The sequence below is a fragment of the Bradyrhizobium sp. CCBAU 51745 genome (assembly GCF_028128715.1).
In the GTDB taxonomy this organism is placed as follows: domain Bacteria; phylum Pseudomonadota; class Alphaproteobacteria; order Rhizobiales; family Xanthobacteraceae; genus Bradyrhizobium; species Bradyrhizobium manausense.
Genome location: NZ_LBJP01000089.1, coordinates 230686 through 277491, shown reverse-complemented (window position 1 = coordinate 277491; position 46806 = coordinate 230686). Strand labels below are relative to the sequence as shown.

Here is a 46806-nt window from a genome sequence, read left to right as displayed (position 1 = left end):
ATCCACATATGAACCGAGCCGCCTTACATCTCGGCCGCCGTGCGGCTTCGATCCCTCGCGCACGAGCAGATCACCGCCCTCGCCGGGCAGAAACGAAAAACCGGACTTTTATGCAGCAGCCACCTGCACAAAGGTCCGGCCTTATCTTAGCTTGCCGCGATACCAAACGGCTGCAAAGGACGCTTCATATCCTTTGGGAGGTCTCGCTCTTCATCTGGGTTTCGACCCGGAGGCGCAATATATCAGTAGCCGATAAGACTACTTCTTTTTCTTTGAAGTCTTCTTTGCCACCTTCTTGGTAGCTGCCTTCGCGGTCTTCTTTGCCTTCTTCGCTTTCTTGGCCATGTCGTCCTCTGTAAGAATTGGCTCTCAGTTAACATGCCCACGCCGTGCATAGACATGCGCACGAGTGAGACGTTATCACAAAAGCAAAATTGATACCAAGGAGATGTGAATCCGCATTGAGTCGCTCGCCGGAGGCACTCGCTCTCGGGTCGCGCCGTCATTGCATTCCGGCGTCGCTAACACTGCCCCGAGCTCGGGTGCCTTTTTAACCGGTCTCGCGACTGCACTCGGTCCCGGGTCCCGCCGCTACGCGTCGGCGCTATGCTGACCCTCCTGCCGGTGCCATTTCTCTTAAGGCGATGCGTCCTTCGCACGCCCAAAACCGTTAACGAGCAGGGTCGATCGATACGGGACAGCCGATCAGTGATCCCTTTTAACTCCTTGCAGCGATGGTTGCCCAGCGTTTGGTCACGGTTGGAAACTTCAGAGCTCGACGCGCCATCATCTTGCCAGGCGAGCTGAGCGGCTTCAGTCCTGAAAGCTCAGAACGCGCAAGCTTATTACGGCCCGATCGCGGCCTTCTTTCCGAATCGCGCGCCATGAGATCCAATCGTTTTGCGCGGTGAACAGATGACGCTCTTGTCCCTGTCGCTGAAATAAATTGTAGCGAATTGTGTCCACGTGGCTCCGGCTTGATCGCCGCCATCGTTTCCATCGATGTGACTGCAAACCAGAGAAATGGGCTTCTCGGTCGCGGAGTTTAACGTTCCGCGACGTGAGGTATTGCTAACAGAAATCAATTGTCCGGCGGCACGAACTAAAAACAGGCATTCTTATTTTGCCAGCGTGGTTGACGCTGGCCAACTGCTCGACAATGTTGAAGTGCCATGAGGCGTTCATGGTGACCTAAGATTGAGACGAGTGCGATGACGTTTTTGAACTTCCGGCGTACCAGTGCCCGTGTCGGATATGCCGCGTGATGACGTCAGCGTTTGGACGTGAGCTTCATCTTGGCTTGAACCTGCATGGCGCTGGGGGACATGCAGCAGCTTGGCGGTGGCCCGGAAATCCTCCCGGAGCATTCTATGATATAGAGCACTACGTACGAGCCGCAAAGCTCGCCGAGCGTGGAAAGCTGGACGCGGTTTTCCTCGCCGACACGCCGGCGCTCAATCCGGCAATCGACAAGCACCCGCCGCTCAATGGCATCGAGCCGACGATTACGCTTGCCAGCATTGCAAGAGAAACAAGATTTGTCGGCCTGATCGGCTCGGCATCCACCACCTACAACGAACCCTATAACCTCGCGCGCCGATTCCAGTCGCTTGACGTTGTCAGTGGCGGCCGTGCGGCCTGGAACGCAGTTACGACATCCAATGTCTATACAGCGAGGAGCTTTGGTGGCCGCGAGCTGTCACGTGATGACCGCTACCGCCGGGCCGAAGAATTCGTGGAAGCCGTGCGAACCCTTTGGCTGAGCTGGGGAGAAGGTGCTCTGATCCTGGATCAGGCCTCCGGGCGGTTTGGTGATCCGGGCAGGCTGCGGACGAGGAGGCATGCCGGCGAGTTCTTCGATATCAGCGGGCCATTGACACACCCGGGCTCACGACAGGGACAGCCGGTCATCTTCCAGGCCGGTGGATCGGATCAGGGACTTCAGTTCGCGGCGCGAAGTGCCGATGCCGTGTTCTCATCGACAGGCGATTTGGAAATCGCCTTGCGGGAGGCCGATCGCCTCAGGTCCTTTGCTTCTCAACATGGACGACGGGCGCCCCTCGTCCTGCCAGGTATCGTCACGTTCGTCGGCGGAACCGAAAAGGAAGCGATCAAGCGCAAGGCGGAGCTTGATGACCTTCTCAACTTCGACGTTGCCGTTGATGGGCTGGCCAGTCGTTTCGGCATTCCTGCCGAGAAGCTGAAGATCGACGAACCAATCAATCTCAGTTTGCTGACGGAACATGCGGACGCGGCTTTTTCGATCGGCCAGCATCGCACGGTGGAAGCTCTCGCGCGTTCCGGCAAAACCGTCCGTCAGATCATCGTCGAGGCGCCTGCCTACGGCCACCGCATCCTGGTTGGAACGCCGGAACAGATTGCCGCGTCCTTCGAAGAGTGGTTCCGCTCTGACGCAGTCGACGGGTTCAACGTCATACCGGATGTTCTGTCCGACGGCACGCCTGCGTTCGTCGATCATGTTGTTCCCATTCTGCAGCGGCGCGGCCTATTCCGCTCGGATTATCGCGGCGAAACGCTGCGCGAGCATCTTGGCATTCCGCTGCCGGGTGAGCGCGCCGAGCAGGTCTCCGCCGCCTAACGTTCTTCTCCCCTTGTCACATTTGGAGCTTATCATGTCTAAGCCAGCTGCCGTTCGTTCGGCGTTTCTTCTCAAAAGTCTTAATCGTCGTCTGAAGTCTCACGCCGCAATCATCGCCATCGCGATGTCGGGCCTTTCGATCGCGGATGCCGTGCAGGCTGAGGATGCTACAGCTGGCAAGCCGCAATCGGGCGGGATTATCCGGTACGGTCACTTCCAGGAGCCGCCGTGCCTTTACGGTGGTTGGGTGCAGCAATGGTACCTGCAGCGTCAATTCAGCGACAATCTGGTCGTTAGGGCTGACGACGGAAAAATCCTGCCTTGGCTTGCGACCGGCTGGAGCATTTCGGATGACCGCACCATTTATACCTTCCAGATCAAGCCCGACGTCAAATTCACGGACGGGACTATTCTGGACGCACAAGCGGTCGTCGATAACATCAATGGATGGCTGAGCGACAATCCGGAGCTGGAGAATCCCACCGCCGGCCCTTATCTCAAGGGCGTCTTCGAATCCGCGGCGGCAACTGGCCCGCTGACGTTCAAGGTCACGCTCAACACGCCCTTCGAGCCGCTATTGAATGTCTTTGCGCAGTCCTCGCAAGGTATCCTGTCGCCGACGGCGCTGAAGCGTGGCAAGGCTGTGAACTGCGAAAGCCCGGTGGGTTCAGGTCCGTTCATCGTGGAGAAATGGAATCGTGGCAAGAACGTCATATTTCGTCGAAACCCCAATTATAATTCGGCGCCGGCGAACGCCAAGCATCAAGGCCCAGCCTATGTCGAGGGCATCGAGTGGCGTTTTCTTGCTGACCCCACGATACGCTATGGCTCGCTTCTGACCGGCGAATCCGACGTTGTCTATCATATCCCGGCCGTCAACTGGCAGGACGCCAATTCCCACTTCACGATCGTGCGTCACCTGACGGGTGGAACCCCGCTTCGGCTTGCGTTGTACTCGGAGAGACCGCCGTTCGACGACGTACGTGTCAGGCAGGCTTTTGCTTATTCTTCCGACCGGCGTGCTGCCGTGCAAGCGGCCTTTCTCGGCTCGCTGCCCTATGAGGGCAATTTCGCTTTGAGCCGAAGCTCGCCGGAATATGTCAGCGACCTCTCAAAATCCTATTCCTATGACATCGAGAAGGCGAACAAGCTGCTCGATGAGGCCGGGTGGACGGAGCGCGATGCAAACGGCATTCGAGCTAAGAACGGCAAAGCGCTGATCATACGCATCACCTACACCAACGCCTTTTCGCCTCCCGATGGCGATCAGGTCCTGCAGATCATCCAGCAGCAAGCGAAGGCTGCGGGGTTCGACGTGCGGCTCCAGCCCACCAACCAGGCTGATTTCTGGGCGGGAAAGAATTTTGGTCCAAATGACTATGAGATCGTTCCCCTGTATTGGGTTGCGCCCGGCGCCGAGATCTATCGCATCTCATACAAGCCCGACCTGAATGGTGTCCGCAATCCCTTCAATCCATCCCGCTATCAGGATCTGCCGCTGTGGGACATCATCCGGAAGGCCGAACAGGCGCCTGACAAGGTGCAACGCATCGCGCTTTACCAGCAGGCGGAGCGCCGGATCGTCGAGAACGCGCCGTCCCTGAGTTACACGGTGTTGGATGTCACCCTCGCTTTAGCCGATAATGTGAAGGACGTCTGGCTCGACAGCGGGTCGGTGGGTGAACCCGTTTTCTCGGACGCCTACTTCTCCGGCAAGAAATGAATGCGGCGAAGAGGATAGGCCACCGAAGCCTCTGGCTGGCGCGCCGGCTCTTATCCGGCGTGATCGTGGTCTGGGCCGCGGCGACATTCACCTTCCTTGTGCAGTTTCTGATGCCCGGGGAGCGCGCCCAGATCATCTTCAATGCAAATAGCGGAAGCGTGGGAGAGATTTCCCGGGGCCAGCTGCTCGCCATCAATGCCAGATATGGCTTCGATCAACCCGTCTTCGTGCAATACGGAAAGTATATAAGGGATATGATGCACGGAGACCTCGGGCAGTCCTACGTTCAATATCAACCTGTCACGGGTCTGATTGTGCGCCAGATCGGACCGACGATTGCGCTCGCCTTCGCCGCCATTTTGGCGGCTTGGATCATCACCATCATGACCACGGTTCTTTTCGCCGGGCGCGACAACATGTGGTCCAGGGCGCTCGGCGGATTTCAGGTTCTCCTGGCAATCTTGCCGCCCTATTGGCTGGGGACAATCCTGCTGGTCGTCTTCGCGATCCAGCTTCGACTGTTTCCTGTCGTCGGCGGCAACACGCTCATGGGCCTAGTTCTGCCGACAATGGCCCTGGCCTTGGAAATCTACGGCTTTCTTGGTCAGGCGGTCCTGAGTGAATTCACGCGAGTTCTCGACCAGCCCTTCATCACCTCGTCCAGGATGCGCGGGACAGGAGATTTCAGCGTCCGCCTGGGTCACGCTCTGCGCCATGCTGCCTTGCCAGGGATCACCCTTTCCGGCTGGATCATCGGCAAGCTGCTGTCGGGCGCGGTATTGATCGAAGCGGTCTTCGGCCGTCAAGGGCTGGGCGGCGTTCTTGTCGCGGCAACGTCGACACGCGATGTCCCGGTCGTCTCGGGGGTGATCTTGGTTTCAGCTTCCCTGTTTGTCGCGGCCAGCTTGGTCGTGGATATCGCGGTGCAGCTTATCGATCCCAGGATGAAGCAGGCATGAGTTTCGCCACGAGCTCCGCCGGACACGCAAAAGCGTTCCCTGGAAGAGTGCTAGGAGGCGCTCGTACGCTTCCGGTTCCGGTCCTCATCGCGACTGTCTTCGTCGTGTTCTTCCTGGTCGCAGCGATCGAGCCGAAATTGCTTCAGACGCATGATCCGCTGGCGCTGAGCTTGATGTCACCTCTCAAGGCTCCCTCATTGACCCATTGGCTGGGGACGGACCAATCCGGACGAGACCTCTATTCCCGTATCGTGGCAGGGACAGGTCAGTCTCTCTCGATTGGCCTCGGTGCGAGTGCGCTCAGCCTCGCCATCGCGCTCATACTGGGTGTGACGGCGGGCCTGTCCGGCGGCTGGATCGACAATGTGCTCAGCCGGCTCTTCGACGCCTTGTTCGCTCTCCCCACTCTGTTCCTGGCGCTTCTCTTCGTTTCGTTGCTGGGCACCTCGGTCTCGACGCTGATGATCGCCGTCGGCCTTGGAACGTCGCCCGGCTATGCGCGCATGGTGAGGGTGCAGGTTCTGAGGGTCAAAGCGACCGGGTATGTTGAGGCGGCAAAGGCGCTCGGCCACTCGCCACGGCGCATCCTGTTCAAGCATATCCTTCCCAACGCCATCAGCCCTCTTGCGACAATGTTCACGCTCGGGATCGGGCAAGCGATCATTTGGGCATCCGGCCTATCATTTCTCGGCCTGGGAGTTGCGCCCCCGTCATCGGAATGGGGCGCGCTGCTCAATGCCGGCCGCAACTACGTGATCTATGCATGGTGGCTCGAAATCATGCCCGGTATAGCGATCGCTGCCTTCGCGCTTTCTGTGACTGTCATCGGCCAGTACGTGCAGCAACGCCTGGAAGGAAGGATCGAGCTTTCATGAATGTGACCTATCCCGCAGCTTCTTTCCGGCCAAACGCCACACGGTTCCCGGCTAGCGACCCGCTGCTCACGGTACAAAACCTCAACGTTTCTTTCGGGCCGGCGCATGCGCGTCGAGCTGTGGTCAAGGGGGTCTCTTTCACTGTTGAGGAAGGCCGGTGCGTCGCGATCGTCGGTGAATCTGGTTCAGGCAAAAGCGTTACCGCCCGGACCCTGGTTGGCCTGACGGGCACGCGTTCTCATGTCCAGGCTGACCGCCTGACCTTTCAGGGACAGAATATTGATCGGCTCGGTGACAAGGAATGGAGAGCCTTGCGCGGCAAGCGCATCGGCTTCGTGTTGCAGGACGCGCTTGTGTCGCTCGATCCGTTAAGACCGGTCGGCAACGAGATCGGTGAAGCGCTGACTGTTCACCGTGCCATCAGGACGGGCGCAGACTTGACAGAACGGGTGGTTGAGCTTCTGAAGCTCGTCGGCGTGCCCGAGCCGGCGGTGAAGGCGCGGCAGCTTCCACATGAGCTGTCAGGCGGCCAACGGCAACGAGCCCTGATTGCGACCGCGATCGCTCTCGATCCGGCTCTTTTGATCGCAGATGAGCCCACGACGGCGCTGGACGTCACCATCCAGGCGCAGATCCTGGATCTGCTCAGCGAAACCCGCGAGCGCGGCAAGGCCATGATCCTCATCAGCCACAATCTTGCCCTGGTATCGCAGATGGCCGACGAAGTCATCGTCATGCGGCACGGCGAAATGGTCGAGCATGGCTCATCAGAACAGATCTTTGGCGATCCGAGACATGAATATACCCGGGGCCTTCTCAAGGCGATCCCGTCCGTCCGGTCACGCGGGAGCCGTCTGTCGTCCTCCAGAGCGCCGCGCTTCGTCTCGGCTTCAGGCGAAGAGACCAGAGAGCTGAACCGATCGAATATCGCACAGCGTGGTAAGCCGCTGCTCGAGGCGGAAAGGCTCGTCAAGCGCTTTCGCGGACCGGATGGCAAGCTGCGTACCGTCGTCAATGAGGTCTCGTTCAGCCTCGCCGAGGGAGAGACGCTTGGCATCGTCGGGGAGTCAGGCTCTGGGAAGACGACCGTAGCACGCATGGCGCTCGCGCTCGAAATGCCTGATGAAGGAGAGGTGAGGCTTGAAGGAGAACCGTGGACCTCTGCGACAGAGAAGCAGCGACGACGCCGGCGATCGGATATTTCGGTGATCTACCAGGACCCACTCAGTTCATTCGATCCGCGCTGGACCATCGAGCGGGTCATCGAAGATGCCTTGGTCACACGCCGCGGAGCCTCTTCCCTGGACAGAGGCAGTCGACAATACGAGCTCAGTGAGCTGCTTGATCTTGTGGGTCTGTCACCAGGCTTCAGGACCAGGCGTCCACTGGAGCTGTCGGGCGGTCAACGCCAGAGGGTTGCGATCGCCCGCGCGATTGCTCCACGCCCCAGGATCATCGTGTGTGACGAGCCGGTCGCGGCACTTGATGTATCCATCCAGGCGCAAATTCTCGATCTGCTTGGCGACCTCAAGTCTCATTTGGGCGTCAGCTATCTCTTCATCTCGCATGATCTCGGCGTCGTGCACCACCTGAGCGACCGTGTTCTTGTCATGAATCATGGCGTGGCCATCGAAGCTGGCGGAGCAGACGAGGTGTTTTTGCGGCCTCAACAACCCTATACGAGGAGGCTGGTCGCGGCCGTTCCACGATTGCATTTCCAGGCGGCGTAAAATCCTCATAGGCCAGCCGCTCAATCGCCGGTTCGCAGCAACAGGAGGTAGACGACTGAGCGCATTTGGGCACTTTCGTCGGGGCCCGGTAGCGAAGATCGCAGTTGTGGCTGGGAAGTCATTACTTGAGGAAGAGCCGCAAAAACCGAAGACAACGCCGAGGTGACGCGTTGACCGAGGCGGAGGGTCTGCGCCGAGATTGACGCTGGCCGGCCGGCAGACAAAAAGGCCCCAGCGTCACCAAAAGGGTAAGTGAGCTGGGGCACAAGTCACCTTCTGGCCCGGGATCACGAACCCGAGCCATCGGGAAAACTTGGCAAGCTCATCGTCGTTCCGCGACCGAACGAAACACAACAAATATTGGCTCGAGGGCCGGATATGAGAGCCGAAAGAATGGCTGCTTTGTTGGCAAAGTGATTTATCGCCGTGGGCGAGGGTTATGTTCGTTGAATAGATCACGCAGGCCACGCAAGGCGGGTCCAAGCCGAAGAGTGCCCGCGTCCTTGCCGAGATCATCAAGGGCAAGAGGCGCGAGACAAATATTCTGAGGCTCAACAAAGGTAATTTCACTTTTGCACAAACCGCGCAACCTTTCGTTGACTGCTAAGTTTCGCTGACTCTGAATGGAGCAGGTGCCAATGCCTCGCTACTTCTTTCATCAGCATGCGCGGGCGAAAAATTGAAGACCCTATTGGAGCACTATTCCCCACTGATAAGGCAGCATGTGACCGAGCCGCCCAGCGGATGCCGGCCGACCTGAAAAGAACCGCGGTGCGTTCCGACAACACCTGCGTCGCCACGGAGGTAACTGACGGCAACCGGACATTATTTGTCGTCAGAGGAACAGTTGTCGTCGAACGGCGGTAAGACGCTTCGGCGTCGGCAAACGCGCCGGGCGTCATCATGCCCCTTGATGCGGCGCATGGGTCCGAAATTGGCTCGCCTGCGAAGCTGCGCCGCGCCCTTCGCAGGTTAACCCATAGCGGTAATGGCCCTGAACCTCAGGAAGGCCGTTTAGCGAAAGCCAAACCTAAGCCAAGCATCACCATCGCTGCGCCTGACCCTTCGCGCAGTCTTTGAATAAGTTTTGGGCGTTCAGCTACACCGCTTCGGATACTGCTTGCAGCAAAAGCCACCACAATGTCTGCCAGCGTATTTAAAAAGACTGACACCGCGCCGAGAACAATAAACTGGATCGCCACATGTCCAGCGTTCAAGTCGACGAACTGTGGAATGAAGGCTAGAAAGAACGCTGCGGTTTTGGGGTTCAGCGCTTCCACAAGTACCCCCTCCCGAAACGCTCGCCGCGTCCCAATGGAGGCCGTCGCTTTGCCGAACCCCGCATCCTTACGCGCGGATCGGAACGTGCGTACACCCAGCCAAACGAGATAGGCGGCTCCCACGAACTTAAGCGCGGTGAATAGTTCTGCACTGGTCAGCACGATGGCCGAAATCCCCAAGCCTCCAGCGACGACGTGAACCATACCACCTAAGCCGGTTCCAAGGCTGGAGCTAATACCTTCGCCCCGGCCACCCGCGAGGGTCCGTGCAGCCACGTAAAAAATGCCCGGCCCCGGCGTTATGGCAAGTAGCAGCGCGGCAGTAATGTAGAGTGCGAATTGGATGGGATCAAACATGAGCGCGCTATTACCACTAAAAAGCCTCAGGCAACAGCCCGGAAATTGCTTCCGAGAAGTCGGCATTTGGCTTATCGCCGCCGGTGTCCCACCGCGAAGATATGTCGGCTTCTGTTAGGGGTAGAGGGACCTGAACTTAAACCGGCCAATTCGTCCCGAGTACCCCTGAGCCGCAATGCTCAGGACGTGCCGTCTGGGCCGCTGTGTGCAATAGCTGCCGTAAGAACTTCGATTCTTCGGGCGATCTCGCGCATGCGCTCAGAAGCACGCTTCAGTGCAGGGAGAACGGCAACATCGCTGATAGAAGCAATCTCGTTCACCTCTCGGTCAACAACCTCCAATTCTAGTCGGTGTTTCCGAAGTTCTGCGTTCATTAAGTCCAGGTTGTCCATCGTCTAAATCCAATGCGCAGCTTCCCAGCTGCTCCCTGTTTGCGTGCGACGATCTTACAATACTAGGCCAACGCCAGTGCCGCCCGTTGCATATTCGAGGCCATGTCGGCAGTCACTGCGCTTTGTTCATCGACTGCCGCAGCGGTGCTGGTGACATATTCGTCAACGTTCACAATAGCCGATTTGATTGCATTTAGCGCACCTAACACATCACCGGACGCGCCGGTAAGCGCGGCTATCTCAGCATTGATCTTGTCGGTGGCCTGCTTAGCTTGATTTGCCAAACTCTTGACCTCCGATGCAACAACGGCAAAGCCGCGCCCCGCTTCGCCAGCGCGAGCAGATTCGATAGTCGCATTCAGCGCGAGAAGATTGATCTGCCCAGTGATGTTCGCGATCAACTCGACGATCCCGCCCATCGCATCGGTTGCCATCGTGAGACGCTGCGCTTGGCCATCTGCGCCTTCGACTCGGCTGACTGCCGTGTCTACTACGCTGCGGGCCTTGACCATCGTTTCGGAAATCTCGCGGATCGAAGCAGACATTTCTTCGCTTCCGGCTGCGACGGAATGAATGAGTCCCTTAGCCTCTTCAGCCTTCATCCGTGCAACAGCTTTCTCCGTCACGTCGGTCGCGTATTTCACAACCTTGAAAGGTTTGCCGTTGGGATCGATGATAGGATTGTACGAGGCTTCGATCCAAATCTCGCGGCCGCCCTTTGCAAGCCGCTTAAATTCACCGGCCTGATATTCACCGGCTCTAAGGCGATCCCAAAACTCCTTGTAAGAGGAAGAGCCGCGTTCAGTAGGATCGACAAACATGCCGTGATGTTTTCCTTTCACCTCACCCAAGGCATAGCCCATCGCACCAAGGAAGTTTTCGTTCGCCCATTGGATGGTGCCATCCATTGCAAATTCAATAACCGCCTGCGATTTTCGAATGGCCTCAATCTGCCCCTTCGTGTCGGCGGATTCCAGGCGTTCTCTGGTTACATCAGTTGCAAATTTGACGATTTTGATGGGCTTTCCGAACTCGTTGAGGATCGGATTGTACGACGCTAATATCCAAACTTCGCGGTTGCCCTTAGCCAGGCGCTTGAATTCGCCGCTGACAAGCTCGCCCCGGTTCAGTTTAGCCCATCCCTCTTTGTACGCGGTGCTTGCCGCAAAGTTTGAATCAACGAAGATGGAATGGTGCTTGCCGGCAATTTCAGCTAATCCGTAGCCCATCACTCTCAGGAAATTTTCGTTTGCGGTGATGATGTTGCCGTTCAAGTCGAATTCAATGACGGCCTGCGCACGATCCAGCGCGGCAATCTTTCCGTTTTGCTCAACATTCTTTACGTGTTGCGCAGTGATGTCCGTAGCGATCTTTACGACCTTGTAGGGTTTCCTGTCCTTTCCAAGAATGGGGTTGTAGGTCGCTTGTAGCCACAGCGGGGAGCCGTCCTTTCTGATCCTGTGGTACTGCGCGGCCTGGAATTCGCCGCGCGCTAACCTCTTCCAGAACTCGGCATAGCCGGGCTTCTCGCGCTCGGCCGAAGGAACGAAGATGCTGTGGTGCTTGCCTTGTATCTCCGATAACGAATACCCAACGACCGCGAGGAAGTTGGCGTTAGCGGTGACAACCGTCCCATTCGGCTCGAATTCGATCACAGCTTGCGAACGATTGACCGCCTGCGCGGTTCCGATGGCGTCTTGAACGACTTTGTTGATCCGGCGAAACATGGTCCATCCCGACACGGCTGAGCAATGCCTAAAGAATAGGCAAGCAGTGTAAACGGATCGCTAACTATGCGAACGCCCCCGTATTTGTACGATGTCATTCTTTGCGCGAAAGAAATTGGCGGTTCTGCGAGTGGAACTTGCTGATTGTGTTTTCGTGCAGCTTTCGTCACCGACGATCACTGCCATTGATACCGCCTGTTCGCAGCCGCGCATGAGTCTGTTTCTGGCAGATGGCAGCCGCATCTCACGGCCGAGGATATGTCCGCTGTTAAAACGAGCCAAATCGTCGCAATTGATCCGTAGCGGCCCCCCGGGGTGCTCGACACGGCATATGCTCCGGGGTGCAGAACTGTCCCGCACTGCGCAAGGTTACCGCATTTGCCGGACGACCCTAGTTTCTGCGTGCCGGCCAGGGCGTTGGGGCAGGACCGCAATCAGCACGACAATGGCAACAAGGATCACAGCCGAAGCCCAGGGACGGTTCAAGGCGAGGCCACGCAATCAAGTTTTCGCCGGACGGTGGTACAGTCGATCTTGGCGTCACCGGGGAGGGCGAAATGGCGGTCGTCCAAATCGAGGATGGCGGGCCCGGTATCACGCAGGCTGACATCGTGCGCATATTCGAGCCCTTCTTCCGCGGCGGAGCGCCGAGCGGCGAGGGCTGCGGGCTCGGTCTATCGATCGCCAAACGGGCGATCGATCAGGCGAGCGGTGTCATCGAAATTGAGAATATCCAGGCTCGAAATCGCCGGAGAAATAGCTTTCCGCGAAAGCACAGGCCAGGGAGCTAACTTCGCTATCGCAGCGCGTTGTTGCCAAGTGAGCATGTCGGCGCATGGCTTCGCACCTTGCTTGGGTCTGAAAAGATAACCCGCGAGCCGTCGGGACAGGGAGCGACTTGGCATACGCCTCATCGTGAAAATGTACGTCAAGGAGCCGCTGACCCTCGCTCCTTTTCAAACAGGCGCGCTGACGCAAAGATGAAATTGCCTTGAGAATATTGCGACGTGGCGCGGCATCAGAAACGAGCGTCCATGACGCCAAACTGGAATACGGCCCTAGCGCGCTCTGGGCGACCCACGCTACCCCCTCGCCCGAGCCACCTCACAGCACAATGGGAATGAAATGGTTGCAGTCACCTGTGAACTGCCGGCCTCTGGTTACGCGCTTGGAATGTATGGCTGCCTCAGGTGCGAATTTGCAACCCGGGGGGAGGGCACAAGAGCGGTTGAGAAGAACTGAAGAGGCGCTTTCCATGCTTCAAATCAGGACCAATGACGCGCAGACGCATGCGCGCGAGGACATTTAGACCCTGGGGCCAGCGGATTTTCTGCTTCGCGCGTGCGGTTTTTGCCGCGCGGGCTCTCGTCTCGTGTTGGGGTGGATGGCCCCCTTCCGCCACACTGCGTGGCAAAATGAGGTCGTCGCTGACCTCGCACGAAGGAGCCTCCCATGGAAACGAACGTTCGCATCGGTTTGGATACGTCAAAGAGTGTATTTCAGTTGCATGGCGTTGATGGCACCGAGCAACTAGTTCTGCGGCGCAATTGAAGCGCGGGCAGGTTTTGGAGTTCTTTAGGCGTTTGCCTTGAACCAGTCTTGTCGCTGCGCGCCTCAAGGCAAAATGGCACCCGGAGAGCCTGCGCACAGCGACCCGAAGGGGCACGCGACTCCGAGCGCGATGCGCCCACGCCTGGTAGGGCCTGCGCCCCCCAAAAAGCACCTCAAGGCCAAGTCCCTGAGAATGCAGCGGAAGGCGGAGCCAGCCCGAGATTTTGTATTCTGTCATTGTCTGCGGACGGAGCTCTCGCTAGCCGAACTACGCTGCAGCTTGATCACGCGCTTCGAGAGAGACTTGCGGTACGGGTCGCGGAGATTAAGGTGACATTTAAACGCTGCAGCGCGGATGTGCGCCTATCGTCTCCCCACCCGAGTCCGACCTCGCTCGACATGCTTGTGTGCTCGAGAGGCGCATCTCGCTTGAGGTAAATGCGCAGCCTGAAGGAGGCCATTCGGCGACAAATTTTGTGATGCAGCCATCTTTGAATGATCGGCGCGACTGCGTGTCGTCCAAAATTTGCTGCGAGGCGCGATGGCTCGGAAAAATTTTGACTAACCGGATCATAAATGTCCCTCCCCAAGATAGAGGGATCATGGGCTGTTGGGGAATTGGGATGTTCGCCAGATTGAAACTTCGCATTCGTGGCCGACTTGTCGCCGGCTTCTTTGTCGTGTGTACGATTTTTGTGCTCTCAGTCGCAGTCACACTCGTGTCGGTCACCGCCGTCTCTATCACCGTCAACCAGATGGTGAGCTCGCGCACGCCGGCGGCGATCGCCAGTAGCGAATTGGTCGGCAATATTCATGCGACGCTCTCGGCTTTGCGCGGCTATCTCTTGAACGGCAATTCGCAGGCCAAGCTCGACCGGCTGGCCATGTGGAAAAAAATGGATGCGATGGTGGTCGCGTTTGACGAACTGTCGAAAGACTTCGCCGGCTCCGAAACTCGAGACAAGTGGACGGATGCCAAGGCTTTGATTTCAGAGTTTCATGCAGCCCAGGAGAAGGCGGAGGCGGTTGCGTTCACCGCGGACGCGTATCCGGCGACAAAGCTCATGACGACGGAGGCAGACCCCCGTGCCGAGAGCATTTTTTCCGAAACCACTCGAATGATCGACGAGGAGGGAGGCCTTGAGGCGACACCCGAGAGAAAGCAATTGTTGAAAGCGCTAGCCGATACGCGCGGCAATTTCGCGGCCGCAATATCACTGCTTCGGACATATCTGATGACGGGCAAAAAGCAAGATAAGCAGAAGTGCTTCAAGCCTTGGGAGCTGTTCGAGAGGGGCCTCGCCGACGTGACCGCCCAGGCCTCGCTTCTTACGCCCAGGCAAAGGGAATCGTTCGATAAGGTCACCAAGGCCGCGCAGGAATTTTCATCGCTCTTTGAAAGGATCTTCGCCCTGCGGGACTCCCCTGGCTGGAATTTGCCCGCCGACATTCTCGCCAGCGAAACGGCGCCACGCGCGCTCAAGATCCTGGACCTGCTCGACGGCACCACCGGCGAGGATGGAGCGCGAAGTGGCGGAATCAAGACCGTCCAGATGGGGCTGCTCGCTGACGGCGCACATGAGGTGGAAGCGGGTCTACGGCTGTTGAGAGTGACGCTATGGGGACTTCTTGTTGCTGGAGTGGCGCTCGGCATTGTCATTGCGTTCCTGACCGCGCGCGCCATAGCGACACCCATTCAGGGAATGACAGCCGCGATGGGCAGGCTGGCAGCTCATGATACGTCCGTAACAGTGCCTGGGATTGGACGGCCTGACGAAATCGGCGAAATGGCAGATGCAGTCGAAGTCTTCAAAAGGGGCATGATCGAGGCTGATCAATTGCGAACCGAGCAGGCGGAGAGCGAGGCTCGTGCGCTTCATCAGCGCCGCACGGAGCTCCTACAACTCGCCAGCCGCTTCGAGAGTGCGGTTGGAGATATTGTACATACCTTGTTCTCGTCTTCGACCGATTTGGAGGCAGCCGCCAATGCCCTCAGCAACACGGCCGAGACGACGCAAAGGCTCTCTGCTCAGGTGTCTATCGCCTCCGGGGAGGCTTCCAGCAATGTGCAATCGGTCGCCTGCGCGACCGAGGAAATGAGCTCTTCGGTGACCGAAATCAGCCGGCAAGTTCAGGAAGCCGCTTTGATTGCGAGTGGGGCGGTTCGACAAGCCCACCAAACCAACGATCGCGTGAACGCGCTCTCGGCGGCGGCCACGCGCATCGGGGATGTCGTTGCGCTTATCAACAATATTGCCGGGCAGACCAATCTGCTGGCTTTGAATGCCACGATCGAAGCGGCGCGAGCAGGCGCGGCGGGCCGCGGGTTTGCTGTCGTGGCGAGCGAAGTCAAGGCTCTGGCCGAGCAAACGGCGAGGGCGACAGGCGAGATCGCCAACCAAATCGATGACATCCAATCGGCAACGCAGAAGTCTGTTTCGGCCATCAGGGATATCGGCCTCACGATCGGTAGGCTCTCTGAAATATCGTCGGCAATTGCCTCTGCGGTTGAAGAGCAGGGCGCCGCCACGCAGGAAATTTCGCGCAACATTCAGCATGCAGCGCAAGGGACAGAGCAGGTCGCCTCAAGCATCGTGGACGTGCAGCGCGGGGCCAATAAAACTGGAGAGGCTTCAGGTCAGCTGCTTGCTTCAGCGCGGGTCCTGTCCAGCTACAGCTCGCGGCTCAGGACAGAAGTGGAGAAGTTCCTGCAAAGCGTTCGCGCAGCCTGAGCTTTCTCTCGCTCAATGCAAACAAGCAAAAGCTTTTGGATGAATTGCAAAACAACACAAACTGGCGCTCCGACGGAAGCAGTTCTGGCCGTTTCCCAAGCTGCGGGGTCAACAATCATCGCTCCGCCGTTTGGCCAGCCGAGACAACAGATCGTCGGCGCGATCGGAGATTGCGAAAGGTTGCGGCAATGCATCGGTATTCTGCAGCGCGTTCTCGTCTCCCTTGAAAGAGCCGCTCGAGAGCAAGATCGTCGCACCTTCGACGAACGGCGAGACCAAATAGAGCATTTGAACCTGCTGCTGATGCAAAAGCTCGATCAGCTATCCCGGATTGACGGGTCGTTACGAGATTGGCTTCGCGGCGCTTGATCATCCGCCTGCATTGATCATCTCCCACGTTGGCTTTGGCTCTGGCGATGCTTGCTCTCTTGACTTACCCAATGTTACCCAACTTCGATCGGAATGGGTGAATATGGGCGGAAAATGACGGTTAGCGTTCCCGACACTCGCGGCCCTGGAAGAGGAGGGGCACGTGAATTTCCGGGCCAAAGAGCCCAGAGGAGGGATTAATGCCAAGGACGCAAGCCGCCTCGCGCGGCCATTCGGCTCATTTGTTCAATACCGCTCTGATTTGCTCAACTCTGCTAGGCGGTGCGGCCGCATCTTTCGGCCAGGCCAAAGCAGAGGATATCAACTGGCGCCAGTTCGAGGGCGCTTCGATCGTGTGGGCATATGACATCCATCCCTATGCCGACGCGGTTGCAGCACAGCTGCCTGAGTTTGAGAAGTTGACAGGCATCAAGGTGACGCCCGAGCTTTATCCGGATGACGCCTACTGGAATAAGCTGACCATCCAGCTGAGCACAAAGTCGCCCTCCTGGGACGTCGTCGGCACGGGGATTCAGCCGGCTTGGGATCTCGCACCCGGCCAACTGCTCGAGCCGCTCGATCGCTATCTGAACGATCCCAAGCTCACCTCGGCAAGCTATGACTACAAGGACTTCTTCCCCGCACTACGTGACGCGCTGACTTGGGAGATCAAGGGCGGGCAGATCGAGGCCGGCCGGGGTCAGGTATGGGCGATCCCGCACGGCTTCGAAAACATCCAGTTGTTCTACCGCAAGGACATTCTGGACAAGCACGGTATCAAGGTCCCGGTAACCCCGCAGGACATGTCTGCAGCTTGCGAGAAGCTGAAATCTGCTGATCCCGGGATCACACCTCTGGGGATTCGGGGAGTGCGCTTCTGGAGCAGCATCCACACGGCCGCGGTCTCGATCGCCAAGTCCTATGGTGTCCACGACTTCGTCGTCAAGGACGGCAAGTTGGAAACTGGTCTCGATTCGCCTGAGTCGATCGTCTTTCACAAAGACTATGTGGAGATGATCAAAAAGTGCGCCGCTCCATCCTTTGCCAACGACAACTGGTATCAGGTGGTCGACGGTATCAATTCGGGTCGGACAGCGATGGCGATCGATTCCAACATGTTCGGGTTCTGGAACGATGTTGCCGGCAAGCCCGCTTCGGGCAAGATCGCATTCGCTCCCCCGCTGCGCGCTCCGAACAGCAAGAATTTCGAATCCAACATCTGGATCTGGTCCCTGGCCATGAATGCTGCCTCCCAGAAAAAGGGAGCGGCGTGGCTGTTCATTCAATGGGCGACGTCAAAGCAGGTTGAGCTGAACGGAGCCGTCGCCGGCAAGCTCGTCAACTCTCCGCGCGCTTCGACCTGGAGCGACAAGGTTTGGCTCGACTATGCGGCTAAACCGGAATTCGCGAACTTCGTGGATACCTTCAAAAGCGTGCAGGACAGGGCTGCGCTCGCCTTTACGCCGCGCGTAGGGTTTGCCGAGGCCATGAATGCCTGGGCAGTCGCCATGCAGAAAATGGTCAATGGGGCGGACGTGAAGGCGACGTTGACCGACCTCGCCTTCGAGATCCGCTCTTCCATGTAAGGCGATCGGGGGACGGCAAAAGGGTTTGCCGCCCCCCACCACGCCCGAGTATCTTTTGAGAAGTGAGCGATGGACCTTCGAGGCACCGACGCAACCGTGACGTTACACTCATCGGCAGGGCAACTGGCACCGTCCAAGGACGAGCAGGTGCAAGGCGCCGAGCAGCATGCGCTTGACTGGTGGAGCCTTGCTGCGATTGCGCCCGCCATCATCATCCTGCTTGGATTTCTTTTTCTGTTTTTCTATGGGGTCTTTCAATCGCTGACGGATCTGAGGTTTGGCCGTCCCCTGGTTCGCTTCATTGGATTGGCCAATTATGATGTAGCGATCAAGACCCAGGATTTCTGGAATAGCGTGCGGGCGACCATGGCGTATGCCTGCTCCGCCGTGCTCGCGGAAGCGCTGTTTGGGCTTGCGCTCGCCAAATTGTTCGCAAGTGGGGTGTTCCTTGCCCGGCTGATGCGACCCGTCATTCTCCTTCCCTTGGTTCTGCCGCCAATGAGCGTCGCTTTGATGTGGACCACAATGATGGATCCGCAGAACGGAATCCTGAACTATTTGCTTTCGCTTGTTGGGATCGGCCGGTTCGCATGGATTTCCGACGCCAGCACGGCGATGTTCTCGCTGGTTCTCATCGACATATGGACTTATACGCCGTTTTTCGCGCTGATCATCTTCGCCGGCCTGCAGGGCATCAACGATGAGGTCAGAGAAGCCGCGCGGGTGAATGGGGCGAAGGGTTGGGCAACCTTCCTCCATATCGAGCTTCCGCTCATCGCCCCCTACATTCTGATCGCCGCGGTATTTCGGCTGATCGAATCGCTCAATCAGTTCGATATCATCTTCGGAACAACGCAAGGAGGCCCGGGTGACAGTACCTCCGTGCTCTCGGTCCGCGCCTACATCACGGCCTTTCAAAATCTTGCCTTCGGGCGTGGTGCAGCGCTTATGGTCGTCAATTGGTTGATCGTACTTCTCGGGACCATGGCCATGGTGAAGTTGTGGCGCTTGGTCCGGCAGCGTGTCAGCTAGAGGAGGCTTAAGATGCGTTTAAATCGCTCAACGCCCGCAAGCCTACTCCTCAATTTGCTGGTTGTTGCCTGTACGCTGGTCCTGACATTTCCGCTGGTCTGGATCGTGATGATGTCGCTGAAGCAGCAGGCGGAGGTCCTGACCTGGCCGCCGCGCTTCATCTTCACGCCGACTTTCGAAAACTTCCGCGTCTTGTTCGATACAGCGCAGGCCGGAGCTACAAGCTACGGCACCATCAAAGTTGATTTCCTAACGCCGGTCGCCAACAGCGTTGTGATCTCACTTGGCGCGGTGTTCGTATCGCTGATCGCCGGGGTGCCTGCAGGCTACGTCCTGGCGCGGCGTGATATCCCCATGAAGGAGGACATCGCATTCTTCATTCTTGGATTTCGCTTCGCGCCGGCGCTCCTTGTCGTCATACCTCTGTTCAGTGTGTTCCAGACAGTGGGACTTTATGACACCTATTTCGGTATGATCTGGGTGTATCAGGTCGTCACGCTGCCGATGATCATCTGGCTCAGCCGTTCATATATCGAGGACATCCCTAAGGACATTGAGGAGGCGGCGGCCATGGATGGTGCAAAGCCATTCCGGGTTGTCTGGCACATCGTCCTTCCGCTTTTAAAACCCGGCCTGATAGGCGCTTCATTGCTTATTTTCCTGCTCGCCTGGCACAACTTCGCTCTCGGCCTGATCCTCAGTTCGACGAAAGCACCGGTCACCGTCGCTCTCCTGAAGCTGCTCAATCCGGGCGTTCAGTTCTATCCGGTCATGGCTGCGGGTCTGGTGGTGACCATGATCGTACCTGTTATTCTGATCATCCTTGGTCAGCGTCATCTCGAACGTGGTCTTACCTTCGGGGCCGTGAAATGAGCCCGAGACCATTGATGTTCTTTGGAACGACCAATCTCGATCTCTGCTTCAACGTCGAGCGGCTTCCAACGTCGGGTGAAAGCCTGATGGGAAGCTTGAAGCGGAATGCGGGAGGCAAGGGCGCCAATCAGGCGGTCGCCGCCGCTCGATTGGGCCTTCGGCCGAGCTTCTACACCCGGCTCGGCGATGACGATGCCGGCCGGTCGTTGCTGCAAGCGTTGCGTGAGGCAGGCGTCTGTCTGGATGCAGTTACGGTGTGCGAAGGGGAGATATCGGGTTCTGCTCTTGTCCTCGTCGGTGACGACGGCTCCAACATGATCGTCATAGACGCTGGAGCCAATGCAGATGTCACACCTAGCATGGTCGAAAGGGCCGCCGAATTCATTGGGCGGGACGCAATTGTCGTTGCCGAGATGGGCTTGCCGGTCTCCGCGCTCAATCACCTCTTTGCGATGAAGAGCGTCAAAGGTTTCGAGCTCATTTTCAATCCGGCCCCCGTGAGGGCCGGCTTGTCGGCTGCGGCCTGGAGGAGTGTCGATTTCGTCACTCCAAACCAGACCGAGGCCTTCGAGCTCACCGGTGTCGAGGTGCATGACTTCGACAGCGCCGCTCATGCGGCCGGAAAGCTCCTCGATCTCGGCCCGAAAGCAGCCCTGATAACGCTTGGCGCGCAGGGGGCCTATTACGCCGATGACAGCTCGTCTTTTGCGCTCCGGGCATTTCCTGTGAAGGTCGTTGATACGACCGCAGCGGGCGATGCCTTCAATGGAGCCTTCGCAGCCTCCCTGGCTCAGCGGCTACCGATACGGCAAGCGGTCAAGAAGGCCCTTGCTGTCGCGGCGCTGTGTGTAACCCGACGCGGCGCGCAAAGCGCAATGCCGAGCAGCGAAGCCGTTGACGAGTTTCTCAAATCTCAAACTATCCTGGAGTTGGAATGACCGAACAGTTCTCAGTTGCAGACAGGACCGTGCTCGTGACCGGTGCCGGTGGAGGCATTGGCTCAGCCATTGCCAATGCTTTCCGTCAAGGCGGGGCGAACGTCCTGGCAACTGACGCAAATGTGGAAAACCTCCGGGACATTCTGACGCGCTTGCCGTACGGAAACGGCATCTTGCCGCTGAGCATGGATGTGTCGCGAGAAGACGATGTCGGCAGGGTGCTGGATGAGATCGCCAAGCGCTTCGGCAGGCTCGATGTCCTGATCAACAACGCCGGAATAAAATCGGCTCAGCCGCTTCTGACCGGCGACGCCGACAGAATCGAAAAAACCATACAGATCAATTCCGTCGCGGTGCTTCGCTGTGCCAAGCTGGCGATCGAGCGCTTCATGAAGAGCAGGGGCGGCCGCATCGTCAATATCGGGTCCTCGTTGTCATCTCAGGGCGCGGTTTTCAACTACCAGGCTGGGGGTGCCGACTATTGCCTGTCAAAGGCCATCGTTCACGATGTGACAAAGCTGCTCGCTTATGAATGTGCGCCGCTCAAGATCAACGTCAACGCAATTGCACCCGGGATTATCGACACACCCATGCACGGCCGCCCTCGAGAAGAGACCGAAGCGCGCCACAGTGGCCGGATTCCACTGGGCCGGGTCGGATTGCCGGAGGATATCGCAGGGCTCGCGGTATTCCTGGCCAGCCCCGCAGCCTCCTACATGACCGGGCAGATCGTTCATGTGAATGGCGGGATGCTGATGAATGGCTAGCACCGGCTCCAACATCAACTGGCCGTCAATAGAAGGGATCATCTCCGACCTCGATGGCGTCGTCTACCGCGGCAGCACTGCAATCGCGGATGCAATAAAAGCGTTCACGCGATGGCAGAAGGCCGGCGTGCCGTTCTGTTTTGTGACCAACAACTCGACGCATACCCCGGAGGATGTCATCCGCAAGCTGAGTGGATTCGGGCTTGCGATCGCACCATCTCAGGTCGTGACAAGCGCCATCACGGCTGCAGAACTCATCCGAACGAATTATCCGCAGATGACGCGAGCCTATGTCATCGGGGCTTCGTCGCTTGTCACGGCCATGCTCAATGCCGGCCTGGAGGTCACTGATCGAAGCCCCGAAGTTGTTGTGATGGGGCTCGACCGGGATATCACGCACGAGAAGATGCGAATTGCCGTTGAGGCGATCCTCAATGGTGCTGTCTTCATCGGAACCAATCCCGATCTTCTGTTGCCGACGACCAGCGGGTTCGAGCCTGGGGCTGGTGCGATCATTGCAGCTGTGGCTGCCGCGACGCAAGTGCAGCCTTCGATCGTCGGAAAGCCGCAGGTGCCGATGATCGAGACAGCGCTCTCACGCCTCGGGACCAACCGAGCTTCGACGGTCATGATTGGGGACCAGGTTCCTACGGATATTCAGGCCGGAAAGAGGGCGGGACTTGCCACGGTGCTTGTGACAACCGGCGTGCCGATGCGTCAGGATTCGTCCCTGATGGCCCCCGACTTCATCGTGTCGAGCTTGCATGACGTTGAGGTGAGCGCCGCGCGCGCGGCCCGCCCGCAACAGAGGAGGGCATAATGGCCGATGTGCGCCTGGAAGGTCTCAAGAAGGCCTATGGGACGATCGAGATCCTGCGCAATATCGACCTTGCGATCGATCACGGGGAATTTGTTGTCTTCGTCGGTCCATCCGGGTCAGGCAAATCCACGCTTTTGCGCATGATTGGCGGGCTCGAGCCCATCAGCGGCGGGCGGCTCCTCATCGACAATGAGCTCGTCAACGATATCGATGCGGCCGATCGCAACCTGGGCATGGTCTTTCAAAGCTACGCTCTCTATCCGCATATGACAGTGAGAGAGAACCTCGCCTTTCCCCTGCGCATGGCCAAAGCCTCGAAAGCTGAGATCGCCACCAAGATAGCCAAGACTGCGTCGCTCTTGCAGATTGATCATCTGTTGGATCGCAAGCCGCGACAATTGTCGGGCGGCCAACGCCAGCGCGTCGCAATCGGGCGCGCCATCATGCGCGAGCCAAAAGTGTTCCTGTTCGATGAGCCGCTCTCAAACCTCGACACCGAGTTGCGCGTGCAGATGCGGGTTCAGATCGCCAAGCTCCACAAGCAGCTCGGAAATACCATGATCTACGTGACCCATGATCAGGTCGAGGCGATGACCATGGCCGACAAGATCGTCGTTCTCAAGGACGGCAACATCGAACAGGTAGGCAGCCCGCACGATCTGTATCACAACCCGGCCTCGCGCTTTGTGGCTGGATTCATCGGTTCGCCCAAGATGAACTTCCTGGGCGGCATGGTCGCCTCAGCCCATGACCATGGCGTGGACGTTCGGTTGGACGCCGGTCTCACGATCTCCGTTCCGGTCCAGCCGGACCAGATGCTGGTTGGCAAACCGGTCACCGTCGGAATTCGCCCGGATGACTTCTCCTCAACGGTGCCTGGGCAGGGGGAGATCTCGATTGAGCTTGGGATCGAGTTCGTCGAGCATCTCGGCAGTGTCACGTACATCTACGGTAATGCTGGAAACGAGGCTGTCGTTGCCAGGGCAGCACAATCCGGTTGGCCCAAAGGCGCCAGCAGCCTCACCCTCACCGCCGCTCCAGCCGATTGCCACTTGTTCATGAGCAATGGAAAGGCGGTACGGCGGTTGCACGCACCTGCGAGTTGGAGCTAGTCTTGACGTAGAGCCGTGCAATGATGCGCGGCTCAAAAGGGGCACGCGGACGGCTGAAGTGAAGGGAGCCGGTATCAGGCAATTCTTCCGTAATTCCCGTTCGTTTGTCCTTGGTGCGGGGATCGGGTCGGGCATGACCGCAAGGGCCGCCGAGCGGGCGGGCGCCGATTTCGTGCTCGCGCTTAATGCAGGCCGTTTTCGTGCCATGGGTGGCGCCTCGCCCGCCTCGATCCTCCCAATCCGCAATAGCAATGAATTCGTGGCAAGCTTCGGACGGACCGAAATCCTTGCAAATACGAAGCTACCGGTCTTCTTCGGGGCCTGTACCTTCGACCCCGAGCTCGATCTTGATGGTTGGCTCGACCGGATCATCAAATGGGGATTTGCCGGTGTCACCAACTTCCCATCGGTCATCCATATCGACGATGAGCGCAGGTCTTTGCTCGAGAAGTGTGGTCTTGGTTACTCCCGTGAAATCGAGCTGCTCGTGAAAGCTGCAAAACGCGGCCTGATGACGATTGGCTATACGCGCAGCCAATCCGAAGCGCGCCGCATGGTCGAAGCCGGCGCCGAGGCCATTTGCATCAACTTCAATCTCAACCGTGCCGTTGAAAGCGGGTCCGATCCATCGATCAGCCTGTCTGAACTTGCAGCGCGTACGAATGCCGTTGCGCGCGTTGCTCAATCCGTCAACAAGAGCGCCATCTGCCTGCTTGGAGGCGGCCCGATTACAAAGCCGGATGAGCTCCTGGACATCTGCCGCGAAACCGGAATCCAGGGGTTCATCGGAGGCTCCTCGCTTGACCGCGTGCCTCTGGAAATGTCGGTGCTTGAGGTGACGTCGGGGTTCAAGACTATCCATCTGTTGCGCGAGAAGGTGGATCTGCTCGAACGGCAGCTGCAGTTGAGTGGCTTCAGACACGGCGTGGTCGCGCAGTCCTCGGCAATGAAGCGCATCCTCGAGATCACCAAACGCGTTGCGGCGACCCCCAGCCCAGTCCTCATCTGGGGAGAGGCCGGCTCCGGCAAGCGTAGGATAGCAAACCTGGTCCACGCGTTCAGCGACCGCAGGCAGGCCAAGGCGGCGCTATTTCATTGCCGCCCCGGTCCGGCGATGGATACACTTGGTCCGTTGTTCGGCGCCGAGCGCCTTGAGAGCGGCAGACGCCAATTGTCGCTCCTGGAGACGTCGAGCGACGGAGCCGTCGTGCTGCTGCATGTCGAGCAGCTTTCGCGCGATGGACAGGAGCGCCTCGCCGATTACCTCGAGACAGGCGGATTTACCCCTCTGAACGGGGTAACTGTCATGCGTTCCCATGCCCGGATCATTGCGACCGCGACGGTCGAGCGAGGCGCTGGTCTTGAAACGGTTCTGTGCGCACGGCTTCTCGCCCTTTTTACCGGCCTGGACGTCCGCTTGCCTTCGCTGCCCGACAGGCTTGAAGATCTGCCGCAACTCATTCAACACTTCACGGTGGAAGCGAAGGGGGATTCCAGCGCCCAGACGCTCACAATCGAAAACTCTGCATTTCTTGCGCTCGCCGGGCACGGCTGGCCAGGCAATTTGCGCGAGCTGCGGCAGGTCGTGAACCAGCTCGTGACCCTCCCATCAAGTCACATCACCGGTGAAGTGCTAAAGCCGCTGCTCGAGGCACCTTCAGGCGCCAGGCCTGCGGCCGCGCTGTCCGAGCGAGACTGGATTATCGAGGGCCTGAAGAGAAATCGGCTTCACCGCGGCAAGACTGCTCGCTCTCTCGGGCTTTCGCGCAAAACCCTCTACAACAAAATCAAGAAGCTGCGGATTCTCGACTAGGGCCTCATGGCTGCCGCAGCGACTGCTTTGGCCTGGCCGCATGCTCCAGAGAGAACCTCGGTATGGACGAGGATCGATGAAAGCCAAGGCTGACGAGGCCGATATCCGATCCGATCGACAGCGCAAGCGCGTCGGACCCCAGATAGACGAGTCCATCCAGCTGCGAGCCTAGCCGTTGCTCTGCTGCTGCCATCTTCGCCTCGTCCGCCGCGACAAACAGGACTTTGAACCCGCGGCTTGCAAACCATTCCATTCGCCGAAGCTCGAGCTCCTGCCCGCTATCGAGCGGCACTCCGGCCGGTGTCCGTTCAATCATGGAGGCAGGCGGAAAATTCGTCACTCCGGTCATCTTTGCATCCTGTAACAGATCTCCGAGATCTTCCCAGCAGGCAAAGGGATCGATCATGACGACGGCCGCATAGCAGCAAGGGGGCGCCTTGGGGCTCGCGTGCAAGTCCCGCACGAGGCAGTCGTTCCAGTCGATGACAGGAAGTGTAGCCATGACGAGCATGGCATTCTGCGGAAGAGTCCGCAGTGACGGCGCATAGATCGTTATCTGATCACCGCGAGGCGAGGGGAGACTTGCCGCAATGCGACCTAAGACACTGGTTCTCACGGTTCTACCCAATCCTACCCATTTGAACCTTTCGCCGATCTTACACGCCATTCCATCGAGGTCTAGACCACCACTCGTCGATCTTTGGGGAAGCAATGTCATGTCTTTCTTCGGCGGGGGAGCCGGGCTCGGCTGGATGCGATGAATGCTAACGCCGTCATAGCCGTTCTTGCTTGAGTAGCCTCTTCGCGCCTTGCTGTGAGCCGGATACGATTTGCCGATGCTGCCCGAGTTCGGCTCGTTCTGAAAAAGCGCCCGTGAAGCGTCTCGGGTAGAAAATTCCGGGCGAGCTATCGCTGCGTCCTACGGATCCGCTAGCAGACCGGCTCGTCTGCTTCCTCCCTGACTCGCGCCGCTGCTGGAAAACTCCGGCAGCGGCATCTTTTTGTCTCGGAGCGCGCCGACGATGCGGGCGGCCCAAACCACAAAGCTCGCCAGCTGACGTTCGCCTCCTTGCACAGGGGAGAGGCGGCTTCCCTCGTCACGGTGGCGCTCAGGATGAAGCGGCTGCTGCTATGGCCGCTTGGCAGCTACCCAACTTTACCCAATCGCGCTCGTATCCGGGCTTATGGGCCATTTCACTCCGATCTAGACCTCCAGGTGTCCAGAAACGTCCAGGAGGAAGATCGTGTCTCACCATTACGCGGACGACGAAAGGTCGGTCCGGGATGGTCAGCGGTCCGATCCTGCGGGCATGGTCGCGATCGTCGCAACCCTGGACACAAAGGCCCGCGAAACCGCTTATCTCGCGCGCGTCATCGAACAGTGGGGCCGCAAGACTCTTACGATTGATGTAGGCACATCAAACCGGCGGAACAGCAGCGATGCACGCGTGGCTTCACCCGCCGAGGTCTTACGGGAAATAGCTGCAAGCGCTCGTGAAGAGGTCAAGGAGCTCCTCCGATCAGGTGCGATCGACGCCATTGTCGGCGTGGCGGGCGGCAAAGGCAGCGCGGTCTTCGGTGAAGTTGTATCGGATTTGCCGTATGGATTTCCGAAGCTGCTGGTGAGCAGCGCGAGGCCGGCCCTCCTGGCCGAATTGGCCCTCCACAACGACATCATCCTCTATCCGACCCTGGTCGATCTTTTCGGGATCAACGCGTTCACCGAACGCGTTCTGGACAATGCGGGGCGGGCCGTTGCGGCGATGCGTTATGTACCCGCTCAAGATCGGCAGAAGAGAAAGACTGTTGCGATCACGGCCTTTGGGGTCACGACGCCGGCGGCAAATCGTTGTGTCGCGCGGCTGGCAGAGGCAGGCATCGACGCGATTGTCTTTCCGGCCAATGGCGCGGGGGGCCGCAAGATGGAGCAGCTCGTGTCCGCCGGTGAGTTCGATGCGGTGCTCGATCTGACCACAACCGAGCTCGCTGACGAGCTGGTCGGCGGCACCGCCAGTGCGGGTCCGGATCGGCTCAAAGCAGCATCTCGCCGCATGATTCCGCAGCTCATCGCCCCGGGGGCCGTCGATATGGTGAATTTTGGCCCTCCCTCGAGCGTGCCTGCCGAGTTCAAGGAGCGCCAATTCTATTCGCATACCCCCTTCACGACGCTTATGCGCACGACCGTCTCGGAGAACGAGCGCATAGGCAGGTTGACTGCCGAGCGCCTTTCGCAAGCAAAGGCGCCCGCCCTCGTTCTGTGGCCGGCCAAGGGGGTCTCTGACTATGACCGGGACGGCGGCATCTTTCGAAACCCTGAAGCCGATAGGGCCTGGTTCGACGCGGTCAGGCGACGTCTGCCGCGATCGATCATCGCCCGCGAGCTGGATTGTCACATCAATGATCCGGAATTCGCGGAGGCGGCCGCATCGTGGATCGTCGAACAATTGACACCAGGAGGTTCATCAGTTGCGGATGTTTGACCGGGCCGAAATACTCGCAAAGATCTCAGCTCAAGTTGCGGCTGGAAACTCAGTGCTTGCCGCTGCGAGCAGTTGCGGCCTCGTCGCAAAATGCGCAGCTCTCGGCGGCTCCGACATGCTCGTGGTCTACAGCACCGGGCTGTCGCGGTTGATGGGGCTGCCGACGAGCCGGATCGGCGATTCCAATGCGCGCACGCTCGAGCTCGCGGCGGAGATCCGCAACGTCGTCTCCTCCGTTCCTGTGATAGGCGGTGTCGAGGCCTGGGATCCCCTTCGGCTCGACCTCGATGATCTCTTGGACAAGTTTTGGGCTGCCGGATTCTCCGGCGTGATCAATTACCCGACCATTTCAACGATGGGCGAGAAATGGCGCGAGCGTCGTGGCCGCGTCGGGCTCGGCTTCGAGCGCGAGGTCGAGCTGATCGCGGCGGCCCGCCAGAAGAACATCTTCTCCCTCGCCTATGTCGCAACCCCGCACGATGCCACGGCGATGGCAGCCGCGGGAGCCGACTGCATTGTTCCACATGTCGGTGCAACGCGCGGCGGGCTTGTGGGTCATGAGGAGGGACAGTCGATCGAAGAGGCCATCAGGCGCATCAACGAGATCAATGCTGCCGCTCAAGCCGTCCGGCCGGAAGTCATCCTTCTCTGCCATGGCGGGGCAATCGCTGAGCCCCAGGATACCTCGGAAGTCTACCGATCGACCGGATGTGTCGGTTTCGTCGGCGCCTCTTCCATCGAACGGATTCCGATCGAGCGGGCCGTGAAAGCTGCAGCCGAAGAATTCAAAGCCGTTCCGCTCCCGCGAAAGGGCCAGCATTCACTGCATGATCTGCACCGAGGCACGAATGAATAGCCCAGTCACCGGATTGAAAGCCGATACCGCCTCCTTCTCCAAAGCGAGCAAGCCCACGCACGATTGGGAGACGGACGTGCTCGTGATTGGCAGCGGCGCCGCTGGACTGTCCGCGGCGCTCTATGCGGCAAAGGCCGGACTTCGCGTGACGGTATGCGAGAAGTCTGGCCGGCTCGGTGGCACGACCGCCCTCTCGAACGGCATGATCTGGGTTCCATGCTCAATGCAGGCTCGAGCGGCGAAAATTGATGATTCGATCGCGAAAGCGAAGACCTATCTGCAACACGAACTTGGCAATTACTATCGCGCCGAGTTCGTCGACGCCTATCTTGAAGACGGTCCAACAGCGCTCGCCGGCCTGGAGAATGGGAGTGAAGTCAAATTCACACTGGCCTCCGCCCCCGATTATCATTCGAGCCAGATCGGCGGGGTCGACAAGGGCCGGGCGCTCAGCCCCGCGCCTTATGACGGACGGCTCCTCGGGAAGGATTTCGACCTCATAGGTGATCCGATCCGTGTCGTGCTCGGCGGGATGATGATTTCATCCAGCGAGGTCAGAAGCTTCCTTAATCCCTTGCAGTCGGCTGACTCGCTCAAGCACGTCCTGCGCCGGGTCGGCCGCTATGCAAGCGACCGCCTGCGCTACAGGAGGGGCACTGAACTCAGTGGGGGCAATGCGCTGATCGCCAGGTTACTGGTAAGCCTGCGTACATATGGCGTTGAAATCTGGCCAAACTGTCCTGCGGTGGATCTGACGAGGGAGGGCGGGAGAGTGACTGGCGCCATCGTCAAGCGGGATGGCGCGGATTTGCGCATCCACGCCTCGCACGGAGTGATCCTGGCAACCGGCGGCTTTGCACGGAACGGTCAATTGCGAGCGCAGCTGAGCGGAGCTCACCAGCACCATGATACGCTGGCCCATAGCGGCGTCACTGGTGATGGCATTGCGCTCGCAGGCAAGCTCGGGGCTGCGATCGATAATGACGTTGCATCGAGCGGCTTCTGGACGCCCGTCTCTATCCTCAGGAACGGCCGCTCCTCGCAAGTGGTCCCGTACGGCTGGCTCGATCGTGGCCGTCCAGGTGTCATCGCCGTGGGACCAAATGCCAAGCGCTTCGTCAATGAATCCAATTCGTACCACGACATCTGCCTTGCAATGTTCAACAACGGCTATCCGGCGGACAATCGGTTCTATTTCATTTGCGACAAGGAATTCGTCCGCCTCAGAGGCATGGGGCACCTGCTTCCCTGGCCATGGACTTTGAGCATCAAGAAATATGCCCGCTTGGGCTACATCGAGATTGGCCGGACGATTGCGGAGCTTGCGGCGGAATTGGGGCTCGACCCGAAAGAGCTGCAAAAGACAGTTGAAGAACATAATGCCCACGCAGCTGAAGGACGCGATCCGCTTTTCAAACGCGGTGAATCGGCTTTCAACCGAACCCTGGGAGATCCCGCGGTCGGAAAGAAAAACCCGAACCTTGGAGCGATAAAAAACGGACCATTTATCGCGCTTCCGATTGTCCCGGCAACCCTAGGAACGGCGACCGGCCTGTCAACGGATCCCGGCGGAAGGGTCCTGAATGGAAACGGTGTGCCGATCGCAGGTCTTTATGCCTGCGGCAACGACATGACCTCGCCGATGCGCGGGATCTACCCCGGGGCAGGCATTACGATCGGACCAGCGATCGTGTTCGCTTATCGTGCAGTGAACAGCATCGTACAATCCGCGCATCAGGCACAGACGGCGGCGGCATCCGGAGCTTAAGGAGGTGTTTTCACCTGCTCGCCCAACAACGACGGACAGCGAAGAAAGCGAAACTGCGCAACGTCGGCCAGCTCGCTTTTGAGTATATGAGCGGCCCAATCTCGTTTGATACCGGGCTTATCTTCTGACCTGGAGGGGCACGATGCGCCGCTTACGCCATGCCAAGATCGTCGCCACAATTGGGCCGGCAACCGCGTCACCTGAAAAGCTTCGCGCACTCTATCTTTCGGGGGCCGATACTTTCAGGCTGAACTTCAGCCACGGGACCCATGACGACCACGCTCGTGTGCTCGCCTCGATCCGTGCGCTGGAGCGGGAATTCAATCGACCGATCGGCGTGATGCAGGATCTGCAAGGCCCGAAGATCCGCATTGGCCGGCTTGATGAAGGCAAGCTCGCGCTGGATGCCGAGGAGACCGTCTGCTTCGTGCTCAGCGAAAGGACAGGCGGGAGGCAGTCAATTCCGCTGCCTCATCCAGAAATATTCGCAGCTGCCTATCCCGGTCAGGCTCTGCTCATCGACGATGGGCGCGTTCGTCTGATCGTCGAAAAGCTGGCTTCCGACCAGATTGTGGCGCGCGTTGCGACCGGCGGCGTCATCCGTGATCACAAGGGCGTCAACCTGCCAGGCGCGCTGCTCAACATCTCGCCTCTAACCAAGAAGGATCGAGCCGATCTTGCATTCGGCCTCGAGCTTGGCGTTGACTGGGTTGCATTGTCCTTTGTTCAGAAACCATCTGACCTTATCGAGGCACGCGCATTGATCGGTGAGGCCGCCGGTGTCGTTGCCAAGATCGAGACCCCGATGGCGCTTGATCGTATTGGGGATATTATCCACTTGTCAGACGCCATCATGGTTGCGCGAGGCGACCTCGGGGTTGAAATCCCCCCTGAGGAGGTGCCGGGCCGGCAAAAGGAGCTGGTCAGGGCGTGCCGGCTAGCTGCCAAGCCCGTCATCGTCGCCACTCAGATGCTGGACTCGATGGTCACTGCGCCGACACCGACGCGCGCGGAAGCCTCTGATGTCGCCACCGCCATCTATGATGGTGCGGACGCGGTGATGCTCTCGGCTGAATCAGCCAGCGGCGCTTATCCAATCGAAGCGGTCGAAATGATGGATCGCATCATCAAGAGTACGGAGCAGCATCATCTGTACCGCTCTCTGATCGACGCCTCGCGAGGGGATGAAGACATGACGCCGCCCCACGCCGTCGCGGCTGCGGGGGCTGACCTTGCAGCCGCCATCAATGCCAAAGCGATCATAGGCCTCACCGCTAGCGGGACGACGGCGGCCAGAATAGCGCGCAAGCGGCCGCCGGTGCCGATACTTGCTTTGACACCGGATCAGAACGTAGCAAGGCGCATGTGTCTGTTGTGGGGCGTGCACAGCGTCGTCTCCGGCGATCCCGCAGGCCATGAAGAGATGGCCAGGATTGCGACGAATGCCGCGCAGCAGCAGGGCTTTGCCACGTCAAGCGACCTGGCTGTGGTGGTGTTTGGACTGCCTTTTGGGCTCAGAGGCGCGACGAACAATGTGCGGGTGGCCGTCTGCTAGAGCATGATCCGGCAAGGCGCGAAGCGGTTTTCCAAAAGGATCATGATCAAACAAGGAGCTAAAGCGCGATGACGATTCAACCCAATCCCTCGCGCGTTAGCGGTAAGGTTGGGGTTCAGCTGTTCGAGCTCAGGCCCGCAGCTCTTTCTCGATGGACACGACATGAAGGTGTCCGCAACTGATTGCAGCTCGCCTGATCAGGAGCTCACATTGCTTGAGTTCGACGACAGCATCAGCCTCGCCGATATACTTCCCTTTATCGAAGAAAAGCTGTCGATCGGCCTGTGGCGAAGCAATGACAAAGGGCAGATGCAATGGTCCCGCGGATTCTACGAGTTGTTCGGCCTGGACCCGCGCCAAACAGGACCGTCCCCTGCCGAGATCGAAAGAAGGATTCATCCCGACGACCGCGGCCGGGTCCGCTGGCTCAATCAGCGATCAATCGAGCATGGGATGCTCGAGGACGAATTTCGTATCATCCGGCCCAACGGCACCTTGCGCAGAATCTGGGCCCGAGCCGAGCCGTTGCTGGACCCGGCCGGCACCCGCAATGGCTGCTTGGGCTTGCTGCCGATGTCACCGAAAAGCGCAACTTGTCGGAGGCTCTCAATATTGCAACGGAGCGCTGCGTCGCTATGGCCCGAAGCGCTCGGGGACTGGTCTGGACGGCCAGTCGCGACGGTCACATAAGCGCATTTTCCGAACCAGATCAATGCGTAGACCAGGTTGGGCCTGGATCAAGCTGGGCGGACCTTCTCCATGACGAGGAACGCGAAGCCGTTCTCAGGCAGTGGCAATTCTCCTTAGCAACGGGACAGCCATACGAGGTGGAGTCCCGGTTGCGGCAGGCAGATGGAGCTTACCATTGGCATCAATGCAAGGCTGTACCGCTCGGCAACGGCAATGGCGGTGTAAGGGAGTGGCTCGGCGTCTGGGTCGACGCGCATTACGATATACTCGCAAGGGAGCGAAAAGGCTCATCGAAGCTCACGGGAAGGCAGTTGCGAGCCGCACGGGGGATGCTGAACTGGTCGGTGAAGCAGTTGGCCGAGCGAAGCGGGGTGTCATGCGCCGTGATCAGGCGGCTGGAAGAGTACAATGACACGCCTCCCGCGTCCGACGATCTGCTACAGACTCTGTGGAACACGTTTGCGGGTGCGGGAATTGAGTTCACATTTCCGCTGGTCGGCAAGCCAGGTGTTCGGCCAAAATGACTTGATGCTTCCTCGCCGCTGAACCAACTGCCTACGCCATCGCCGAGTGGTACGTCAGCTCGTTTGGTTTACTCCGATAGTGTGGCAAGCACCAGCGACGAGCGCAGTTGCGAGCGCGTGCGGTGAGGGCATGCGGATAGCTCGATATCGGTTTTGGCTGCATCAAAATTGGGCTGGCGAGAACGGCCGGCGACTCGTCGGAAGCCCGCTTCAACGCGGGCGCAGTGTCGCTTTCCCGGCCAAATTTGCCCAACATTACTCAGATCTCCCTACGTTGCTCTAGGCAATCTCGCGCCTGATGTCGTGAATGAAGCGCCGAAAAGCGGGCCGCCCAAGAAGCCCACCATCGCCTGCAAATCCCATTGCCGGGATGACCTTCCAGGAGCGCTCTCGTGCCAGCAGCCCTTCGCATTTCAACGTGCGGCTTACGCCTTCGAACGGTCGGCGTGAAGATGATGTGCTCGCAATCGCTTGCGATGTGACACAGCAACATGGATACGCTCCTTATCGCGACGTTCGAGATCTTGAGCTTTGGCGCGATCGTCGTGCTGGTCGTGCTCGGTCTCGGGATCATTGCCAGCATGATGGGCATCTTCAATTTCGCCCAGGGCGAGTTCGTCCTGCTCGGCGCTTACATCACCTATCTCGTGCACAGCGTCGGTTTGCCGGTCTCGCTCGGCATGCTTGCCGCGCCCGTCGCGGTCGGAACGATTGGTTTCGTCCTGGAAAAACTCGTGGTGCGACGGTTCTATGCCGCTCCCATCGTCGCCATGCTCGGAACCTATGCGCTCGGGCTGATCATTCGCGAAGCCGTGCGCGGCCTGACCGGTGGCCTCTATCTCTCGGTGCCGGAGCCAATCAGTGGCTCGATCACAATCGGTAATCTGCATTTCGCCACCTGGCGCGGCGTCATCGTCATCATCACTTTGCTGGTCATGGCCGCGAGCCATGCGCTGCTCGCCTACACTTCGTTCGGCCTGCGAGTCCGCGCCTCGCTGGAGAACCCACAGCTGGCGCGTGCCTCCGGTATCTCCACGGGCATGATCTACAGCGTCACCTTTGCGTTTGGTGCGGCACTCGCGGGTCTCGCCGGCGCGCTCATCGTGCCGGTCTTCTCGCTGTTTGCCGATCTCGGCATCCGTTTTCTTATCCAGGGTTTCGTTGCCGTCATGGTAGGTGGCGTCGGGTCCTTCGCCGGCCCGGTCGCTGGCGCCAGCGTTATCGGCACGTTCAGCGCCTGGCTGCCTTGGCTGATGTCACCGGTCATCGCCGACGTTCTGGTGTTCGTGCTCGCCATCGTTTTCATCAAGTTCCGGCCGCAAGGCCTTGTTTCGGGAAGAGGGGTCAACCGATGATCAATACCAGCCGTCAACTGAGCCGCCGCCGCTTTATCCGCAATTTCGCCTTCGCCTCCGCCGCCATCGCAGTGGGGCCGGGCAGCTGGGTTATCCGCCCGGATTGGGCAAATGCTGCGGAAGGCCCGATCAGGCTCGGTATTGCAACGGATCTTACGGGCTCACTCGGCTTTGCCGGCAATACCGACGCCAATGTCGCTCGCATGCTGGTCAAGGAGATCAACGACTCCGGCGGCCTGTTGGGGCGTCCGATCGAGCTCCTGATTGAGGACACTGCCTCCGACGAATCCGTCGCTGTGGGCAATGTGCGCAAGTTGATTCAGCGAGACAAGGTCGATTTGGTGATCGGCGGTATTTCGAGCTCGATGCGCAATGCAATCAAGGACGTCATTATCTCTCGCGGCAAGACGCTCTATATCTATCCGGAAGGGTACGAAGGCAAAGAGTGCACGCCCTATCTGTTCTGCACCGGGCCGGTACCGGCACAGAATTGCGACCAGTTCATTCCCTGGTTGATCAAGAATGGTGGCAAGCGTTTCGCGCTGCCTGGCTCCAATTACGTTTGGCCGCAAACGATCAACGCCTATGCGCGCAAGGTGATCGAGAGCAGCGGTGGCGAAGTCGTCTTCGAAGAATACTATCCGCTCGACCAGATCGACTTTTCCTCGACGGTTAGCCGCATCATATCCAACAAGGTCGACGTGGTGTTCAACGCTATCGTCCCGCCCGGCGTCAGCCCGTTCTTCAAACAGCTCTATCAAGCCGGCTTCTCCAAAAACGGCGGGCGGCTGGGTTGCGTCTACTACGACGAAAATTTCCTGGAAATGAACCAAGCCCAGGAGATTGAAGGGCTCGCGAGCAGCCTCGACTACTACAAGGTGCTTGCGGCGGAGGATCCGGTAAGCGCCAGGATTCAGTCGGCTTACGACAAGCAGTTCCCTGCCAAGTTCCGGTTCTCTGCAGGCAGCGCCGCGACCGGCACCTATCGAGGACTGAAGCTGTGGGAGGCTGCAGTGAAGGAGGCCGGTACAATTGATCGCGACGCGGTCGCCGCCGCCCTCGACCACGCGAAGATAGCGGAAGGGCCGGGCGGGCCTGCGGAAATGGCGCCCGGCAAGCGCCACTGCAAGATGAACATGTACATTGGCGTGGCGAAGGGCGGCCAGTACGAGATTGTCGCGCGTAGCGCCGGCCTGGTCGATCCAAAGGAGTGCTGATGTCATCGACCGGCACTGGCATACAGCCCCCGCCTCACGTGATTGAAGCTGCTCGTTCGCCCGTCATGGCATCTGCCATCGCTGGGCGAATGAAAGTGCTTCCGATTCTCGAACTGGCATTGCTGGTTGCCGCTTCGATCGCACCGCTCGTCCTGCGGGATTACATCACTGTCTATGCAACGCGAGTGCTCATCCTGTGCCTCTTTGCGTTGTCGTTCGACCTGGTGTGGGGCTATGCTGGGATATTGAGCTTGGGTCAGTCGTTGTTCTTCGGCATGGCCGGCTACGGTGTGGCGCTGCTGTCACGCGATTTCGGGGTCGGATCGATTTTTGCTGTTCTTCCGGCGGGAACCCTGATCGGCTTTGTCGCGGCATTGTTGCTGGCAGGTTTTTTGCTGCTCGGCCGTCACCCCTCCAGTGTGGTCTTCGTTTCGCTTGGTACCATGACCGGAGCTTACGCAGCTGACCGGCTGGCTCGGGGTTCTCATTATCTCGGCGGCCAGAACGGTATCCCTTCGATCCAACCGATGACAATCGGCTCGCACGAACTGAGCGAGGGACCAGGATTTTACTACCTGGTTCTCGCCATTTTGGTTCTGATCTACCTTCTGTCGCGCTTTTTGCTGCGGTCGCAGTTCGGTCTGGCGCTGGCGGGATTGCGAGAGAACGAACAGCGCATCGCCTTCTTCGGGTACAAAGTGCAGCATTTAAAGGCGATCATATTCGCAATCAGCGGAGCGATCGCAGGGACTGCCGGCAGCCTCTATGCGTTTCACGAGGGCTTCGTCTGGACCAACATGCTGGGCGTGGTCATGTCGACCCAGGTCGTGCTCTACGTATTGTTCGGCGGCTCCGGGACATTGATCGGTGCGGTCATCGGCACCGCGATTGTCGAGGGCCTCAGCTTCTGGCTCTCCGACAACTATCGGGACATCTGGCCGATCATTCTTGGCGTTTTGCTGTTGCTCGTCATTATGTTCCGGCCCCTCGGCTTGATCAGCCTCGTGCTGGGAGAGCGGGAACGTGTCGGTCATTTCGGCCCGAGCCTGAAGGAGAAGCGCAATGCCGCTCCTTGAAGCCGTGGGCATCTCCAAGGTCTTTGGCAAGCTCACCGCGCTGGACGCAGCGGCGCTCACCGTGGGCGAGAGAGAGTTTCATGGCCTGATCGGGCCGAACGGCTCTGGCAAGAGCACGCTGATGAAGTGTGTTGCAGGTGCGCTCGTGCCAACGCGGGGCAAGGTGACGTTCATCAATACCGACGTCACATTGTTGACGCCGCCAGAGCGCGCGCGAGCGGGCATGAGCCTGAAATTCCAGATCACCGCCGTGCTGCCGACCCTCACGCTTTACGACAACATCCTGCTCGCGCTGCAGGCCCGGTCCTCACTGCTGGATCTGGCGTTCTCGCGCAGTCGGGGACGACTGCGGGAGGAGGTCATGACACTGCTCCTCCAGTTCCGGCTCGCCGATCGCGCCTTTGATGCTGCGGCGACCCTGTCTCACGGGCAGCAGCAATGGCTGGAGATCGCGATGGCGCTTGCTTGCCGGCCGCGCCTTCTGCTGTTGGACGAGCCGACCGGTGGCATGAGCCTCGAGGAGCGCCGCGTCACGGGCGAGTTGCTGCAGCCGATCAAAAAGCATTGCTCGCTCGTCATCGTGGAGCACGACCTGGATTTCATCCGCGACATCTGCGACCGGCTAACCGTGCTCGATCAGGGCAAGGTTCTGGCGTCGGGGACGGTTGCCGAGATCCAGGCCAACAGAAGCGTCCAGGAGATCTATTTGCGCCGTGCCTGAATTCCTCAATATCAACCATCTCGACGCCGGCTATGGACGCAGCCAGGTCTTGTTCGACGTCAATATGGCCGTCCCGCCGCGCGGCGGTGTGGCCGTCCTTGGCCGCAACGGCGCCGGAAAGAGCACGCTCATGAAGGCGATCGTGGGCGAACTGCCGGCATGGAAGGGCGGCGTGCAGTTCAACGGCCAGGATATCGACCGCCGCCGCACCGAGGAGCGGGTACGGGCGGGCATCGGATATGTGCCGCAAGAGCATTCAGTGTTTGCGCGCCTGTCCGTGCGCGACAATCTCGCCGTCGGATCGCTTTTGCACCGCGACGGATCGGCAGTGGACCGGGTGATGAGGACGTTTCCAAAACTCGGCCAGCGACTGGATCAGCCGGCCGGAACACTGTCCGGTGGCGAGCGCAAGATGCTCGCAATCGCCCGGGCGATGCTCGGCAACCCTAAGCTTCTCCTATTGGATGAGCCGACCGAGGGGGTCTGGATCGGCGTCATCGAGGAGATCACCGAGCGCTTGATGGAGCTTGCCAGAGAGATCGCCATCATCATCGTTGAGCAACATCTCGATCTCGCAATGCGTGTCGCGGAGAACGCCTATGTGCTCGATCGCGGCCGTGTTGCGCTTTCGGGCCCGTCGCAGCGGCTGCGCGACGACCCGCGACTCCTGACATATCTGGCTCCGTAGAGGCGTCCGCCAGCGGCCATCTCCCAGCCGAAGGTGGCGCATTCAAGTTCCTTGCGATGGCTGAACAGAGAGGGACGATGTCTGAGACCATGAGCGATTTTGTAAATGCCTGCCAGGTCGTCGATGTCCATGAGCATCACATGCCCGAGGTCGCACATAGCCGGGACGTAAATCTGTTGAAGCTATTCCAGCAGAGCTATGCGGCCTGGACAAGCAACGTTCTGCCATCCGACCCCAAGGCGACGGGCGATATTTTATCTACCGCTACTCAGCCGACGACCTGGGAAGCCCTTGCGCCGTTCCTTGAGAGGAGCGGCTCAAATGCATTCGTTCGCAACCTTGCGGACGGTGTCGCCGAGCTTTACGGCGTCGCCGACACCGGAATCACGCGCGAAAACTGGGAGGCGGTGGACGCTACCGTGCGCTTGCGCCACAAGGAAGTGACATGGCCAGGTGAAGTGATTAAGCGCGCCGGCATCAGGAGAATCGTAACGGACCCTTTTCTGGATCCGTTGATGGATCCGCGTCCGGGTCTTGGGCAAAGCTACGATGCGGTCCTGCGGATCAACGCATTCGCGCTCGGCTGGCATCCTGAAGCCCGCGATCACAACGGAAATTGCGGCCAGGCGTTGCTGCTGCGCCTCGGCATGGAGGTGAAAACCTTCGACGACTATTGCGCCGCGATCCGCGAGCTCGTAGCCGGCTGCGCCTGGCGCAATCACGTTGCGCTTAAGAACGCGCTCGCCTATGACCGCGACCTGAGCTTTGACGAACCGAATGAGGAACTGGCCCGGCAGGCCTGGGGACAAAGGGCTCCATCCCCTGCGGCGCGCAAGGCTTTCTGCGACTTTGTCGTCGACCTGTTTTGTCAGCTCGCAGGCGAGGCCGATCTGCCAGTCCAAACGCACCTTGGAACGGCAATCATCAGCGGCTCCCACCCGCTAAGGATAACCGGGTTGATTGAGCGTCATCCTCGGACCCGCTTTCTGCTGATGCATTTGGCTTATCCGTGGAGCCGGGACTTGTTGGGAATGGCCTTTGTGTACCGAAATGTCTGGCTCGATCTGTGCTGGTCGTTTCTGTTGAGCCCGTCACATTTCAAGCTCGCCTTGCACGAGGCTATTGAAGTCTTGCCGGATGAATCGCGAATGATGATCGGAGGAGATTGTCTTCACGTTGAGGAGACCTTTGCCGCGATACAGGGCGCGCGCCGGCTGATCGGCGAGGTTCTGAACGAAAAAGTCGCGAACGGTTACTTCCGATCCCAAGACGCAGAGCGCCTGGCCGTCAGAATCCTTGGCGAGAACGCGAAGGAGTTTTTCAGACTGCCCTGAATGCTGCCCCTCGTTACGCGATTTTACCCAAAGTCGGCGGAAGAGGCTGCTCGAGGCCCACGAATGACGGTTAGCTTTTCGGCTATCGCGCCGCCGGAACGAGCAGGGCGCGCGGATCGAAGGCCAAGAGCCAAGGGGAGGTCAGTTCGATGTTGAATGATCACCGGCACCTCAGCCGCCGCCGCTTTCTTAGCAATTTTGCCTTTGCGTCTGCGGCCATTGCGGCCGGCCCGGGCAGCTGGGTGATCCGTCCTGACTGGGCCAACGCTGCCGAAGGTCCGATCAGGATCGGCATTGCCACCGACCTTACCGGAGCACTTGGCTTCGCCGGGAATACCGACGCCAATGTTGCTCGCATGATCGTGAGCGAGATCAACGAGAACGGTGGTCTGTTGGGGCGCCCGATCGAGCTCCTGATTGAGGATACCGCGTCCAACGAGTCCGTTGCTGTCGGCAACGTCCGCAAGCTGGTTCAACGAGACAAGGTCGACCTGGTGCTCGGCGGCATTGCCAGCTCAATGCGCAACGCGATCAAGGACATCATCATCTCTCGTGGCAAGACGCTCTACATCTATCCGCAGGCCTACGAAGGCAGGGAGTGCACGCCCTACCTGTTCTGCACCGGGCCGGTACCGGCGCAGAATTGCGACCGGTTCATTCCGTGGTTGATCAAGAATGGTGGCAGACGCTTTGCGCTGCCTGGATCAAACTACGTCTGGCCGCAAACAATCAATGCGTATGCGCGCAAGGTGATCGAGAGCAGCGGCGGGGAGGTGGTTTTCGAAGAGTATTACCCGCTCGACCAGATCGATTTTTCATCCACCGTGAGCCGCATCACGTCCAACAAGGTAGACGTAGTATTCAACAGTGTCATCCCTCCAGGCGTCGGCTCGTTCTTCAAACAGCTTTATGAAGCGGGCTTTTCCAGGAATGGCGGACAGCTGGGCTGCGTCTACTATGACGAAAACACACTCGAAATGAACCAGGCTCACGAGATCGAAGGCCTCGCCAGCAGCCTCGACTATTACAAGGCGCTCGCGGTGGAAGATCCGGTGAGCGCCAAGATTCAGTCGGGCTACGAAAAGCAGTTTCCCGGCAAGTTCCGGTTCTCAGCAGGCAGCGCCGCGACCGGCACCTACCGAGGATTGAAGCTGTGGGAAGCCGCAGTGAGGGAAGCCGGTACAATTGACCGCGAGGCCGTCGCCGCAGCCCTCGACCACGCCAGGATTGCGCAAGGGCCTGGCGGGCCGGCGGAGATGGTGCCGGGCAAGCGCCACTGCAGGATGAACATGTACATTGGTGTGGCAAAGGCCGGCCAATACGAGATCGTCGCCCGTAGCGCCGGCCTGGTCGAGCCGAAGGAGTGTTGAATATCGCATGTAGCGCGGGCGAGCTTCGCCGGCGCCGCTTGCGAGCAGAACTCGCCTACCTCCCCCGATAATTCGGCGGCCTCTTCTCAAAGAAGGCGTTCATTCCCTCCTGCTGGTCAGCTGTGCTGAAAGCGTGGCGTATCGCTTGCCGCTCGAACTCGAGCCCGGCGTCCAGCGTGGTCTGAAACGCGGCGAGAACGGCCGCTTTGGCAAGTTCAGCCGATCGGGGAGGCTTTTGCGCAATCAGATCGGCTATTTCGAGGGCTCGCGCCTGTGCCCGGCCGCTTTCGACAACTTCGGCCACGAGACCGGCCTGCATCGCCATGCGGGCCGTGATGGACTGGCCGCTCAGGATCATCAGCATGGCAAGAGATTTGCCAGCCACGCGTGTCAGCCTCTGCGTTGCGCCGTCGCCCGGCAATATCCCGATGTTGATCTCGGGCTGCGCAAATACCGCCTCTTCGCCTGCTATCACGATGTCCGCGAGCAGGGCCAATTCGTGGCCACCGCCGAAGCAAATGCCCTCGACCGCGGCGATGAGGGGCTTGGGGAAATTGGCGATGTCCCGCCAGGCCGAACGTCGCGCCGAATTGTCGATGGCCTCAAAGCCGCGCTCTCGCATCTCCTTGATGTCGGCTCCGGCAGAGAAGAACCCAGCGCTGCCACAAAGCACCACACAGCGGACATCCTCATCGATTGCGGCACGGCGCAAAGTGGCGCCAAGCTCCACGATCAGCTCGTTGCTCAAGGCGTTTCGTTTCGATGTCCTGTTCAGCGTCACAAGGCGCAAATGGGGCGCGACAGATGTCGACAGGATGAGATCGGACGTGTTGGTCATGGAGCGGTTCTCCGGAGGGGAATAAGAGAGCTCGGCCTTAGACTGAAATCGATTTCTTGGCAATGAACCTTCTTTTGCGCTATTTTTTTGAGTGCTCAGCTCCCGCAGCCCAACGGCATGCGCTCAATGCGGCGTTGACGGCGAGCGTTTAGGCAGGTCCAGCGCTTGAAATGAGCTTGACTCCGCGGTTCCGAACACGTATTGAGTTTGAAATCGATTTCAGAAATTTTATGTAGAAATAGACAATACTGCGGGAAACCGGAAGCGGCCGGCGAGAGTGGTGGATCTCCATTGACGCTGCGAGGGTCCCGTGACCCCGAGCCGTCCAAGAAGACTATCAGCTTCTTCGGAAGCGGGCTGAGAGCAACAGGAGGAAGGCTAGCCATGGGGATGGCATGGAATCCCGCGCGCGCTTCATGCGAACCGCAGCGCAAGTCGCAAACATCGATGGAGGCGTCCTGCGCGATTGAGCTCGTGCAATCGCCGCTGGTGAGGCGAGGCCCGCAAACAAGTGAAGCGAGGCGGGGCTTGCCGCCAGCATACGGGGCTCCTTTTACGCCAGAGCTTGCGCGGGCCGGCAGACTTAAGGCCGCAACTCTCGTGGACCCCGCCGCGGCGGGCGCAGTCGAGCGGGCGAGCGGCTGTTCGTTGTCGCCCGGCCCGCAACATCATTGACGTCATCATCAGAGCCCGAGGACCCATGAACATTGTTGCTCAGCCCAGCGCCGTATCCATCCAGCTTGACAATCCAGTTGCGGACAAACGGATGACCGCCGGCCTCGGAGGAGGCGTAGCTCTGGAGTGGTACGACTGGAATATCTATGGCGCCATGGCGGCGTTTCTCTCGCCCCACTTCTTTCCCTCTGATGATCCCACGACCTCGCTGCTCGCGGGACTGGCCGTATACGGCGCGGGTTTCTTCGCACGGCCCCTGGGCGCAGCGCTGCTGGGCCCCGTCGCCGATCGCATCAGCCACAAGCGCGTGATGCTGATCTCGGTCACGGCCATGGCGGTTTGCTCGCTTTTGATATCCTTGTTGCCGACCTACAAGGACATTGGCGTCATGGCGGCGGTGGCGCTGCTCATCATGAGACTGATTCAGGGGCTTGCCACGGGCGCTGAAGCGGGTGTCGCCAACGCCATCGCGATTGAACTGGCGCCGCCCGGAAAGGAAGGACGTTTTCTTGGTCTGATCGGCGGCACGTTCATCCAGCTCGGGAATCTCGGATCCAGCCTGGTGGCCTTCCTGGTGAGTGCCTCGGTGGCTCCCGATGTGATGCGCGAGTGGGCCTGGCGCATACCCTTCGCGGTCGGTGGCGTGCTGGGCCTGCTGATCATCTATCTGCGCACCGCCGTGCCGGAAACCTTGATCCATCGAGCCATGCACCGGCAGGACGAGGCTTCGCGCATTCAGGAAACGACGAGCGGGGTGTGGAAGACGCTGTGGAGCGTGCGGCTATCCCTACTGACTGTCATTCTCGTGATCGGGTCGATGCAGATTGCCAATTATGCCTGGAACGCCGGTCTGCCCAACATGGCCAATACCGTGTTCAAGGAGAACAGCACGTCGGTGTATGGGATCATGACATTGATGATCCTGACCTGGATGCTGTCCGCTCCCCTGGTCGGCGCCTTCGCCGACAAGATTCGGCCCTCGCGCGCATTCACGCTGCTGCGGCTGCTGCTCATCCCGTGCTTCTTCCTGACACTGCTCTACTCCGAAAAGAGCATCTCTACCTTCTTCTTTGTCACGGTGTTCGGCGGCGCCATTGTGGGCTTCAACATGGCCCTCTACAACTTCATCGCGACCACGCTGATGCCGCGGGCGGTACGGACGACGGGCGTAGCTCTTGGGTATGCGCTCGGTGTTTCGCTGTTTGGCGGAACGTCACCCTACCTCATGGTCTGGCTACAACGCGAGCATATTGCCTGGATGTTTCCCGTGTATGGCTCACTGGTAGCGCTGCTCAGCGTCGTGGTCTACCAGATCGCCAAGAAACGCGGCCGCGTCTACATCGGTGATTGAAGGCGCCCTGCCTGCTGCTTTCCGGCTGCGCCAAGGCAGACGCAAGCGTTTCTTGTCCGGTGCGGCACGGCTCGCACGCGGACCGGCGAATTCCTGAACTGGAGTCCAACGAATGAAAACACCTTCATCGCCGCACTTCACGTCCGTGGACTTGAAGCCATATTTCAACGCCAGGCGTGCAAATGCCGGTGAAGGTTTCGCCAGCCGCCCGGGCGATACTGGCTGGATCGATTCGCTTCGCGGGCTGAAGACCCATCGCGGCATGCCCTTTCTTTTCGGCAGCGAAACAGGGCCGGACGTGCTGGAGCTGCGTCCAGGGGCACCTCCTGTCGTCATCGCATTGCCGCCGAGAATGGCAAGCTATGTGCTGTTCGTGCAAGTGGCGGCAGACCGCCCCAGCGCAAGCCCGCAAGGTTTCGGGGAGATCGGCCCGGCCACGCTGCCTGTAGAAGGCAATCCACTTGGCGATCGGGTAGCCACTTATGGGCTCCGCTATACCGACGGCAGCGAGACTGACGTGCCGGTGCTGCGCAGGTTCGCGATCCAGCAGAACCACATCTCCTGGAGTGCGAGTGCGTTCGCTGCACTGCCGCTACGCGCACCGATCGTGCACGCAAGCACCGGCGAGGACTTCGTACTCGGCAGAGCGCCGGGAGCGAGCTTCTTCCTGGGCGAGGCTCGCACCGAATCGGGACGCATGGATCGGCAAGGCGAGAACCTGTGGCTTTACGCGCTCCCGAACCCCTATCCGGACAAGGAGCTTTCGGCGTTAAGTTTGCGCGCGGAACAGGAAATCTCGCTGGTCTTTGCGGTGACCACGACAACGCTCACCGAGCATCCGCTGCGCCTTCAGGGCCGCCGCAAGCTCAAGATGCAGCTGCCGCCCGCAGTCCATCTGAACAAGCTTGGCGAGCTCGACGTCGACGATCGGGACGAGCAGATCGGCATGGACCTCGGCACGGTCATCTCGGCCCGCGCAGTGCTGGAGTACTCCAAAGCGGATTGGCTCGGCGCCAAAGTTGATGTGCAGCCCGTGCGCTCCGGGAACGAAGTCATCGTCGAGTACTCCGCACATTCGGACGCAAGGCTCTATCTGCGCTCCGACGATGGTCGCTTGCACGTCTTTGAGCTTCGATCGCTCGAAGTTGCCGGCAATGCAGGAGGCGCATCGCTCAATGCGAGCACAGTCGAACCGGCCACAAGGCCGGTCAGGATCCGCATCGTGGAGAAGGCCAGTGGCATGCGTGTTGCCGCGCGCCTGCATCTCCACGGTGCGCAGGGGGAGTATCTGCCGCCCAAGGGACATCACCGCAAGGTCAACACCGGCAGGTTCGAGGACTTCGCCGGCGAGTTTGCCAATGGGCTGAACCAGTACGCCTATGTGGACGGCAGCTGCGAGGCGGACCTGCCGCTGGGGCCCGTGTTCGTCGAGATCTGCAGGGGCTTTGAGGTGCATCCGCTGCGCACCATCGTCGAAATCACCGCGACCACCGACAATCTCACCTTTGAGCTCGATCGTGTGCTGCGCTGGCGCGAACAGGGATGGGTCAGCTCCGATACGCACGTCCACTTCCTGAGTCCGCAGACGGCTCTGCTCGAGGGCAAGGCTGAGGGTGTCAACGTCGTCAACTTGCTCGCGGCACAGTGGGGCGAGCTATTTACCAACGTCGCCGATTTCGACGGCCGCACGACGATCGGGGCAAAGGATTTCGGAGGGGACGGAGAGTTCCTCGTTCGCGTTGGCACGGAAAACCGGATGCAGGTTCTAGGGCACATATCGCTGCTCGGCTACGAAGGCGAGATGATCAATCCCCTCTCTTGCGGCGGGTCCAACGAAGCTGCGATCGGCGATGTCCTGGAAGCGACCATGGCCGACTGGGCGGAGCGCTGCCGCCAGCAAGGGGGACTGGTCGTGATGCCGCACGCCCCGAACCCCCAAGCCGAGCGGGCGGCCGACATTGTGCTCGGCCTTGTCGATGCCATCGAAATGATGTCGTTCAACCCGCGAACGGCTCAGATCAGCGCGTTTGGCCTGGCCGACTGGTACCGCTACCTCAACATCGGATACCATCTGCCGCTGGTCGCGGGCTCCGACAAGATGGATGCGGCCGCACTTCTCGGGGGCTCGCGGACCTATGTGCGGCTGGGCGAACGCGACTTCACCTATCGCAACTGGATGGAGGCCGTGCGTCGCGGGGATACGTTCATCACCGTCGGGCCCCTGGTTGAGATGACCGTCGAAGGCCTGCGTCCTGGGAGCACGATTTCCCTGTCCCGTTCAGGCGGCACGCTTGTCATCGACTGGCGCATCGAATCGGTCAGCGTCGCACCGACACGGCTGGAGCTGATCCGGAACGGCACTGTGGTCGAGGAAGTCCGATGTGCCAGTCTGTCCTGCAAAGGTCAGCTCTCGCTGCGCATCACCGAATCCTGTTGGATCTCGCTCCGAGTGCGGGGCAGTGTCGCCGGACGCGAGGCCGACATCGCGGCGCACACCAGTGCCGTCTACGTCACGGTTGGCGAGCAACCCATCTTTGCCACTGCGGACGCCGTGTCGGTCCTTGCGCAAATCGAGGGATCAATCGCCTACATGGACACGCTTGCGCCGAAGTCGAATGAGGCGCGGCACGCGCGGCTTCGAGCCACCCTGGAACTTGCGCATCATCGCCTGCATCACAGACTGCACGAGCTTGGCGCCGGCCATCACCATGCGCCCGTTCACTCCGTTCACGTAGAACGCGAGCATTAAAACCCTCGTATGCCCTAGGCTTTGGGGCAGCTGTCATGGCCTCAGGCGCATCTACTCTTCTCGCTAATCAATGATGTGGGCGAGAGCAGCCACTGCATTCCGACCGGCTCCTAGGGCCCTGGGGAGAGTCATGTGAAATCGTTTTCATGATGTCGGATCAAACATCCCGACTGCGCCGCCGGCGGGCCGGGCCTTCGCCGGAGCGTGGCGGCGCGCTCGATGAGCGCATGACCAGGCGGTAGGGCAACAGGACGCTTTTGGGAACCGGGCTTCCGGCGATGGCATTGATCAGATAATCGGCGGCCCCCCGGCCGATTTCAGCTG

Annotated in this window: 37 protein-coding genes and 1 pseudogene (1 of these 38 only partly in view); 32 read left to right on the top strand and 6 right to left on the bottom strand. The window is 59.5% G+C overall.

Annotation, left to right across the window (positions count from 1 at the left end):
- The first annotated feature begins 1264 nt into the window (after positions 1 to 1264).
- From XH98_RS31500 to XH98_RS31480, 5 genes are read left to right on the top strand one after another with little or no spacing between them, the layout of a single operon-like run.
- The gene (locus tag XH98_RS31500; RefSeq protein ID WP_271620941.1) at positions 1265 to 2599 is read left to right on the top strand and encodes an NtaA/DmoA family FMN-dependent monooxygenase; all 1335 of its coding nucleotides are present in this window, start codon (positions 1265 to 1267) and stop codon (positions 2597 to 2599) included.
- A 34-nt stretch (positions 2600 to 2633) separates the two neighbouring features.
- Positions 2634 to 4322, top strand: coding sequence for an ABC transporter substrate-binding protein (locus XH98_RS31495; protein ID WP_271620940.1), 1689 nt, complete (start codon positions 2634 to 2636; stop codon positions 4320 to 4322).
- Positions 4319 to 5281 carry an ABC transporter permease gene (locus XH98_RS31490; protein WP_271620939.1) on the top strand — a complete coding sequence of 321 codons (963 nt, stop codon included), beginning with the start codon at positions 4319 to 4321 and terminating at the stop codon, positions 5279 to 5281. The genes XH98_RS31495 and XH98_RS31490 overlap by 4 nt, the downstream gene beginning before the upstream one ends.
- A complete protein-coding gene (locus XH98_RS31485) occupies positions 5278 to 6156 on the top strand; it encodes an ABC transporter permease (protein WP_271597913.1) in 879 nt (292 codons plus the stop codon). The genes XH98_RS31490 and XH98_RS31485 overlap by 4 nt, the downstream gene beginning before the upstream one ends.
- On the top strand, positions 6153 to 7886 hold the full coding sequence (locus tag XH98_RS31480; protein ID WP_271620938.1) for a dipeptide ABC transporter ATP-binding protein: 1734 nt from the start codon (positions 6153 to 6155) through the stop codon (positions 7884 to 7886). The genes XH98_RS31485 and XH98_RS31480 overlap by 4 nt, the downstream gene beginning before the upstream one ends.
- A gap of 1001 nt (positions 7887 to 8887) precedes the next feature.
- Here the strand turns inward: XH98_RS31480 and XH98_RS31475 are convergent.
- From XH98_RS31475 to XH98_RS31465, 3 genes are all read right to left on the bottom strand, one after another.
- Positions 8888 to 9523: a LysE family translocator gene (locus tag XH98_RS31475; RefSeq protein WP_271597915.1), complete on the bottom strand. Its 636-nt coding sequence runs from the start codon at positions 9521 to 9523 to the stop codon at positions 8888 to 8890.
- A gap of 179 nt (positions 9524 to 9702) precedes the next feature.
- Positions 9703 to 9915: a hypothetical protein gene (locus XH98_RS31470; protein WP_271597916.1), complete on the bottom strand. Its 213-nt coding sequence runs from the start codon at positions 9913 to 9915 to the stop codon at positions 9703 to 9705.
- Positions 9916 to 9977: 62 nt separating this feature from the next.
- On the bottom strand, positions 9978 to 11642 hold the full coding sequence (locus XH98_RS31465; protein WP_271620937.1) for a methyl-accepting chemotaxis protein: 1665 nt from the start codon (positions 11640 to 11642) through the stop codon (positions 9978 to 9980).
- A gap of 398 nt (positions 11643 to 12040) precedes the next feature.
- Here XH98_RS31465 and XH98_RS31460 point away from each other — a divergent pair, with 398 nt between their 5' ends.
- The 12 genes and pseudogenes from XH98_RS31460 (at position 12041) to XH98_RS31410 (ending at position 25235) form a co-directional block, all read left to right on the top strand.
- Complete coding sequence (locus tag XH98_RS31460; RefSeq protein WP_333932790.1) at positions 12041 to 12433, top strand: sensor histidine kinase; 393 nt, start codon at positions 12041 to 12043, stop codon at positions 12431 to 12433.
- Positions 12434 to 13094: 661 nt separating this feature from the next.
- Positions 13095 to 13231 (top strand): annotated as a pseudogene (locus XH98_RS41300) (IS110 family transposase); the annotation flags it as partial.
- 585 nt (positions 13232 to 13816) lie between these two features.
- The gene (locus XH98_RS31455) at positions 13817 to 15925 is read left to right on the top strand and encodes a methyl-accepting chemotaxis protein (protein ID WP_271620936.1); all 2109 of its coding nucleotides are present in this window, start codon (positions 13817 to 13819) and stop codon (positions 15923 to 15925) included.
- A 39-nt stretch (positions 15926 to 15964) separates the two neighbouring features.
- A complete protein-coding gene (locus XH98_RS31450) occupies positions 15965 to 16294 on the top strand; it encodes a hypothetical protein (protein WP_271597921.1) in 330 nt (109 codons plus the stop codon).
- Positions 16295 to 16494: 200 nt separating this feature from the next.
- A complete protein-coding gene (locus XH98_RS31445; RefSeq protein WP_271620935.1) occupies positions 16495 to 17880 on the top strand; it encodes an ABC transporter substrate-binding protein in 1386 nt (461 codons plus the stop codon).
- Between the two features lie 69 nt (positions 17881 to 17949).
- Entirely contained in the window at positions 17950 to 18912 is a 963-nt protein-coding gene (locus tag XH98_RS31440) for a carbohydrate ABC transporter permease (RefSeq protein ID WP_271620934.1), read from the top strand.
- 12 nt (positions 18913 to 18924) lie between these two features.
- Positions 18925 to 19785 carry a carbohydrate ABC transporter permease gene (locus XH98_RS31435; RefSeq protein ID WP_271620933.1) on the top strand — a complete coding sequence of 287 codons (861 nt, stop codon included), beginning with the start codon at positions 18925 to 18927 and terminating at the stop codon, positions 19783 to 19785.
- A complete protein-coding gene (locus XH98_RS31430; RefSeq protein ID WP_271620932.1) occupies positions 19782 to 20723 on the top strand; it encodes a ribokinase in 942 nt (313 codons plus the stop codon). The genes XH98_RS31435 and XH98_RS31430 overlap by 4 nt, the downstream gene beginning before the upstream one ends.
- Positions 20720 to 21490, top strand: a complete 771-nt coding sequence (locus XH98_RS31425; protein ID WP_271597926.1) for an SDR family NAD(P)-dependent oxidoreductase — start codon at positions 20720 to 20722, stop codon at positions 21488 to 21490. The genes XH98_RS31430 and XH98_RS31425 overlap by 4 nt, the downstream gene beginning before the upstream one ends.
- Positions 21483 to 22310 (top strand): HAD-IIA family hydrolase, encoded by an 828-nt coding sequence (locus tag XH98_RS31420; protein ID WP_271597927.1) that lies wholly within the window; start codon positions 21483 to 21485, stop codon positions 22308 to 22310. Before XH98_RS31425 ends, XH98_RS31420 begins: the two co-directional genes overlap by 8 nt.
- Positions 22310 to 23422: an ABC transporter ATP-binding protein gene (locus XH98_RS31415; protein ID WP_271620931.1), complete on the top strand. Its 1113-nt coding sequence runs from the start codon at positions 22310 to 22312 to the stop codon at positions 23420 to 23422. The genes XH98_RS31420 and XH98_RS31415 overlap by 1 nt, the downstream gene beginning before the upstream one ends.
- Positions 23376 to 25235, top strand: a complete 1860-nt coding sequence (locus XH98_RS31410) for a phosphoenolpyruvate hydrolase family protein (protein WP_271620930.1) — start codon at positions 23376 to 23378, stop codon at positions 25233 to 25235. The genes XH98_RS31415 and XH98_RS31410 overlap by 47 nt, the downstream gene beginning before the upstream one ends.
- Before the next feature lie 4 nt (positions 25236 to 25239).
- Here XH98_RS31410 and XH98_RS31405 read toward each other — a convergent pair whose 3' ends face one another.
- Positions 25240 to 25746, bottom strand: a complete 507-nt coding sequence (locus XH98_RS31405) for a hypothetical protein (protein WP_271597930.1) — start codon at positions 25744 to 25746, stop codon at positions 25240 to 25242.
- A gap of 733 nt (positions 25747 to 26479) precedes the next feature.
- Here XH98_RS31405 and XH98_RS31400 point away from each other — a divergent pair.
- From XH98_RS31400 to XH98_RS31340, 13 genes are all read left to right on the top strand, one after another.
- The gene (locus tag XH98_RS31400; RefSeq protein WP_271620929.1) at positions 26480 to 27715 is read left to right on the top strand and encodes a Tm-1-like ATP-binding domain-containing protein; all 1236 of its coding nucleotides are present in this window, start codon (positions 26480 to 26482) and stop codon (positions 27713 to 27715) included.
- Positions 27716 to 27767: 52 nt separating this feature from the next.
- Positions 27768 to 28571, top strand: coding sequence for a phosphoenolpyruvate hydrolase family protein (locus XH98_RS31395; protein WP_271597932.1), 804 nt, complete (start codon positions 27768 to 27770; stop codon positions 28569 to 28571).
- Positions 28543 to 30339 (top strand): FAD-dependent oxidoreductase, encoded by a 1797-nt coding sequence (locus XH98_RS31390; protein WP_271620928.1) that lies wholly within the window; start codon positions 28543 to 28545, stop codon positions 30337 to 30339. Before XH98_RS31395 ends, XH98_RS31390 begins: the two co-directional genes overlap by 29 nt.
- Positions 30340 to 30481: 142 nt before the next feature.
- On the top strand, positions 30482 to 31894 hold the full coding sequence (gene pyk, locus XH98_RS31385; protein ID WP_271620927.1) for a pyruvate kinase: 1413 nt from the start codon (positions 30482 to 30484) through the stop codon (positions 31892 to 31894).
- A 162-nt stretch (positions 31895 to 32056) separates the two neighbouring features.
- A complete protein-coding gene (locus XH98_RS31380) occupies positions 32057 to 32584 on the top strand; it encodes a PAS domain-containing protein (protein WP_271620926.1) in 528 nt (175 codons plus the stop codon).
- Positions 32530 to 33108 carry a PAS domain-containing protein gene (locus XH98_RS31375; RefSeq protein WP_271620947.1) on the top strand — a complete coding sequence of 193 codons (579 nt, stop codon included), beginning with the start codon at positions 32530 to 32532 and terminating at the stop codon, positions 33106 to 33108. The genes XH98_RS31380 and XH98_RS31375 overlap by 55 nt, the downstream gene beginning before the upstream one ends.
- 491 nt (positions 33109 to 33599) lie before the next feature.
- Complete coding sequence (locus XH98_RS31370; protein ID WP_271597936.1) at positions 33600 to 34463, top strand: branched-chain amino acid ABC transporter permease; 864 nt, start codon at positions 33600 to 33602, stop codon at positions 34461 to 34463.
- The gene (locus XH98_RS31365; protein ID WP_271597937.1) at positions 34460 to 35680 is read left to right on the top strand and encodes a substrate-binding protein; all 1221 of its coding nucleotides are present in this window, start codon (positions 34460 to 34462) and stop codon (positions 35678 to 35680) included. Before XH98_RS31370 ends, XH98_RS31365 begins: the two co-directional genes overlap by 4 nt.
- A 65-nt stretch (positions 35681 to 35745) precedes the next feature.
- The gene (locus XH98_RS31360; RefSeq protein WP_271597959.1) at positions 35746 to 36756 is read left to right on the top strand and encodes a branched-chain amino acid ABC transporter permease; all 1011 of its coding nucleotides are present in this window, start codon (positions 35746 to 35748) and stop codon (positions 36754 to 36756) included.
- Complete coding sequence (locus XH98_RS31355; RefSeq protein ID WP_271597938.1) at positions 36743 to 37477, top strand: ABC transporter ATP-binding protein; 735 nt, start codon at positions 36743 to 36745, stop codon at positions 37475 to 37477. Before XH98_RS31360 ends, XH98_RS31355 begins: the two co-directional genes overlap by 14 nt.
- Complete coding sequence (locus XH98_RS31350; protein WP_271597939.1) at positions 37470 to 38165, top strand: ABC transporter ATP-binding protein; 696 nt, start codon at positions 37470 to 37472, stop codon at positions 38163 to 38165. The genes XH98_RS31355 and XH98_RS31350 overlap by 8 nt, the downstream gene beginning before the upstream one ends.
- 77 nt (positions 38166 to 38242) lie before the next feature.
- Positions 38243 to 39499: an amidohydrolase family protein gene (locus XH98_RS31345; protein ID WP_271597940.1), complete on the top strand. Its 1257-nt coding sequence runs from the start codon at positions 38243 to 38245 to the stop codon at positions 39497 to 39499.
- Between the two features lie 149 nt (positions 39500 to 39648).
- Positions 39649 to 40869, top strand: a complete 1221-nt coding sequence (locus XH98_RS31340) for a substrate-binding protein (protein ID WP_271597941.1) — start codon at positions 39649 to 39651, stop codon at positions 40867 to 40869.
- 55 nt (positions 40870 to 40924) lie between these two features.
- Here XH98_RS31340 and XH98_RS31335 read toward each other — a convergent pair whose 3' ends face one another.
- Complete coding sequence (locus XH98_RS31335) at positions 40925 to 41707, bottom strand: enoyl-CoA hydratase-related protein (RefSeq protein WP_271620925.1); 783 nt, start codon at positions 41705 to 41707, stop codon at positions 40925 to 40927.
- A 700-nt stretch (positions 41708 to 42407) separates the two neighbouring features.
- On the opposite strand from XH98_RS31335, the gene XH98_RS31330 reads away from it, so the two are divergent.
- The gene (locus XH98_RS31330; protein ID WP_271597943.1) at positions 42408 to 43733 is read left to right on the top strand and encodes an MFS transporter; all 1326 of its coding nucleotides are present in this window, start codon (positions 42408 to 42410) and stop codon (positions 43731 to 43733) included.
- A 145-nt stretch (positions 43734 to 43878) separates the two neighbouring features.
- The gene (locus XH98_RS31325; RefSeq protein WP_271620946.1) at positions 43879 to 46482 is read left to right on the top strand and encodes a CehA/McbA family metallohydrolase; all 2604 of its coding nucleotides are present in this window, start codon (positions 43879 to 43881) and stop codon (positions 46480 to 46482) included.
- A gap of 157 nt (positions 46483 to 46639) precedes the next feature.
- Here XH98_RS31325 and XH98_RS31320 read toward each other — a convergent pair whose 3' ends face one another.
- Positions 46640 to 46806: the 3' end of a LacI family DNA-binding transcriptional regulator gene (locus tag XH98_RS31320; RefSeq protein WP_271597945.1), read on the bottom strand. It continues 877 nt past the right edge of the window; 167 of the gene's 1044 nt are visible here — the last part of the coding sequence; the start codon falls outside the window, past its right edge; the stop codon is at positions 46640 to 46642.

Coding starts and splice junctions, on each gene's coding strand:
- XH98_RS31500 (WP_271620941.1), top strand. CDS start 1,265: ATGACGTCAGCGTTTGGACGTGAGCTTCATCTTGGCTTGAACCTGCAT.
- XH98_RS31495 (WP_271620940.1), top strand. CDS start 2,634: ATGTCTAAGCCAGCTGCCGTTCGTTCGGCGTTTCTTCTCAAAAGTCTT.
- XH98_RS31490 (WP_271620939.1), top strand. CDS start 4,319: ATGAATGCGGCGAAGAGGATAGGCCACCGAAGCCTCTGGCTGGCGCGC.
- XH98_RS31485 (WP_271597913.1), top strand. CDS start 5,278: ATGAGTTTCGCCACGAGCTCCGCCGGACACGCAAAAGCGTTCCCTGGA.
- XH98_RS31480 (WP_271620938.1), top strand. CDS start 6,153: ATGAATGTGACCTATCCCGCAGCTTCTTTCCGGCCAAACGCCACACGG.
- XH98_RS31475 (WP_271597915.1), bottom strand. CDS start 9,523: ATGTTTGATCCCATCCAATTCGCACTCTACATTACTGCCGCGCTGCTA.
- XH98_RS31470 (WP_271597916.1), bottom strand. CDS start 9,915: ATGGACAACCTGGACTTAATGAACGCAGAACTTCGGAAACACCGACTA.
- XH98_RS31465 (WP_271620937.1), bottom strand. CDS start 11,642: ATGTTTCGCCGGATCAACAAAGTCGTTCAAGACGCCATCGGAACCGCG.
- XH98_RS31455 (WP_271620936.1), top strand. CDS start 13,817: ATGTTCGCCAGATTGAAACTTCGCATTCGTGGCCGACTTGTCGCCGGC.
- XH98_RS31450 (WP_271597921.1), top strand. CDS start 15,965: ATGAATTGCAAAACAACACAAACTGGCGCTCCGACGGAAGCAGTTCTG.
- XH98_RS31445 (WP_271620935.1), top strand. CDS start 16,495: ATGCCAAGGACGCAAGCCGCCTCGCGCGGCCATTCGGCTCATTTGTTC.
- XH98_RS31440 (WP_271620934.1), top strand. CDS start 17,950: ATGGACCTTCGAGGCACCGACGCAACCGTGACGTTACACTCATCGGCA.
- XH98_RS31435 (WP_271620933.1), top strand. CDS start 18,925: ATGCGTTTAAATCGCTCAACGCCCGCAAGCCTACTCCTCAATTTGCTG.
- XH98_RS31430 (WP_271620932.1), top strand. CDS start 19,782: ATGAGCCCGAGACCATTGATGTTCTTTGGAACGACCAATCTCGATCTC.
- XH98_RS31425 (WP_271597926.1), top strand. CDS start 20,720: ATGACCGAACAGTTCTCAGTTGCAGACAGGACCGTGCTCGTGACCGGT.
- XH98_RS31420 (WP_271597927.1), top strand. CDS start 21,483: ATGGCTAGCACCGGCTCCAACATCAACTGGCCGTCAATAGAAGGGATC.
- XH98_RS31415 (WP_271620931.1), top strand. CDS start 22,310: ATGGCCGATGTGCGCCTGGAAGGTCTCAAGAAGGCCTATGGGACGATC.
- XH98_RS31410 (WP_271620930.1), top strand. CDS start 23,376: ATGGAAAGGCGGTACGGCGGTTGCACGCACCTGCGAGTTGGAGCTAGT.
- XH98_RS31405 (WP_271597930.1), bottom strand. CDS start 25,746: ATGCTCGTCATGGCTACACTTCCTGTCATCGACTGGAACGACTGCCTC.
- XH98_RS31390 (WP_271620928.1), top strand. CDS start 28,543: ATGATCTGCACCGAGGCACGAATGAATAGCCCAGTCACCGGATTGAAA.
- pyk (WP_271620927.1), top strand. CDS start 30,482: ATGCGCCGCTTACGCCATGCCAAGATCGTCGCCACAATTGGGCCGGCA.
- XH98_RS31380 (WP_271620926.1), top strand. CDS start 32,057: ATGAAGGTGTCCGCAACTGATTGCAGCTCGCCTGATCAGGAGCTCACA.
- XH98_RS31375 (WP_271620947.1), top strand. CDS start 32,530: ATGGCCCGAAGCGCTCGGGGACTGGTCTGGACGGCCAGTCGCGACGGT.
- XH98_RS31370 (WP_271597936.1), top strand. CDS start 33,600: ATGGATACGCTCCTTATCGCGACGTTCGAGATCTTGAGCTTTGGCGCG.
- XH98_RS31365 (WP_271597937.1), top strand. CDS start 34,460: ATGATCAATACCAGCCGTCAACTGAGCCGCCGCCGCTTTATCCGCAAT.
- XH98_RS31360 (WP_271597959.1), top strand. CDS start 35,746: ATGGCATCTGCCATCGCTGGGCGAATGAAAGTGCTTCCGATTCTCGAA.
- XH98_RS31355 (WP_271597938.1), top strand. CDS start 36,743: ATGCCGCTCCTTGAAGCCGTGGGCATCTCCAAGGTCTTTGGCAAGCTC.
- XH98_RS31345 (WP_271597940.1), top strand. CDS start 38,243: ATGTCTGAGACCATGAGCGATTTTGTAAATGCCTGCCAGGTCGTCGAT.
- XH98_RS31340 (WP_271597941.1), top strand. CDS start 39,649: ATGTTGAATGATCACCGGCACCTCAGCCGCCGCCGCTTTCTTAGCAAT.
- XH98_RS31335 (WP_271620925.1), bottom strand. CDS start 41,707: ATGACCAACACGTCCGATCTCATCCTGTCGACATCTGTCGCGCCCCAT.
- XH98_RS31330 (WP_271597943.1), top strand. CDS start 42,408: ATGAACATTGTTGCTCAGCCCAGCGCCGTATCCATCCAGCTTGACAAT.